This window comes from uncultured Microscilla sp. (genome assembly GCF_947493425.1).
GTDB lineage: Bacteria > Bacteroidota > Bacteroidia > Cytophagales > Microscillaceae > Microscilla.
This window is the reverse complement of record NZ_CANLRP010000025.1, coordinates 1-57,671: the sequence shown is the minus strand read 5'-3', so window position 1 is coordinate 57,671 and position 57,671 is coordinate 1. Positions and strand designations below refer to the sequence as shown.

At 39.8% G+C, this 57,671-nt stretch carries 46 protein-coding genes (1 of these 46 running past the window's edge); 21 read left to right on the top strand and 25 right to left on the bottom strand.

Going from position 1 to position 57,671, the window contains the following annotated elements:
* The 5 genes from Q0954_RS09385 to Q0954_RS09365 form a co-directional block, all read right to left on the bottom strand.
* Window positions 1–2,712: the 5' portion of an AAA family ATPase gene (locus Q0954_RS09385; protein WP_299456153.1), read on the bottom strand. 2,709 nt of this gene lie to the left of the window's left edge; the window shows 2,712 of its 5,421 coding nt (coding positions 1–2,712); it begins with the start codon at window positions 2,710–2,712; the stop codon falls past the left edge of the window.
* 210 nt (window positions 2,713–2,922) lie between these two features.
* Window positions 2,923–3,981, bottom strand: a complete 1,059-nt coding sequence (locus Q0954_RS09380; RefSeq protein ID WP_299456152.1) for an OmpA family protein — start codon at window positions 3,979–3,981, stop codon at window positions 2,923–2,925.
* A 224-nt stretch (window positions 3,982–4,205) separates the two neighbouring features.
* A complete protein-coding gene (locus Q0954_RS09375) occupies window positions 4,206–5,294 on the bottom strand; it encodes a mechanosensitive ion channel family protein (protein WP_299456151.1) in 1,089 nt (362 codons plus the stop codon).
* A gap of 114 nt (window positions 5,295–5,408) precedes the next feature.
* Window positions 5,409–5,828, bottom strand: coding sequence for a hypothetical protein (locus Q0954_RS09370; RefSeq protein WP_299456149.1), 420 nt, complete (start codon window positions 5,826–5,828; stop codon window positions 5,409–5,411).
* 264 nt (window positions 5,829–6,092) lie between these two features.
* Window positions 6,093–7,529 (bottom strand): amidohydrolase family protein, encoded by a 1,437-nt coding sequence (locus Q0954_RS09365; protein WP_299456148.1) that lies wholly within the window; start codon window positions 7,527–7,529, stop codon window positions 6,093–6,095.
* A gap of 254 nt (window positions 7,530–7,783) precedes the next feature.
* Between Q0954_RS09365 and Q0954_RS09360 the strand changes: the two genes are divergently transcribed.
* Window positions 7,784–9,271, top strand: a complete 1,488-nt coding sequence (locus tag Q0954_RS09360) for a tetratricopeptide repeat protein (protein WP_299456147.1) — start codon at window positions 7,784–7,786, stop codon at window positions 9,269–9,271.
* A 2-nt stretch (window positions 9,272–9,273) separates the two neighbouring features.
* On the opposite strand, the gene Q0954_RS09355 is transcribed toward Q0954_RS09360, so the two are convergent.
* From Q0954_RS09355 to Q0954_RS09340, 4 genes are all read right to left on the bottom strand, one after another.
* Complete coding sequence (locus tag Q0954_RS09355; protein WP_299456145.1) at window positions 9,274–10,317, bottom strand: hypothetical protein; 1,044 nt, start codon at window positions 10,315–10,317, stop codon at window positions 9,274–9,276.
* The gene (locus Q0954_RS09350) at window positions 10,314–10,535 is read right to left on the bottom strand and encodes a hypothetical protein (protein ID WP_299456143.1); all 222 of its coding nucleotides are present in this window, start codon (window positions 10,533–10,535) and stop codon (window positions 10,314–10,316) included. The genes Q0954_RS09355 and Q0954_RS09350 overlap by 4 nt, the downstream gene beginning before the upstream one ends.
* 13 nt (window positions 10,536–10,548) lie before the next feature.
* Window positions 10,549–11,394 carry a hypothetical protein gene (locus tag Q0954_RS09345; RefSeq protein ID WP_299456141.1) on the bottom strand — a complete coding sequence of 282 codons (846 nt, stop codon included), beginning with the start codon at window positions 11,392–11,394 and terminating at the stop codon, window positions 10,549–10,551.
* A gap of 209 nt (window positions 11,395–11,603) precedes the next feature.
* The gene (locus Q0954_RS09340) at window positions 11,604–12,632 is read right to left on the bottom strand and encodes a hypothetical protein (protein WP_299456139.1); all 1,029 of its coding nucleotides are present in this window, start codon (window positions 12,630–12,632) and stop codon (window positions 11,604–11,606) included.
* A gap of 77 nt (window positions 12,633–12,709) precedes the next feature.
* Between Q0954_RS09340 and Q0954_RS09335 the strand changes: the two genes are divergently transcribed.
* Both Q0954_RS09335 and Q0954_RS09330 read left to right on the top strand, forming a co-directional pair.
* Window positions 12,710–13,957, top strand: a complete 1,248-nt coding sequence (locus tag Q0954_RS09335; RefSeq protein ID WP_299456137.1) for an S-adenosylmethionine:tRNA ribosyltransferase-isomerase — start codon at window positions 12,710–12,712, stop codon at window positions 13,955–13,957.
* Between the two features lie 31 nt (window positions 13,958–13,988).
* A complete protein-coding gene (locus Q0954_RS09330) occupies window positions 13,989–14,534 on the top strand; it encodes a 2OG-Fe(II) oxygenase (RefSeq protein ID WP_299456135.1) in 546 nt (181 codons plus the stop codon).
* 331 nt (window positions 14,535–14,865) lie between these two features.
* On the opposite strand, the gene Q0954_RS09325 is transcribed toward Q0954_RS09330, so the two are convergent.
* Together Q0954_RS09325 and Q0954_RS09320 are read right to left on the bottom strand one after the other, a co-directional pair.
* The gene (locus Q0954_RS09325) at window positions 14,866–16,518 is read right to left on the bottom strand and encodes a DUF4139 domain-containing protein (RefSeq protein WP_299456134.1); all 1,653 of its coding nucleotides are present in this window, start codon (window positions 16,516–16,518) and stop codon (window positions 14,866–14,868) included.
* Window positions 16,519–16,786: 268 nt separating this feature from the next.
* Window positions 16,787–18,439, bottom strand: a complete 1,653-nt coding sequence (locus Q0954_RS09320) for a DUF4139 domain-containing protein (RefSeq protein ID WP_299456133.1) — start codon at window positions 18,437–18,439, stop codon at window positions 16,787–16,789.
* A 625-nt stretch (window positions 18,440–19,064) separates the two neighbouring features.
* On the opposite strand from Q0954_RS09320, the gene Q0954_RS09315 reads away from it, so the two are divergent.
* Window positions 19,065–20,561: a SpoIIE family protein phosphatase gene (locus Q0954_RS09315; protein ID WP_299456132.1), complete on the top strand. Its 1,497-nt coding sequence runs from the start codon at window positions 19,065–19,067 to the stop codon at window positions 20,559–20,561.
* A gap of 417 nt (window positions 20,562–20,978) precedes the next feature.
* On the top strand, window positions 20,979–22,259 hold the full coding sequence (locus Q0954_RS09310; protein ID WP_299456130.1) for a TrkH family potassium uptake protein: 1,281 nt from the start codon (window positions 20,979–20,981) through the stop codon (window positions 22,257–22,259).
* 613 nt (window positions 22,260–22,872) lie between these two features.
* Here the strand turns inward: Q0954_RS09310 and dusB are convergent.
* On the bottom strand, window positions 22,873–23,865 hold the full coding sequence (gene dusB, locus Q0954_RS09305; protein ID WP_299456129.1) for a tRNA dihydrouridine synthase DusB: 993 nt from the start codon (window positions 23,863–23,865) through the stop codon (window positions 22,873–22,875).
* Between the two features lie 21 nt (window positions 23,866–23,886).
* Window positions 23,887–24,771 (bottom strand): tetratricopeptide repeat protein, encoded by an 885-nt coding sequence (locus tag Q0954_RS09300; RefSeq protein ID WP_299456128.1) that lies wholly within the window; start codon window positions 24,769–24,771, stop codon window positions 23,887–23,889.
* Window positions 24,772–24,932: 161 nt separating this feature from the next.
* On the opposite strand from Q0954_RS09300, the gene Q0954_RS09295 reads away from it, so the two are divergent.
* The 4 genes from Q0954_RS09295 to Q0954_RS09280 all read left to right on the top strand — a co-directional run bounded on the left by Q0954_RS09295 (window position 24,933) and on the right by Q0954_RS09280 (window position 29,034).
* The gene (locus Q0954_RS09295) at window positions 24,933–25,898 is read left to right on the top strand and encodes a CPBP family intramembrane glutamic endopeptidase (protein ID WP_299456127.1); all 966 of its coding nucleotides are present in this window, start codon (window positions 24,933–24,935) and stop codon (window positions 25,896–25,898) included.
* Window positions 25,899–25,902: 4 nt separating this feature from the next.
* Window positions 25,903–26,772 carry a phosphatidate cytidylyltransferase gene (locus Q0954_RS09290; RefSeq protein ID WP_299456125.1) on the top strand — a complete coding sequence of 290 codons (870 nt, stop codon included), beginning with the start codon at window positions 25,903–25,905 and terminating at the stop codon, window positions 26,770–26,772.
* Window positions 26,773–26,976: 204 nt separating this feature from the next.
* Window positions 26,977–28,251 (top strand): Glu/Leu/Phe/Val dehydrogenase, encoded by a 1,275-nt coding sequence (locus tag Q0954_RS09285; protein ID WP_299456123.1) that lies wholly within the window; start codon window positions 26,977–26,979, stop codon window positions 28,249–28,251.
* A 318-nt stretch (window positions 28,252–28,569) separates the two neighbouring features.
* A complete protein-coding gene (locus tag Q0954_RS09280) occupies window positions 28,570–29,034 on the top strand; it encodes a GNAT family N-acetyltransferase (RefSeq protein ID WP_299456121.1) in 465 nt (154 codons plus the stop codon).
* Window positions 29,035–29,119: 85 nt separating this feature from the next.
* Here the strand turns inward: Q0954_RS09280 and tpiA are convergent, their stop codons facing one another.
* The 4 genes from tpiA to bshB1 form a co-directional block, all read right to left on the bottom strand.
* Entirely contained in the window at window positions 29,120–29,881 is a 762-nt protein-coding gene (tpiA, locus tag Q0954_RS09275; RefSeq protein ID WP_299456119.1) for a triose-phosphate isomerase, read from the bottom strand.
* Between the two features lie 159 nt (window positions 29,882–30,040).
* Window positions 30,041–30,646: a DJ-1/PfpI family protein gene (locus Q0954_RS09270; RefSeq protein ID WP_299456117.1), complete on the bottom strand. Its 606-nt coding sequence runs from the start codon at window positions 30,644–30,646 to the stop codon at window positions 30,041–30,043.
* A 93-nt stretch (window positions 30,647–30,739) separates the two neighbouring features.
* On the bottom strand, window positions 30,740–31,705 hold the full coding sequence (locus tag Q0954_RS09265; protein WP_299456115.1) for a GlxA family transcriptional regulator: 966 nt from the start codon (window positions 31,703–31,705) through the stop codon (window positions 30,740–30,742).
* A gap of 69 nt (window positions 31,706–31,774) precedes the next feature.
* The gene (gene bshB1, locus Q0954_RS09260; protein WP_299456113.1) at window positions 31,775–32,500 is read right to left on the bottom strand and encodes a bacillithiol biosynthesis deacetylase BshB1; all 726 of its coding nucleotides are present in this window, start codon (window positions 32,498–32,500) and stop codon (window positions 31,775–31,777) included.
* Window positions 32,501–32,814: 314 nt separating this feature from the next.
* On the opposite strand from bshB1, the gene Q0954_RS09255 reads away from it, so the two are divergent.
* Window positions 32,815–33,993: a serine hydrolase gene (locus tag Q0954_RS09255; protein WP_299456111.1), complete on the top strand. Its 1,179-nt coding sequence runs from the start codon at window positions 32,815–32,817 to the stop codon at window positions 33,991–33,993.
* Between the two features lie 72 nt (window positions 33,994–34,065).
* Window positions 34,066–35,289 carry an MFS transporter gene (locus Q0954_RS09250; protein WP_299456109.1) on the top strand — a complete coding sequence of 408 codons (1,224 nt, stop codon included), beginning with the start codon at window positions 34,066–34,068 and terminating at the stop codon, window positions 35,287–35,289.
* 63 nt (window positions 35,290–35,352) lie between these two features.
* On the opposite strand, the gene Q0954_RS09245 is transcribed toward Q0954_RS09250, so the two are convergent.
* The gene (locus tag Q0954_RS09245) at window positions 35,353–36,273 is read right to left on the bottom strand and encodes a prolyl oligopeptidase family serine peptidase (RefSeq protein ID WP_299456108.1); all 921 of its coding nucleotides are present in this window, start codon (window positions 36,271–36,273) and stop codon (window positions 35,353–35,355) included.
* Window positions 36,273–37,478: a discoidin domain-containing protein gene (locus Q0954_RS09240; protein ID WP_299456106.1), complete on the bottom strand. Its 1,206-nt coding sequence runs from the start codon at window positions 37,476–37,478 to the stop codon at window positions 36,273–36,275. Before Q0954_RS09240 ends, Q0954_RS09245 begins: the two co-directional genes overlap by 1 nt.
* Before the next feature lie 310 nt (window positions 37,479–37,788).
* On the opposite strand from Q0954_RS09240, the gene Q0954_RS09235 reads away from it, so the two are divergent.
* Together Q0954_RS09235 and Q0954_RS09230 are read left to right on the top strand one after the other, a co-directional pair.
* A complete protein-coding gene (locus Q0954_RS09235) occupies window positions 37,789–39,105 on the top strand; it encodes a serine hydrolase (protein WP_299456104.1) in 1,317 nt (438 codons plus the stop codon).
* Between the two features lie 387 nt (window positions 39,106–39,492).
* Window positions 39,493–39,927 carry a hypothetical protein gene (locus Q0954_RS09230; RefSeq protein ID WP_299456102.1) on the top strand — a complete coding sequence of 145 codons (435 nt, stop codon included), beginning with the start codon at window positions 39,493–39,495 and terminating at the stop codon, window positions 39,925–39,927.
* 15 nt (window positions 39,928–39,942) lie between these two features.
* Here Q0954_RS09230 and Q0954_RS09225 read toward each other — a convergent pair whose 3' ends face one another.
* A complete protein-coding gene (locus Q0954_RS09225; protein WP_299456100.1) occupies window positions 39,943–40,653 on the bottom strand; it encodes a LytTR family DNA-binding domain-containing protein in 711 nt (236 codons plus the stop codon).
* A 186-nt stretch (window positions 40,654–40,839) separates the two neighbouring features.
* Between Q0954_RS09225 and Q0954_RS09220 the strand changes: the two genes are divergently transcribed.
* The 4 genes from Q0954_RS09220 to Q0954_RS09205 all read left to right on the top strand — a co-directional run bounded on the left by Q0954_RS09220 (window position 40,840) and on the right by Q0954_RS09205 (window position 47,658).
* Window positions 40,840–41,268, top strand: coding sequence for a hypothetical protein (locus Q0954_RS09220; protein WP_299456098.1), 429 nt, complete (start codon window positions 40,840–40,842; stop codon window positions 41,266–41,268).
* 145 nt (window positions 41,269–41,413) lie between these two features.
* The gene (gene secDF / locus Q0954_RS09215; protein ID WP_299456096.1) at window positions 41,414–44,485 is read left to right on the top strand and encodes a protein translocase subunit SecDF; all 3,072 of its coding nucleotides are present in this window, start codon (window positions 41,414–41,416) and stop codon (window positions 44,483–44,485) included.
* Window positions 44,486–44,748: 263 nt separating this feature from the next.
* Entirely contained in the window at window positions 44,749–46,890 is a 2,142-nt protein-coding gene (locus Q0954_RS09210) for a TonB-dependent receptor (protein WP_299456094.1), read from the top strand.
* A 123-nt stretch (window positions 46,891–47,013) separates the two neighbouring features.
* Window positions 47,014–47,658, top strand: a complete 645-nt coding sequence (locus tag Q0954_RS09205) for a hypothetical protein (RefSeq protein WP_299456092.1) — start codon at window positions 47,014–47,016, stop codon at window positions 47,656–47,658.
* A gap of 581 nt (window positions 47,659–48,239) precedes the next feature.
* On the opposite strand, the gene Q0954_RS09200 is transcribed toward Q0954_RS09205, so the two are convergent.
* From Q0954_RS09200 to rpmB, 3 genes are all read right to left on the bottom strand, one after another.
* On the bottom strand, window positions 48,240–48,749 hold the full coding sequence (locus Q0954_RS09200; RefSeq protein ID WP_299456091.1) for a DUF3124 domain-containing protein: 510 nt from the start codon (window positions 48,747–48,749) through the stop codon (window positions 48,240–48,242).
* Window positions 48,750–49,130: 381 nt separating this feature from the next.
* Window positions 49,131–50,123 (bottom strand): phosphoglycerate mutase family protein, encoded by a 993-nt coding sequence (locus Q0954_RS09195; RefSeq protein ID WP_299456089.1) that lies wholly within the window; start codon window positions 50,121–50,123, stop codon window positions 49,131–49,133.
* A gap of 247 nt (window positions 50,124–50,370) precedes the next feature.
* Window positions 50,371–50,622 carry a 50S ribosomal protein L28 gene (gene rpmB, locus Q0954_RS09190; protein WP_299456088.1) on the bottom strand — a complete coding sequence of 84 codons (252 nt, stop codon included), beginning with the start codon at window positions 50,620–50,622 and terminating at the stop codon, window positions 50,371–50,373.
* A 360-nt stretch (window positions 50,623–50,982) separates the two neighbouring features.
* Between rpmB and rocD the strand changes: the two genes are divergently transcribed.
* The 4 genes from rocD (at window position 50,983) to Q0954_RS09170 (ending at window position 54,257) form a co-directional block, all read left to right on the top strand.
* Entirely contained in the window at window positions 50,983–52,221 is a 1,239-nt protein-coding gene (rocD, locus tag Q0954_RS09185) for an ornithine--oxo-acid transaminase (RefSeq protein ID WP_299456087.1), read from the top strand.
* 241 nt (window positions 52,222–52,462) lie between these two features.
* Complete coding sequence (locus tag Q0954_RS09180; protein ID WP_299456086.1) at window positions 52,463–52,780, top strand: hypothetical protein; 318 nt, start codon at window positions 52,463–52,465, stop codon at window positions 52,778–52,780.
* A 10-nt stretch (window positions 52,781–52,790) separates the two neighbouring features.
* The gene (locus tag Q0954_RS09175; RefSeq protein WP_299456084.1) at window positions 52,791–53,234 is read left to right on the top strand and encodes an energy transducer TonB; all 444 of its coding nucleotides are present in this window, start codon (window positions 52,791–52,793) and stop codon (window positions 53,232–53,234) included.
* 6 nt (window positions 53,235–53,240) lie between these two features.
* Complete coding sequence (locus tag Q0954_RS09170) at window positions 53,241–54,257, top strand: TonB family protein (RefSeq protein WP_299456083.1); 1,017 nt, start codon at window positions 53,241–53,243, stop codon at window positions 54,255–54,257.
* A 14-nt stretch (window positions 54,258–54,271) separates the two neighbouring features.
* On the opposite strand, the gene Q0954_RS09165 is transcribed toward Q0954_RS09170, so the two are convergent.
* On the bottom strand, window positions 54,272–55,783 hold the full coding sequence (locus Q0954_RS09165) for a SpoIIE family protein phosphatase (RefSeq protein ID WP_299456082.1): 1,512 nt from the start codon (window positions 55,781–55,783) through the stop codon (window positions 54,272–54,274).
* A gap of 611 nt (window positions 55,784–56,394) precedes the next feature.
* On the bottom strand, window positions 56,395–57,480 hold the full coding sequence (locus tag Q0954_RS09160; RefSeq protein ID WP_299456081.1) for a SpoIIE family protein phosphatase: 1,086 nt from the start codon (window positions 57,478–57,480) through the stop codon (window positions 56,395–56,397).
* Between the last annotated feature and the right edge of the window lie 191 nt (window positions 57,481–57,671).

The following is a 57,671-nucleotide window of genomic DNA, read 5'->3' as shown; positions in this document are numbered from 1 at the left end:
CAAAGGACGATTTATAATAATGTCTTCTCTCAGGTGTTGGTAGTGATTGTTTACCTCCTGATATTCTTTTTCCAAAAAAACCTCAGACTCATCCGTCGTTTTAGGATAACGTACTCCTAATAAATCCAAGGCTTTCAGTATTTCACTTTGCGCTTTTTCCACTTCCCCTTCAGTAAGTAACAAACGAGACAAAACATAATGCACCCTGGTCTTGTCAAGTTGGGTTAAGGGCTGTGCCAACAATTGACTATACACCTGACGAACCGTGTCAAAATCACCTGTAAGATAAGTACATTCAGCATATTGGGTATATAAACTAAAAGCAAAGCCATAGTTATCCCATACTTTGACATCAAGTAGTTGCATAACTGTAGTATAGTAGCCCAAAGCCGACTCATAAGCGTTGGTTTTATGGGCTTTTTCGGCTGCTTGCTTGTTCAAGTTTGCCACTAACACTTGCTGATTCTCTTGCTTTACCAGACGCAATGCTTTATTGAAGTGGTTGACCAAAGAAAATATATACGCAGGGTTATTTTGATGCTTTGTATACAGTAACTGTGCTATTTGCCAATGGGTGTTTTCCCGTTCCTCAAGGGTTTGTAAATTGTAAGTGGCTTGCTCTATACGATCGTGCGCAAATTTGAATTGAGTATGCTTTTCGTTGTTGCTTTTTTCTGTCGATTCGCCCTGAAACTGTTGATAGTTTTCGTCTAGTGGGTAAATATACCCTGCAGTAACTGCCAACCATAGCGCCTTAAACACGTGCACCGAAGAAGACTGTTGTACCAGGCTAATCATTTGCAAGCTAAAAGTACTGCCCAAGCAAGCGGCTACTTGAAGTACTTGACAGGTACTTACAGGCAAGGTGTTGATCTTTTGGGTCATCAATGTTACCACATTATCGGTAATATTCTGCTCTTTTATTTTTGATATGTCCCACTCCCACACTTGTTTTTTAAAACTAAATGTAAGCAACAGCTCTTCATACAATGATTTTAAAAACTGGTTGACAAAAAAAGCATTGCCTTGGGTTTTTATAAAAATGAGTTCCGCCAGTTGATATAATTGCTGGACATCGTCAAAGTATAAAGAATCTTTTAACAACTCTTCTATGTGTTGTTGTGTAAGATTTTGTAGAGCTAACTCATGAATAACCGCTTCATTGGCTTGTTTTAAGTTGTGCAGTGTAATATTAAACGGATGGGACTCGTGCACTTCATTGCTACGATAGGCACCTATTGCCAAAAAATACTGATTATCATTTTGGTTAAGCATGGTCTGCAAAAGTTGTAGCGAAGAGGCATCAGCCCATTGCAAGTCGTCGAGAAACAACACCAAAGGGTTTTCTTTACGCGAGATATCTTTGATAAAGGTTTGAACTACTCGCTGAAACCTGTTTTGCGCTTCTTGTCCATCAATGCGACTTACTGGTGGTTGTTGCCCAATAATTAGCTCCAAATCGGGCATCACATCTGTAAGTAAACGTCCATTGTTACCTACAGCATTTTGAATAGTTTTTTGCCAGCGTTTGAGCTCAATTGCAGGTAAAGTTACCAAATACTGAAACAAGGCATTAAACGCCTGAGTAATGGCAGAATAGGGCTTTTGCTGCTGAAACTGGTCATACTTTCCTTCAATAAAAAGACCGTTTTTCTGGGCAATGTCAGGATAAAGCTCATGGATAAGATTGGATTTACCTACCCCCGACTCTCCCGATACCAACAACAATTCATTGGCACCTTTTGCTACCCGGTCATAAGCTTGTATCAGTAGGTTTAACTCTTTTTTACGACCATATAGTTTTTCTGGTATTTGTAATATCCCTGAACGATCTTTTTGCGCTATGTTAAAACTTACTGAGGTGTTGGGTTGAGACTTTAAGTAGTAGGCTACTTCGGTAAGGTCGGCACGCAACCCATAGGCTGACTGGTAACGGTATTCTACATTTTTGGACAGTAGTTTTAATATGATTTGAGAAATGATGGGAGGAATAGAAGGTACTACTTCTTCGGGAGGAATAGGGGGTATTGCAAGGTGAGCATGTACCAGCTCTATTTTATCATTACTATTGAACGGTAAAGTACCTGTGAGCATTTCGTAAAACACGATGCCTAGAGAATATAAATCGGAGCGATGGTCTATCCGGCGGTTCATGCGTCCGGTTTGTTCTGGGGAAATGTAGGCTATAGTACCTTCCAGAGTTTGATTACCAATAAAAAAGGTTTGTCCAGACAATTCAGTTGCAAGCCCAAAATCTATAATAACAGGCTTTTGTGTTTTACCCAATATAATATTATTAGGGGTAATGTCACGGTGAATGACATGAAAGTGATGAATGCGCCCCACGATATGGGTAAGTTCAATCGCCGTATTGAGAAAGTCTATAATGTTGAACTGCTTTTTTTCTCTGATTATTTCGGCAAGTGTTGTACCTATAATGTGTTCTAAAAACAAAGCAGGCTTTTGGTCAATGCTGCCTTTTTTATATACCTTCCGCACTCCCTCTATATCATTTAACATAACCTCATGCTCATTGAGTGTTTGAGCAACCCTGTACTCATTATAAAACTGGGACAATTCTTCGGGGGTAGGATGTGGGTTCTTCAATACCTTGACTAATGTAGGAGAGGGAAATTCGCCTTGGGGAAGCTCATAAACTAAAACTTTTCGTCCTTCGAACAACAAGTTTAGTTGAGATGTGATTAGGTTCATAGGGGGTAGATAATTATATTTTTCAAAAAGTAGGATGGTTAATACGCTACTTATTTGATACGGTAAAATACTATTTTAGTTGGTAGAATACCTTGATGATTGTATCGTTTAAACACCTCTCATACTGAGGTTACCCTCCTATTTCAATAAAAAAACCTAACGAACGAATTCATTAGGTTTCTCATCTATATATTAGAATAGTTTAGTAATCTAATTCTTCTTAATAATTTTGGTAGTACGTTTGCCAAAAAACATCACCATATCTACCCTCCGGTTATTTTGCCGTCCTTTGGCAGTAGTATTGGTATCTATAGGGCGTTGTTCGCCATGACCTATACTAGTAATACGACTGGCATTAATGCCTTTATTTATAAAGTATTGCCTTACTGAGGCAGCACGGTTTTTTGACAATATCAGGTTGCTTTGGTCTTTGCCCACATTATCGGTGTGCCCTTCTAAGTGAATATTAGATTTAGGATACTTTTTAAGCAATCGGACTACCTCGTCTAGTATAGGGAACGATACAGTTTTAATCTCTGCTTTTGAAAAAGCAAATAAAACCTTACTGGCTTTTTTTAGAATTTCTTCTTCTTCTTTTTTCAGAATTTCGGGACAACCTTTGTTCTTTTTAGGCCCAGGCTTATCAGGGCACAGATCATCTTCATCAATAATACCATCTCCATCACGGTCTTTCTTTTTGGCTGGGGGGCAACCTTTTAATTTTTTTATCCCAGGCTTATCAGGGCACTTATCCACAATATTTGGTATACCATCGCCATCTGCATCAGGTAAGCAACCAAACTCATCTACATCAATAGGAATGGTAAAGTTTTCTATTTTTCCATTAATGGTAACTTTTGCCTCATATATAGATGGGCGCTTAATTAAGCTATCCAAGTCTCTGATTTTGCTGAGGATCGTACTTTTTGTTGGATTGGTTGTTTCATCGGCTTTACGCATTCGTTTGAGCCAACGACTTTTTTTGATAAGCAACTTACGTCGGCGTATCTCAAAGTTTTTTCTTACATTTCTAAACACCACCACTACTTTTTTGCCTTTGACAGTTACTGCTTGCGCCAACTCATAATTTTCAATAAGTTCGGGAGTGGTTGGGCACTTGTCACGCACATTGGGCACACCATCATAGTCGCTGTCTACAGTATATACTGGCGATACATACTGGGCAGATGATGGCAACGCAAAAAAGACTAAAATAAGCAAGCTTATGGTTTTGGTAAATCGGGGGAGTATTTGTGTGTTAAACTTCATTATTTTTTAATAGATAAATAACATTTAAAGTAGTAGTCGATATTTTGGGTATTATTGGATAAAGGTACAACTTAATAATAAAACGTTTAAATATAGAAACTGGTCTAAAGTCTACAAATATTTAAAGTCATTGCCTCAAGTGCCGACAATAATCACCATTTGACATTATCAAGAAAAAACTTGGTAACAATCAGGTACAACTGCTCAACGTATCCATTATTCGATTAGTTGCTTCGTTTCCACTCTACAGTCTGAGTAGGAAACGCAATCTCGATGCCTTCCTTATCAAAAGCCTGTTTTATTTTCATGTTAATAGAGTCTTGCACCTTTCTCCGCAAGGGGGGAATGTTGCACGCTACATCGCAAGCAATATAAAGATCCAATGAAAAGTCATTGAAATTAATAAACTCTATTTCATAGGTGTTTTTGACTACCCTTTTGGTTTGATTAAGTGATTCTTCTACTAGTTTTTTTGCTGTAATAATCTGCCGATCGGTCATACTATACGTCAAGCCAATGATAAAAATAAGGCGAGTAACCTTATAACGATTGTAGTTTTTGATAGATGTTTCGGTAATCAAGTGATTAGGCATCGTAACGTAGTAACCTTCATAAGTTTTAAGCCGGATAGACCTCAGTCCTATTTCTTCTATAGTACCTTCAAAGTCGTTAATTGATACATAGTCGCCTAGCTTAAAAGGGCGGTCGGTAATGATGCTCACTCCGCCAAATATATTTTTTAAGACCTCTTGTGCTGCCAATGCCACTGCCAACCCACCAATGCCCAAGCTTGCTACCAATGAGGTTACATTATAACCAAAGTTGTTGACAATGATAATGGCTGTAACTAAAATTAAAGTAAAACGAATAATTTTCCGCGAAAGCGGCAACACATGGTCATACAGCTCATTTTTGTCTTCTAAAGAAGATGATCGCTTGTAACTAGCCAAGACCTTGTCTACCAACCGGATAACAAACCAAGCAACTGCTATAGTAAAAAAACTGTTGGTAGTATGGGTAAAAAAATTATATACTTTAGAAGGAAGGTGTAATTGATGATACCCAAAATAAAACCCTATAACCACCACCACTGCTACCAAGGGTTCCTCAATAAGGTCTACAATCATATCGTCTATGGTAGACTTGGTTTTGGCAGTCACTCTACGGGCATATTTTTTAAGAAAAAAGTATAACAACCTGCCCAATAAAATACCTCCAATAAGGTAAGCCAAGAATATAGCATATTGTAACACTGAGCTACCTAAAAAACGGCTATTGATAATTTTATCAAATGTTGAGTTTAAGATCATCATGTCTGAATCTTAGGAATCATAAGCGTTCAAAAGATTGATTAGTTGTAGGTAATAATAAAGAAGAAAAGCACCAAAGTAATGTTCACACAAACTTTACTCCAGTGCCTTTATTTTTTAAGCCGAGGTCTCGGTATTAGTCGCTTGTGTTGCTGATGGAGGAGTATTGGCTACTCGTTCCATTCTAAACCCATAACTATTAGGGAAATAACCAATCTTAAAGGTTTGCTCTTCATTGTTGACCATTATCTTAAACAGGATGTAGTGATCCTGAATAGGCAATAATTTACCTATTTCTTGCTCACGTCCATTGGTAAGCTCAGCCCTGGTTTGTATGCCCATGCGTACCTCTTTAATACGGGCTTCGTGGGCTTTTTTTCCTTCAGCATAAGCCACTGCTTCTTCCCAGGTTACAGTGTCGTTGGTAAGTTTAGGTGGATTTTGTTCAAGCTCAACAAGCTCCTGTTTCATTTTATCTATTTGGTCTTTAAAAGTTATAAACTCTCTGACCTTGGTAGCTACAGTTTGATAATCCATGTGTAAAGTAAGTTTTAGGTGTATTGTTATAAGTAACTAAGTAGCAGCAAGTCTTAGATAATCGGTGTAATTAGCTATAAGTCCTTAGATACCGATGCATATCGGTGCTACAAGTAAGTATAACTTTCTCATAGGATGACAGTTATACTTACCCATTAGTCATATTTAATTTTGACTTGTTACTTAAAAACCATTAAATATAAGTTATTCAGTCACAACTCATTTTGGTAGTTCGTTACCAATACTTATTGCCTACATAGCAATTTATTTACCATAGTAAATAGGCTTCCCTGCCGACTTCAGCAATTTTTTGTTTTGGTAAGCAACCTCGCCATTGACAATCACAGTATCTATGCCTTCTGAAAACTGGTTAGGATTTGCTACACTGGCTTTTCCCCGAATCGTTTTAGGGTCAAATACGGTTACATCGGCTATGTTGCCATCTTTCAACACTGCCCTATCATTCATAGAAGGGCGCATCAAACGTCCAGGTAAGGTAGTCACTTTGTCGAGCACCTTTTCGAGACTCATGCCTATGTCCATGCCATGACGAACAGCCGTAGCAAAACAACCTGCTCCTCTGGGATGATTATTGGCTCTGGGTGCACTTTGTATGCCTCCATCAGAACCTATCATGCAAAAATCGGTTTGCAACGCCAGGTTAATCGTTTTCTCAAAAGGCATGGTACCTTCGGGCACCGCCACCAATACTCCATGACGTTTGCGGTACAGCGGAAAAGTTTGTGCAGTAATCTTTTTACCCGTCCCTACTACCGTCAAATCAGTGTAAGTCATGCCAAAACGCTTACGCCAACCTGGGGCAAAACGCTTAGATACAATATAGGTTGCCCAATAACTGTAAGGGTATACACAACAGGTGATTTCCAGCCCCATGTTGTTCGCATTTTGGATAAGCTCTAAAGCTTTAGCCATGTTAAATGTGCCTCCGGTAGAGTGCAGGTGGTCTATGTGTACACGTGCACCGCCAGATTCTTTAGCCAGCCGAATGGCTTCTTTCACCCCTTCCAACTCACGTTTTTCGTCTGAATAACGCAAATGTAAAAAGAGTGGGCGGTCATATTTTTTGGCAAGTTTGGCATACTGCAATACTTCGGCATAAGTAGTGTCTGGTTGGTACTCCATACTGTGTGCTACTGCCAAAGCTCCTTGTTCTAGTCCTTGCTCTACATAACGGTAACGCTGTGCCAATGAATACTTTAGGCGCAAACGCATCACGAAAATACTCACCCCAAAATTGGTATAGTGAGGCAAACGGTCAAACGTATTATGAAAACTTTTGGGAAACATAGCCCCCCCATGCATTTGCAATACCGTGGTTACCCCATCGCTTACTTTGTATTTTTCGAACAAGCGGTAAGTCTGACGTGGGTTGCTGGCGTTATCTCCCAAAATATCGATAAATCCAGGGCTTACAATTTTTCCTGAGGCGTTGATTACCTTGCGGGCTTCTAATGGAGTAGGGCTTAGCTTAATTTTGCCCGCTTGGGTAATGCCTACTTCCAGCGATTTAAGGGTTCCTTCGGTAAATACCCTACCACCTTTGATGACCATTTTGTATTGGTCACTTAAATCTTTTCCTACCAAAATTGAAGGGCTAAAGATAGCCGCAGTACCAGCAATGGCAATTTTTTTGAGTGCCGACCTTCGATTGTCTGCTTTGTGTTCTTTATTCTCTTCCACTTTATTACTTTTTTAAGCTCCAAGCATCAAGCTTCAGGCGGCAAGTTTAGGTAATTATACTTTATACATATATAAATACTTGAATCTTGTCGCTCATCACTTGTTGCTTTTGATTATACCACTCAAATTAACCAAATTATTTGTAATTTTTTAAAAAAAGTCTAAACTTACCATAAGTGAAAAAAATCTGCCTTTGCATATTGGCAGACGATAGTGACACTTGAATAATAGAATTAATAGCAGATAAACATATAATGACACGAACCTCTCTCCAAGCATACAAAGGAGCCTGGGCTTTTGTGATTTGGCTGGTAATGGGCAATGTTGGGCTCTTATATGCTCAACAAGACTCTGTTGCTATCTGGCAAGAACAATTGGCAAAAGCTACCTCTGAAGAAGATAAGATAGAAGTTTTACAAAACCTGGTGTTTTACTTATCGCTGGACGACCCCGAAGCAGCCGCAAAGTACGCCAATGAAGAGTATACTATTGCCAAAAAACTCAAGGATGAAGAGTATATTGCACATAGTCTCAATGATTTGGGCGATTTACAAAAAAATCAAAGTAATTATAAAAAAGCCCTTGAGTATTACCTGCAAGCCCTTAAATATTACCAAAGTGCTAAATCGAGCAAAGGGGTGGCTTATACCATGAATGCCATTGGCTTGATTTATTATTATCAGGGAGAATATGGCAAAGCACTAAAAAACTTTCAGGAAGCACACGTCATTTACAAAGAAATGAATAGTGGACCAGGTATAGACGAAACCTTGCGCTACCTGGGAGCAGTATACTACGCCCAAGCAGACTACGACCTTGCCCTTGAACACTACCTTAAAGCCCTGAAACACAACGAACAACGCAACGATAAGGGGAGTCTACAACTTGCGCTCAATAATGTGGGTATTGTATATAAAAAACTTAAGAAAAATGACAAAGCCCTGATTTACTTCAAACAATCATTAAAAGTAAGCCAAGAAAGTAAAAATGAAGACGGGATAGCTCAGGCGCTCAATAATATAGGTGCCATTTATGATGATGCCAAAGCATTTGAAAAAGCGTTGGATTATTATGGACGAGCTCTCAAAATTTTTCAGGAAAGCGACGACAAAAACAGTGAAGCTATTGCATTAAACAACATTGGTATTGTGCACAAAAATCTTAAAAATTATGATAAATCACTGGATTATCACGCACAATCGCTGAAGATAAAGGCAGAGATTGGAGATAAAAAAGGAGAAGCCGCTTCACTCAATAGCATTGGGCAAACCTACCTAAGTAGAGGGAATGTAAAGCAAGCCTTGGTCTATTTACGCAGAGGATTACGCATTGCCACCGAAATAGGGGTGAAAGAATTTGAAAAGGAAGCTTATGAGTACACTGCTAAAGCTTATGCCCAAAGTGAAAACTACCAAAGAGCTTATGAATATCACCAAAGGTACGCCAGCATCAAAGACTCGTTGTTTAGCTCCGAAAGTTTTGCCCAAATATCGTCTCTACAGAACAAATTTAAAACTGAGCAAAACGAGAAAAAACTACAGCTTGCCAGCAAAGACAAGCTCATCGAGCAAATGACTAAAAAACGAAACCTGTGGCGTAATATAGGTATCGCTGTTTCAGTAGCATTCATTGGGTTATTGGGTTGGATATTGTTCAGGTGGAGGCAGGCAAAAAAACAAGCAGCAACAGTGATAGACCTTGGTACATCAAGCTCGACAAAAAAAGAAGAAGAGACTGTTTGATATTACCTTATTTCCAATATTTCCTTGTCTATTTTTAGCTGAAGTTCGATCTTTTCTTTATAAAAATTGAACTTGCCTTGAGTAAGTTTGCTTGCCAACCCAGCAAGTGAGTCGTCTTTGTGTGGGGTACTCCAGCTAAAAACACTGGCATATACATTCAACAAACTATCAGTAAACACAGGAGAAAACTTTAAAAGCGAGTAAGGCCGCCTCATTCGACAAGATAACATAGCCCTTAAAACCCTTAATTGATGAATGGTTTGTTGATCATCTTGCCCACTGTCTATGTCTGCTTGTATTTGTCTGCACAAATCTTGTATGGTTATTTGCAGGTATTGCAACCCCGTATAAGCAAAGGTATTAGTACCTGTGCCACCTCCTTGTACTTCCCAATACTCGTCCCAAAACAATTTCTTGAAAAGTTCTTCACCTCTGCCAGACGATAAAGCAAGCCCCAATACAATACCTCCGTTACAATCGGTAGAAGTAACTGTACTACCCGATTCATAAAGCCGTTCTACCAGTTCGTCGCGCTTGGCAACATCGGTTACTTTGCACACCAAGGCAGGTACAAATTCGTCAAATAAGTTTTTGCCAATGCAAGCTTCAATTGCTTTCAGAATTACCCCTTGGTGGGCACTTAAGTCAAAATGTAGTAAACCTATGCAAGCCGCCTGATGTATAGAATAGTCAGTTTTTTTATGATGAAAATGACGCCAAAGAATTGCTTCGGCTTGAGGGTGCTCTAGCCAAGTAATGCAATCCAATACCTCTTCAGTAATGCCTTTTTTCAATAACAATTGATCATCAAAACAATGCTTTACTAATGCATTAGCCATTGCCTTATTGCCTCGTCTTTTAATTGCGTAAAGCAAATCAGTGTACTTATAATTGTCAGGTTGTTTCAAAAACAAATCAAGCAGTACTTGTAAGTCTTCTTGTGAACCTAGTTGATCAATGGCTTTTACATAAGACGAAATAATACTATTTTGGGGGTGTCCAGAGATTTTTAGGTAAGTAATCAGACGTCGGGTTTGTGTGATCATAATTTACCCACAATTTTTTGCACTTGTACCAAGCTGATGTTAGCAAGTTGGGCTATTTCGCTCAAGGTAAACTTGCCAGATTTGATCAAACCAAGCACTATTTCTGTTGTCTTCTCTTTTCTTCCTTTCTCAACACCTTGTGCCAATCCTTCTTCTTTACCTTTTTTTACTCCTTTTAGATAAAAAGCATCTTTTTCAATATCATAAGTCAATGCCATATCACCATAAGGTTTATTTATTTTGATTAGCAATTTTTTGCACTTGTACCAAGCTGATGTTAACAAGTTGGGCTATTTCGCTCAAGGTAAGCTTGCCAGATTTGATCAAACCAAGCACTATTTCTGTTGTTTTCTCTTTTCTTCCTTTCTCAACGCCTTGTGCCAATCCTTCTTTCTTGCCTTCTTCTCTACCTTCTTTTACTCCTTTTTGGTAAAAAGCGTCTCTTTCAATATCATAAGTCAATGCCATAGAATTTAGTGTTTTTTGGGTTTCAATTGTTAAATTTCTTAATCGGGCAAGGGTGGTCAGTTGCCTGATATATTTTTGTAACGTACCAGGATCATTAATTAGTTTAGTAAGTTTTGAAATTATTTGTTTCAAAACTACCAAAGCATCTACCTGCTGAAAGTCGCCTAGTACTGCAAGCAGCATTTCTTCGGGTATGCTTGAATCAAGCCATTGCTCATAGCTTACTTGCTGCAAGTCAATCAGCTTAAAACCAGTAAAAACTTCTTGTGGTTGCAAACTAGTACGCATTTTGGGCGGCTTGCTCCCTACATAAATCACAAACTGACGTACAGGCAACTGGTACTTTTGTCGCAACATAGCAAAATATAGCTGCATTCGTTCTATCATCCCTTGTTCGTCGGTAGTTTGAAACTCCAGTTGAATGATCATTTTTTCGCCCTTTGACGTGGTTATTTTTCTCAAAAAATCAGCCTCTCGCTCCAATGTAGTCTGCAATTTATCTTTGAGTTCTTCGCTACTTACCACCTCTATACCCAAGTGCTTCTTGCTCAAAGACAAAAAATATTCGCCAATATTCTCTTTAAATATTTTGTCGTATTTGTTACTCATACAATCGCTTTTGATTGTTCAAAGCTAATTAAATTGTATTCGTTACGAGCATAAATTTAAACAAAATGTTTATTTTATTTTTTTCAAGTAAATCAGTTTTTTAGGTATGCATACTTTTTTGCTGTATTTGTTGGGTACCTTCTAAGGTAAAAGTATAACCTAAATACCCCAATTCAACAATTGGGGTCAATCTATCAAGGTAAATACACCTATGACTGGTTTAGCACAAACTGCTTGACATAGTCAGGGTGCAGCCGCAAGCGTCCACTCATCAACGGACTACTGGGCGAATCTTGCTCCATTTGTACAATGCCTTGATTGAGCAATACACTATCTTGCATCATAAAGTCAATGACCTCAAGGCGACGCTCGATATGATTGCCCGCCAGTAAAAATATAAACATCAAACCGTTGGGTATAATGCCTGGGTAATCGGAGTTGTAAGTATTACCAATGTCCAGTGGCGAAAATTTGTCTTTCAACATTTCCTCTAATTTGCCTGGTTGCAAATGGGGCAGCAACAACAAAATCAATAGCAATCGATCAGGTAGTGTGAGTTTATTGTTCTCAATAAAAGTTCCATAGACTGAGTTTTTAGCTACAGACTCAGGAACAGTCACTGCCAGTACATTTTGATTATTATAAAAGTCTTGCCACTGCAAATAAGACTTTCTCAATGGTATATTTGCCGTAATAAGTGCTTGTAGCTCAGGTGCCCAATCCTTTTTAGCCTTATTAAATTCTTCTTCGGTAAGGTCAGGGTGATACCCCGATGGAATGTTTGTATCTGATAGTTTTACCCAGCCTTGTAAACCTTGTTGGTTAGTGCCCTGCACTATTAAATTTTGATCAATCAAGTAAGCAGTGTCTTGGTTGGGCACCCAAACTTGCGCCCAATCGTTATCAGCATCAAGCGCAATAAGGTGTACCGTGGCGGCTACTTTAAGCACCGCAAAGTACTCTTTTTTATCCTGAGGTACTTTTATAAGATCTTCCTTATTTTCTTGATAAACAGGAATGACTACTTCTTTAACAGGCGCTTGTAAATGAACCACTGGGTGCTCTACCTTAAATAAACGGTCGCCTTCAGGGGTTTTTACCTGAAAACGTACAGGAACATAACTCACTTGCTGAGTTTTGCCTCCCTGTAAAAAATCATAACGTGCCTGAATAATCTGGGCTAACCATTGAATATCCTGCTCAAGGTTTTGAAGATGGGATGGATGAGGTGTTTTCATAAATTTATTGGCGTGGGTTATACACAAAAATATCATTTTTTACCCTAATTTTGAAGCCTAAAAACTGTTTTTTGATTATGAGCCATCAGAACATTGATAACTTACCCCCGATTTATTTAACCGATTATAATTATGCATTACCAGAAGAGCGCATTGCCAAAACTCCTTTAGCCCAACGCGATCAATCTAAGCTTTTGGTATACCAATCGGGCAATATTCAGCATCAGCATTTTTATGATTTGCCACAGCACTTGCCCGCCGATACTATGTTGGTGTTTAACAATACCAAAGTAATTCCGGCAAGGTTGTATTTTCAAAAACCTACGGGTGCCTTGATTGAGGTATTCTTGCTAAAACCTGAAGCTCCTCACGAAATAGCTGCTGCTATGCATACAGGCAATGGATGCACTTGGCACTGTATGATTGGTAACAAAAGAAAATGGAACATAGGTTTGGTATTGGAGCAAACATTGCCCAATGGATTGGTGCTAAAGGCAGAGCTAATCGACTCCGAAAAACAGTGGGTAAGGTTTGAATGGAACAACCACCAGGTGAGTTTTGCCGAGGTATTGGCTACAATAGGCGAGTTACCCTTACCTCCTTACCTTAACCGCAAAGCTACCCAAAAAGATGCAGATCAGTATCAAACAGTGTATTCCAAGTTTGAAGGAGCAGTGGCGGCTCCTACTGCTGGCTTGCACTTTACCCCAGAGGTAATTAACGAGCTGCAAGGCAAGGGGGTGCAAACCGAGTTTTTGACTTTACACGTCAGTGCAGGCACTTTTCAGCCAGTAAAGGTTGAAAACGCAATAGAGCACGACATGCACTCTGAACAGTTGGTGATACATAAACAAAATATAGAAAACTTGCTCAACCACTCAGGCAATATAGTAGCGGTAGGTACAACCTCTATGCGGGTGCTTGAAAGTGTGTATTGGCTAGGGGTACGCTTACTTAAAGAAGGTTATGAATTATTGCCTGGGACTCCTTTTCAAATAGACAAGCTTCTGCCTTATCAATGGGAAAAGGTCTCTTTGCCTACCCGTCAAGAGGCTCTGCAGGCAATTTTAGATTATATGAACCGCCAGGAATTGGGCAAACTTTGGGGGGCTACCGAAATATTTATTTTTCCCCGATACGAGTTTAAAATGTGTAAAGGCCTGATTACCAATTATCACTTGCCCAAAACTACTTTAATTTTACTAGTGGCGGCTTTTGTGGGCAACGATTGGGAAAAAATATACAATGAAGCTTTAGCCAAAGATTATCGTTTCTTGAGCTATGGCGACTCGTCTTTGCTTTGGTATAACCAAGCAAACGAGTAAGTTATTTTTCACAACATTTAAACAATAAACAATGCAAGTAGATCAACTTCACGAAAAAGTATTTACCATCAGCGATGTGTTTACCCCAGAAGAATGTGAACACTACATTGACTTTACCGAAAAGGTGGGGTATGCACCAGCACCAGTAACCACGCCTTGGGGCCCCGAAATGATGCCCAATGTACGTAACAATGAGCGGGTAATGTTTGACGACAATAACCTGGCAGCAAGCCTTTGGCAGAAATTACAACCTTTGCTGCCCACTCGTTTGCAAGGTAAAAAAGCAGTAGGTTTAAACGAACGTTTTCGGTTTTATAAATACCGCCCAGGGCAAGAGTTTAAGGAGCACAAAGATGGGCACTTTAGACGTAATGCTCAGGAGGTCAGTTTATTGACTTTATTAATTTATTTGAATGAGGACTTTACAGGAGGAGACACGTTTTTTCGGAAAATGGATATAAACTTTGTCCCCAAACAAGGGACTGCCTTGATTTTTGAGCATAGAGTAATACACGCTGGCTTGCCTGTAATTGAGGGGGTAAAATATGTACTCAGGTCTGATGTAATGTATCAATAGTTTATAGCCCTGAAAAGGTTCTAGGTACACCTTGCTCCATAGGCAACTAACAAGTTCATAGTATACTCACTTTCAGTGGATTACGAATTTGTTAGTAAAAGTGTTCAGTCGCTGGTCGCTAGCTGTTGCGTAAACACAAGCATCTAACAATATCTTGAAAACCAATGGGTTGAAATTATTCTCCTATAGTTTTTTGCTTATTTTCCTATAAGTCTCAGATACCACTTTTATTGAGTGAAGTTATCTACTGCTTAACTAATTTAGACTAAAGGACATAAAAAACGGCAAGCTACTCTTGTAGCTTGCCGCTAAAACTTGCTACTTCCTTATTTTACCCTCCAAAACTAATTTGTTTACCCTTCGGGTATTTAATGCTATACTTGAGCAATACCTTGGCAGATTGCTTGGGTTGCAAGGTCAGTTTCCAGGTCACCTTACCTGTAGTTGGGTTTACTTTGGCGCCTTTGGCTTCTAGTAGTTCTACCGTTACCTTGTTGTTTTTAGATACCGGAATCTGCTCTTCTATCACCAACTCCACTTGTTCGTTTTTGGTGTTTCTCACCATAATCTCATAGCCATAGATTTGTTTTATTTTAGATCCAAAAAACTTTTTGCTGCTAAACTCCTTTACTTGCTTACGGTCAATAATAATTCGCTTATCACGCCCCAGCGAAATAGCCAGCGTATCTTTGGTATTATTGGCATTCAGGTAGGTTTCGCCTACAAAAGTTCCTTCAAAATAGATGTTGGCTTTGCCCGAAAGCAGGTTAAACTTCTCCCAATCGACCAAGCGTGCCATCAAAAATGCGTCTTTGTCCAGTTTAGGCACTGCGCTACGGTTGTAGATGGTTTTCAAAGTATGGCTTTTTACATCCACGAGTTGCGGCTTGCCATTAGACGGAATGCTATAAGGTATAGAAATGTCAAACTTGGTGGCAAAGGTAGACTCTACTACTTTGGTAAAATCTGCCACTGTAGTACTTACAGGTTTTCTTGAAAAACTCTTTTTGGCTGATAAAGCACTTTTTTTAGCGTATAATGCCTTTTTTTCAGCTTTTACAGCAGCTCTTCTACGCCTATATGCATCTCTCTTGTTATAATATACTTGCGCTTGATATATATTTACATACCAAGGGTTCAAATCTGGCTTATAACCACTTTGGCTGGGGTTGCCCGTTGAGAGGGTAATGTCTACATTTTTCCAGTCGATGCCCGTGTTCTGAAACACCTCTGCTTTGTAACTCAATTGAATAGGGCTTTTACTGTCTTTGGCGCGCAAGTCATAAATGGGTCTCCAGCCTGCATTCATTACAATATAGTTTAGCTCAAAATCACCATTGACTGCACTTTTTGCCGACACAGTCACCATTACCTCACTGGTGGGTTTGTTGGCATTTTTGTTTTCTACACGGAGTTGGTATTTAATTTTATTTTTTTGTTGGCGGTACTTGCGTAAAACCTTGTTGTGACGCAATACAGTAAAACGAATTTCAGACAAGCGTTTGCGATAAAAAGTAGCCATCTCGGCAAGTTCGGTTGCTGAAACACCTTTTTGCCCTCCAATTTTCTTATTGGCAAGAATCATCTTTTCTTCACTCATCAACACCTCTTTTTCAATGCCTACCCTGGCAATGCGGTCTTGGTAATACTCCAGCGAGTCTTCCAGCTGTTTGATGCGGCGAGCCTTACTAAAACTTTTTAGGTAATTGATGCGGTGCTTGACCGACATAATGGTGAGGTTGCCTTTGGCTGATACTTGTAAGCTTTGCTTGGCAAGTTTGGTAGACAAGCCTTCAAATACCAATAGGGTTTTGCCTGCTGACAAATATACACGAGCGGTATTGGTGACCTGAGCACGATTCAAAAACACCGTTACCTCCTTTATTTTAGATTTTACCGCCTTTTCTTTGTCATTTGCCCAACTGCTTACCGCTAGGCTAAAAATAAAAGCAAGGGTTAGTATTATTTTTTTTGAAATAGTCATTTTTTTGGTATTAAATTTTGTTGAATTTAAATTCATTTGTAGGACAGGGGCAATACCAAAAGGGAGTAGGTGATGCTAACAAGCTTTGAATCATTCGCTTTCAGACTTTGACTATTGTTGGTTTTACAAAGAACAAAAAGCCTTTAAACAATTGATAAACAATGACTTGAATATTCTAAAAATAATTTAAAAAAATATGTAAATAAAAAAGCGTGCCCTTACCAAACACGCTTTTTCCCTCCAATTATTCTTGTAGCTTGCTACTTCATTATCCCCAAAAACTAATTTGTTTACCCTTGGGGTATTTGATGCTATACTTGAGCAATACCTTGGTGGCTTGCTTGGGTTGTAAAGTTAACTTCCAGGTCACCTTACCTGTAGTTGGGTTTACTTTGGCGCCTTTGGCTTCTAGTAGTTCTACCGTTACCTTGTTGTTTTTAGATACCGGAATCTGCTCTTCTATCACCAACTCCACTTGTTCGTTTTTGGTATTTCTCACCATAATCTCATAGCCATAGGTTTGTTTTATTTTAGACCCAAAAAACTTTTTGCTGCTAAACTCCTTTACTTGCTTACGGTCAATAATAATTCGCTTATCACGCCCCAGCGAAATAGCCAGCGTATCTTTGGTATTATTGGCATTCAGGTAGGTTTCGCCCACAAAAGTTCCTTCAAAATAGATGTTGGCTTTGCCCGAAAGCAGGTTAAACTTCTCCCAATCGACCAAGCGTGCCATCAAAAACGCGTCTTTGTCCAGTTTAGGCACTGCGCTACGGTTGTAGATAGTTTTCAGGGTGTGGCTTTTTACATCCACGAGTTGCGGCTTACCATTAGACGGAATACTATAAGGTATAGAAATGTCAAACTTGGTGGCAAAGGTAGACTCTATCACTTTAGTAAAATCTGCCACAGTTTTGCTCTTTGGTTTCATTGCTCTTGGAGGCGGTGGAGGGAGTTCGTTTGCATTGATGCTCTTTTTTTGTTCTCTGGTTACACTTATTCCAGCAGCTCTACCTTTCAGGTAGTCGTTTACTTTTACCGGACGAGGGTAATATAAGTTTACGTACCAGGGGTTTAGGCTGGGCTTGTAACCACTTTGGGTAGGGTTGCCCGTAGAGAGCGTAATGTCTACATTTTTCCAGTCGATGCCCGTGTTTTGGAAAACTTCTGCCTTGTAGCTCAACTGAATTGGGCTTTTGCTGTCTTTGGCACGCAAGTCATAAATAGGTCTCCAGCCGGCATTCATTACTATGTAATTCAGCTCAAAGTTAGCGTTTATTGCACTTTTGGCCGATACAGTAACCATTACCTCACTAGTGGGTTTGTTGGCGTTTTTGTTTTCTATGCGGAGCTGGTATTTAATTTTATTTTTTTGTTGGCGATACTTGCGTAAAACTTTGTTGTGACGCAATACAGCAAAACGAATTTCAGACAAACGTTTGCGATAAAAAGTCGCCATCTCGGCAAGTTCGGTTGCCGAAACCCCCTTTTGCCCTCCCATTTTCTTATTGGCAAGAATCATTTTTTCTTCACTGTTCAGCACCTCTTTTTCAATGTCTACCCTGGCAATGCGGTCTTGGTAATACTCCAGTGAGTCTTCCAGCTGTTTGATGCGGCGCGCCTTGCTAAAACTTTTTAAGTAATTGATGCGGTGCTTGACCGACATAATGGTGAGGTTGCCCTTGGCTGATACTTGCAGGCTTTGCTTGGCAAGCTTGGTTGACAGACCTTCAAATACCAACAGGGTTTTACCCGCAGGCAAATACACCTGTGCAGTGTTGGTTACTTGGGCGCGGTTCAAAAACACGGTAACTTCTTTGATTTTCGATTTGATTGCCTTTTCCTTGTCGGTTGCCCAACTACTGACCATCAAGCTAAACAGAATGGCTAAGGTGAGTATAGTTTTTTTGTTCGTATTCATATTTTTTAAAGAATTATTGTCGTGAGTAAAATAGTTTTTCAAATTCACTTCTAAGACACCGAAAGAAATAAAAAGGAGTAGAAGCTGGAAAATATTTTTTATTAAAGGTTATTTTCACTCAGTTTAATCAAGCCATAAAAAACTGTTAGCAAAAGCAAAAACACTATACTCATATTAAAACTGATGATTTGTTTAGATATGTAATAAAATGAGTTATTTGTACTTCATTACTAAAAATTGAGGCAACTTCTTAAATAAAAGAGAAAAAGAACAACTTTATTCTTGAAAAAAAGTATTATATGAATACTACATTTCCTTCCATTCATCATATCTTTTACTATCAATACTACCACTCAACAACTACCATAAGTAAATCATAAAAAACTGATAGTCAGCGTGTTTTATTTTCTCAAAAAATATTGACAGCACAGATCGTAAGGCACACTTGACTAAACTGACCTTATCATACATTTTATGGTTGACAAGGTTGTGTTTTTAATCAGATATTTAAGGTCATTCACCTTGAAAATTTACACCTCCATACCTAACCAAGCACCCAAGAGTTCAAGCACATATGTGGTATGTTTAGTTATACCATTACTTTTATTTCTAAAAAAGAGATGTTATGCCCAAAAATTCAAACTGGTTCAATCAAGTGTTTAATATAGGGGTTTCGCCAGAAAATCAAGATATTGTAAACCGTAAAATCCAGCTAAGCAATGCTTTTGCTTTTTTTCATCATTTGGCGGGCTATATACTTGGCTATTTTTTTTATAAGCTTTCAGGGCAACTGGATGTGTTGATTTTTATAAATATTGCGAATTGTACAATACTGGTTGTTTTATTATTGAATTACTTCAAAAAGTATTTGGCAGCTAAATTATACTTAATTGTTATACTCTCTTTCATATTTGTCTTTTTTAGCAATTTACTTGGTCCCTCCACCGATATTCACTTCTTTTTAATCTTATTAATTGGTTTGGCCATAATGTTGTTTACCCGCCAAGAAAAAAAATATACTCAAATAGCTTTTTTTATACCTTTTATCGCATTTGCTATCCTGGAATCCTCTATATGTTCTTTATTAATGAAACCCTTAGTGTTGCCAGCAGAAGCACTACAGTACATCCGTTGGGTGGTAGTAGTGGTGGTATTTGGCTTATTTACTGCTATGGTATGGATATTTTCTGAGAACTTGCAAAAAGCCCAAGAACAAGCCCAGGTGTTGCTATACGAAACAGTAGAACAAAATGAAGCTTTAGAAACCCAAGGGGAAGAGCTAAGACAAAACCTGGAGGAACTATTGACTACCCAAGAAATTTTGGGTGAAAAAAATCAGCTCTTAAAAAGAAAAAATGACTTGATTACATCCAGTATTACTTACGCCCAAACGATACAAAAAGCAGTGTTACCCACTGTTGAGGATATTAACCAGGTATTCAATGAATGGTTTATCATCCACCGTCCTAAAGATATTGTATCCGGAGATTTTTACTGGATGAGTTATATCGAGAACAAGGTATTTATAGCTGTGGTAGATTGTACTGGTCATGGGGTACCAGGCGCCTTTATGTCTATGGTGGGTAGTACACTTTTAAATGAAATAGTTAACGAAGAACGTATCTTTGATGTAAATAAGGTGCTTGAAGTACTGCATTTTAAAGTAAAAAAGGCATTGAGACAACAGTCTGGTCACAACCAGGATGGAATGGATGTTTGCCTGTGTAGGTTAGACTACCAGCCTGACGGTAATGACCAACAGGTAGCACTACAATACGCAGGTGCTAAAAGACCTTTGTTTTATTTAACAAATGGTGAATTTCATAAATTTAAGGGGGATAAACAATCTATTGCGGGGTGGTCAAAAGATAATAGGTGTTTTATAAAACAAGAAGCTATTTTACAAAAGAATGATTGTATTTACTTATCCACTGACGGTTTTGTTGATACACCCAGTCCTCAACGAAAAAGTTTGGGTAACCGAAGGTTTGAGCAAATGTTAAAGCAACAGAGTCAGTATTCTATGACTAAACAAAAAGATTTTTTTGCACAAATGCTGGTAAACCATCAACAAGATGCTGATCAACGGGATGATGTAACTTTATTTGGAATAAAAGTTTAAATACACCCTACCAAGAATGTGCTCACTAAAATACTACAACGAACCGCCAGTATAGGTTTTATTAAGAGCTTGTTTAAAGTTTATCTACTAAATAAACACTTTACGTAATTTTTGCCTTCATATATTGTTAAAGCAGCGTTTTTCGAACTTAATTCAGAGAATTTATAAACTCGATTTCGCTCAACTTAATGAACCTGAGAACAAAAACCCATCAGAAATCACACTAAATGCGAAACTTAAACAAGCTCTAATCTAGCACTAGAGAAAGCTTGAAACAAGTTCAAGAGAATATAGTTGTTTTAATAGTTATACCTAATTGTTATACGCTATCTGAAAACAATAATGACAAAGCATAAGAACATCTTCTACAAAATACTTTCCTGGTACAAAAAATTTCAAGTAAGTAAATCACCTCAGATGAATTTAGTTTGGGGTTTCTTTCTATATACTGTCATAGGATTTTTACTTCTATCAATTCCGATATTTCACAAAACAAGTGTCAGTTTCCTCGACACTTTGTTCATTTCTACCTCTGCCATTTCTACCACAGGGTTGGTTACTGTCAGTGTGTATGATTCTTACAATTTTTTTGGACAGTTGATCGTAATGGTGCTCTTTCAAATTGGCGGCATTGGATATATGACCCTCACCACCTACTATTTGCTGTTTACCACACAAAAAATTGGTCATTGGCATAAAAAAATAGTAGGGGCGGAGTTTACCTTGCCAAAAACTATTAAAATCCAAGATTTTATCAAAAGTGTGATTGTGTTTACACTTATCATGGAGGTTATAGGAGCAATTGGTTTCTTCATTGCTTTCAAACAAACAGGAATGGAGACCTTGAAAGCCGTTTGGTTTTCAATATTCCACAGTGTATCTGCCTTTTGTACCGCCGGCTTTGGCTTATTTAACAATAGTTTTGAGAGCTATAGCAGCAATGCCCTCATTAATACAATTATCTCAGTATTAGCTATAGCTGGTTCGCTTGGTTTTATAGTAATTACAGACCTGTGGTACAGAATTACAGGAAAATCGAAAAGTGTTTCATTTACTACTAAAATAATTACTTATGGTTTTGTGATACTGCTGTTTTTGGGTACTACTTTGGTTTACTTTACCGAACCTTCCGTTCGCACCTCCGACTCTCGCTTGGTTGAATCATTCTTTCAGGCAATGACTGCTATGACAACCGTTGGTTTTAATACTATTTCGACGGGTAATTTAAGCCTGCCCATACTGTTGTTTGTTACTTTTTTAATGTACATAGGTGCCTCACCTTCGGGAACAGCGGGTGGCATGAAAATAACTACTTTAACGGCGATGATTTCTATACTCAAAAGTAGATTGTTTGGACAGAAACGTATTTCCTTTTTGAACAGAACCATTCCTTTCGAACGGCTATATGTGGCTACATCCACTTTCATGATGTACACCATTATTATTTTCTTGTTTACGTTTTTGCTCACATTCACCGAGAGTTTCGAATTTCAAAGAATCCTCTTTGAAGTAGCTTCTGCTTTGGGAACAGTAGGGTTAAGTACAGGAATTACAGGGGACTTGTCTAATATGGGAAAAGTATTGACTATAATGTTGATGTTTATAGGAAGAGTAGGAGTGTTGACATTTGGGTTTGCGCTGCTTGAAAGAAAAAGCGAAAACAAAGAAGAGTCAATAGAAGACGATTTAGCAGTATAAAAAACTTAAGCAAGTTTTCAACTGAAAGCCCCCTGAACTAGCTTAGGAATGGTGTAAAAATAAATTTCTATAGTTTAATAAAATATTTTGTTGCTAGACGCGGCACGGCAATATCCAGTAGGAGCGACAACTGGTATTTAATAATTATAAAGTGATTTTTCTATTAAAAAGTTGTCAATCATTAAACACACTTGTGTAATGATTGATTAGAATATCGGTGAACCGTTACTTTTTTCTACAGGTAAAAAAGTAACCAAAAAACCCGCAGCTGTAGTTTGTTTTGCCTAAATCTGCTCCACTACGCCGAAACTGCTCAAACTCGCTTCGCTCAAACAGTGATCAGTTTTTACGGCTTCGTTTCACAGATTCTTAACGGCAACAAACTAAGGCTGAGTCCAGCTGACGCAACCGCTATTACTCGATTATTAAAAAACAAATGCCTGTCCTAGTGGATATTGAGCGAGCTTGAGGGATGGTCGGCTAATAGCATCGCTATTCGGCTATTTTTTAACAAAGTATAGCCTCAAAAGATGAGGTTAAGAATGTAAATTTATTTTGGTACCATTCCTTGGCTCAGGGGGCTTTTACTTATTATTTACTTTTTGAGGAGTTATTACACCAATACTTTATTGGCATAATGTACACCTACTTCGCCCAAAATATCAATGACCTCTTGTGGAGAACCAGCTTCTACCAGGCGAGTACGGAAAGGCTTGAACCCATGAAAGCCTCTGAAATAGTTGGTATAATGGCGGCGCATTTCAAAAACCCCTTGTTTTTCGCCTTTCCACTCTACCGAATGTACCAGATGTTGGTGACAAACTGCTACCCGCTGCTCCAGAGTAGGAGGAGCTAGTTTTTTGCCTGTTGCCATATAGTGTTTTATTTCGTTAAAAATCCAGGGGTAGCCAATGGCGGCACGTCCAATCATAATGCCGTCTACCCCATAACGATTTTTGTATTCTAATGCCTTTTCGGGGGTGTCAATGTCACCATTTCCAAAAATAGGAATATGAATATCCGGGTTATTCTTTACCTCAGCGATAGGTTCCCAGTTGGCTTCGCCTTTATACATTTGTTTGCGGGTACGCCCATGAATGCTCAAAGCTTTGATGCCTACATCTTGCAGGCGCTTTGCCACCTCCATTATTTTAATTGAGCTATCGTCCCAGCCCAGACGGGTTTTTACCGTTACCGGAAGTTTCACTCGTTTTACAATCTCCTCGGTCATTTTTTGCATCTTGGGCAAGTCCTGCAAAATACCTGCACCAGCCCCTTTACAGGCTACTTTTTTTACCGGACAACCATAGTTTATATCCAATATTTCGGGTTGGGTACGCTCCACTATGTCAGCTGCCAACCGCATAGACTCTATATTAGCCCCAAATATTTGAATACCAATGGGGCGCTCATAGTCATAAATATCCAGCTTTTGTACACTCTTATGCGCATCGCGAATCAAACCTTCAGCGGCTATAAACTCCGTATACATTACATCCGCTCCGTTTTGCTTGCAAGCAGCCCTAAATGGAGGATCGCTTACGTCTTCCATAGGTGCCAACAACAACGGGAACTCACCTACTTCTATATTTCCTATTTTTACCAATTTTCTACACTTAAAAATTAATTAATCTTTTTCTTTTAGTACATCAAATAGTGAATTATCCAACAGCCTTTTTTTGAAGTCTGCCTCAGTATATTCATCGTTTGATGAACCTATAGAGAACACACGCCCATCGAAAGTAAAAGTAGCAAGTTTTGCTTTTTCCTTTTCTTTGCCTATTGTTACCTCTTTTACCCTAAGCGTTTCGATGGCGTCCTTAAGTTGTTTGACAAACTTCTCATAACCATATAACTCCTTTACCAAAGGTTTTAGTTTTGGGTGGAAATACCTGTAAAAATCAAGGTAAGTAATAGAACCTACGTCAGGAGCTCTAAAAAATATATCCGTGTCTAACATCTTCTCCACCATTACAAACAACGCTTCTTTGTCATTTTTCTTTGCCTTCCAAGCCCTCACTCTATGGTAAGCAATACTTACAGCGCGTTTTTCAAACGATGTACCACTAACGGCTTGGTATTTATGTTTGGTTTCGGCTAGTTTGAGAAAACGTAACATTTGGTCAAACTTGTCTTCTTCGAACAACAACATCGCCATTTTCATGCAAGCATTATGTTTGTAGTTGGCATAAGGTTCCATAATATGGGTACCTTCATCACGATCATTCAGCTTTGAATCGATAATTTTCTGAAACCATTCTTTTGCTTTATCATTTTGTTTAAGTTTGAGATAAGCAAAAGGAATATTGTGATAACACCTACCATAACAACTGGTAGTGTCAGGATAATTTTTGACTACCTGTTGCCATACAATTACTGCGCTATCTGCCTGATTGTTTTGATAATAAGTGATGCCTTTATTTAATAGTTCACAGGCCGATTGTTGCGCCCTTGTTGGTATTGTTAGGTAAACCAAACAAAAGAAAATAAAGCTTAATTGTTTTTTTATCATAGTATGTTTAATAATCACCAGAAGTTTTTTGGCAATATTTAATTACACATAAACTGTTATTAATCACCATTTTTGCTGTAAATTTACCGCTTTTAAACGAGAAATCGTACTTAAAACTTAGGTATACCTTACAGGCAACCGAAGACAAAACATAAATTAATATGCTTGACCAATCTGAAGTAACCTCCAGATCTGCTGTTGTATCACAACTATTGATACTCACTGGGTGCTTATTCATCGGTTTATTTTTAATAGGTCCATTGCTGGCATTTTTGGCTATTTTGCCTTTTTATGACAATCTCACCTTTGCCGGAATGACCAACTTTATCAGCAACCCTCCCAACAATACTGAAGGTAGAATGCTGATTCTGGCTTTGCAGGGAATTACAGCATTGATAGGATTTATTCTGGTGCCTTGGGCGTACTTGCGGTGGTTTGAGCACAAAAGCATCGCCAGCCTCAACGAACGCAAAACTTCGCTGATTCCCCTTATACTTGCCTTGGTCATTGTGTTAGTAGTTATGCCCTTTATGTCATCAGTGATTCATTGGAACGCCAACCTGGAACTCCCCGCTTTTTTGTCAGAGTTTGAACAAGCTGCCAAAGCCAAAGAAGAACAACTTGCCAAACTCACCGCTTTCCTGACCAACATAGGTAGCCTGCCTGAGCTTTTGATTGCCACGTTTATTATTGCTTTGTTGCCTGGCATTGGTGAAGAACTTATCTTTCGGGGGTTAATCCAGAAAAAATTTTCTTACCTTATGAGCCCCCATCTGGCAATATGGTTGAGCGCTTTTTTGTTTAGTGCCCTCCACCTACAGTTTTATGGCTTGGTACCACGTATGTTGCTGGGGGTATTGTTTGGGTACATTTATTACTGGTCGGGCAATTTGTGGCTACCTGTGCTGGCACACTTCCTCAATAATGCCTTTACCTTATTGATGATTTATCTTTACAAGCAAAAAGTCGTTTCTTTTGATATTCAAACTATCAACTACTCTACTCTTTGGGTGGTGCTTTCGCTGATTGGCTCAGCGGCTTTGTTGTGGTTATTGTATACACAAACATTGAAAGTACCTTCCACCCAAAACCAAGAGGACATACATTACGCAGGAGAAAACAACTAACCCAATGAATGAAGAAAATTCAGTGAAAACTGATCAAAACACCAAAAAGGGAAGTGCAGAGTTAAAACAAAGAGTAATAGCCGGGCTTGCCGGATTAGGGATTATTTTAGGTGCTTTGTTTTGGCACCCGTGGAGTTATTTTAGTATATTTTTGCTTATTTCCCTGATTACCCAACGCGAGTTTTATCAATTAACTGGTCTGCGTAAAAAACAAGACTTACAAATTTACGGCATTGTACTGGGGGCTGCCACCAACGTGCTTATTTTCCTCTACTTTTACAACCCGCTGCCAGTGGCGGCAGTCAAGTTTTACATTCTGGTTTTCCCGGCATTATTTGCTGCTTTTTTACTAGAGCTTTACCGCAAAAACAATCCCACCCCTTTTCAAGATTTGGGCTGGTGGTTTTTGGGCATTATGTACATTGCGGTTCCTTTTGCTTTGCTGCATTTTGTGGCTTTTTATGTCCCTGGCAAATATAGTCCTACCAATGTATTAGGAGTGTTGTTTTTGATTTGGGCAAACGATATTGGAGCGTATTTTACTGGTAAGGCTTTTGGCAAACACTCCTTGTTTCCACGCATTTCACCCAAAAAAACCTGGGAAGGAAGCATAGGCGGAATGGTTACAGCCTTACTTGTGGCTATATTGTTATCATTTATTTTCAACGGTTTACAAGCCTGGCAATGGCTCGGTATAGTGGTCATTGTTATTCTGGCGGGTACCTCTGGCGATCTAATAGAATCTATGTTTAAACGAAGCATTCATATCAAAGATTCGGGCAGCACCATACCTGGTCACGGAGGCTTTTTAGACCGATTTGATGCCCTATTAATGGCTATTCCTTTTATTGTTGCTTTTCTGCAAATATTTTAATAAAAAATTATATTTACAAAGCGAATCCTGTAACTTTGCCGCTCATTGAGAAACACCGGTATTACTTGTAATGAAGTGTCTCATTCTCAAACAAAATTATTTCTAAATAAAGGTTTGAAAAGTAATACATCAGGCATTGAGATTACAGGTGAATACCGACTCAAATAATAATTCATATATATATACAACAAAAATACATAGCTTATGGCTTACATTGAGCCCGCTCCTATAACAGACACCGAGAATCCATTAGAATCGATGATGCAACGATTCAATACAGCATTTGAATTGTTGGGTTTCGATGAAGAAATGTACGACATTCTGAAAGTACCTGCCAAACAAGTAGTGGTTGGTCTGCCAGTAACAATGGATAACGGCAAAATCAAAATATTTGAAGGCTATCGCGTAATTCACTCCAATATTTTAGGTCCAGCCAAAGGAGGGCTTCGTTTTGACCCTGGTGTAAACCTCAACGAGGTAAAAGCACTGGCTGCCTGGATGACCTGGAAATGTGCTGTGGTAGATATTCCTTATGGAGGTGCCAAAGGAGGCGTAACCTGCAATCCCCGCGAAATGTCAGCGGGTGAGTTAGAGCGCTTAATGCGTACCTATACTCAAACTATGCTGGGCGTTTTTGGTCCCGACCGAGACATTCCTGCTCCTGACATGGGTACTGGTCCTCGCGAAATGGCGTGGTTGATGGACGAATACTCAAAAGCAAATGGTATGACTGTACACTCGGTAGTGACAGGTAAACCATTGGTATTGGGTGGTTCAGAAGGTAGAGTAGAAGCTACCGGACGCGGAGTAATGGTGTGTGCTTTGGTAGGCATGGAAAAACTACGGATAAACCCATACCACGCCACTTGTGCTGTACAAGGTTTTGGTAATGTAGGTTCACATGCTGCCCGTTTACTACACGAGCGCGGGGTAAAAGTGGTGGCAATCAGTGATGTAACAGGCGCTTATTACAACGAGAAAGGCATAGACATCAAGGCAGCCATGAAGCATACCGAAGAGAACAACCGTTCTTTGGCGGGTTTTAAAGGGGGAGAAAAAATTGATCCCGCAGATTTGCTTACATTAGAAGTAGACGTATTGGTACCTGCGGCTATGGAGGATGTAATTGTAGAAACCAATGCACCCAAAATCAAAGCCAAAATGATTGTAGAAGGTGCCAATGGACCTACTTCGGCAAAAGCAGATAAAATCATCAACGAAAAAGGTATTCTTGCCGTACCCGATATTTTGGCAAATGCAGGTGGGGTATCTGTATCTTACTTTGAGTGGGTACAAAACCGACTAGGCTATAAATGGACAGCTGAGCGTATCAAACGCCGTAGCGACCGCATTATGAAAGAAGCTTTTGAACGCGTATATGCTACTTCGCTAGAGTACAAGGTGCCTATGCGTATTGCCGCTTATATAGTAGCTTTGAAAAAAGTAGCAGATACTTACCAGTTCCGTGGTGGCTATTAGTATATAGTATTATAGTTAGAGGCAAGCAACAAGCCGCAAGTCCTTAGATACCGATGTATATCGGTGCTACGCCCTGTTCCAAAGGGAGTTAACAAACTCATTTTCAATATATTACAGACTTGTTAGTTAGAAGTCTGCACAACTATAAAACATAAGGAAGGGTCTTACGAGGCTCTTCCTTTTTTTGTGGTGTAGTATATTTTGTTTCTTTTATAAAGCCTGTAAAGGTTGAGTTTTACTTCAAGTTGATTCATTTGTAGTTAAACTACGCTTCATTGAAAAAACGGTGGAGCATTGATACCCCATTTTCTAAAACTTATGCAATATTTGATTACGAAAGCACTAAACGATACACAAAAAGAACAAGTTCGCACAATATGGAACAGGGTATACCCAGCCCAAATAGGACATAGCAATATTTTAAGTTTTGAAAAATACCTTGCTCCACTCCACAATGCCACACATTGGCTGGTGCAAACCAAGCAAGCAATCATTAAAGGTTGGTTCATCACTTTCGACCGCCACAATGACCGCTGGTTTGCTATGTTGCTCAATGATGACATACAAGGACAAGGCATTGGTTCTGGACTGTTACAACACGCTCAGGCGCAAAACAAGGTGCTCAACGGCTGGGTAATTGACCACCACCATTATGTACGCAAAGACGGGCAAACATACATTTCGCCTATTGAGTTTTATATCAAAAATGGTTTTCAAGTACTGACTGATCAACGGCTTGAAACTGAGCAGTTGTCATTGGTAAAGGTAAGGTGGGAGGTGTAGTAAGCAAAAATATTTGAGTGATAAGCGACAAGTAATTGAAATACCGATATGCATTGGTACCCAAAGACTTGCCGCCTGGAATTATTTAAAAACTTTTGGCAATATCAACAAAATCACGCGACTTGAGCGAAGCCCCTCCTACCAAACCTCCATCTACATCGGGGCAGGCAAAGAGTTCTTTGGCGTTGCCAGGCTTCACGCTTCCACCATATAAGATAGAAGTACCTTCGGCAACCTCTTTTCCATATTTATCAGCAATAAAGTTTCTGATGGCAAGGTGCATGTCCTGCGCCTGTTCGTTAGAGGCAGTTACTCCAGTACCAATCGCCCAAATAGGCTCATAGGCAATTACTAGCTTGGCAAAATCTTCGGCGCTTAGGTGAAACAAACTGTCCTTGAGCTGATTGCACACATACACTACATGCTCGCCTTTTTCGCGGATGTCTAACGATTCGCCACAACAAAAAATTGGGGCGAGGTTGTGCGCCAACAAAGTATCGGTTTTTTTAGCAAGGGTTTGGTGGCTTTCGCCAAAATATTGTCGACGCTCGCTGTGCCCTATAATCACATACTCTACAGGTACCGACTTTAGCATAGTTGCCGATATTTCTCCAGTGTAAGCTCCTTTGGTTTCTTCGTGGCAGTTTTGCGCACTTAAGGCTACTTTGGTACCATTGGTAAGCTTTTGCACACTAGTCAAATGAACAAAAGGGCAACCCAAAATTACTTGTACATTGTTGTTTGTAAGTTCGTCTTGCACCATGTTTACCACCTCAGAGGTAAGCTTGAGTCCTTCATCAAGGGTGTTGTTCATTTTCCAGTTTCCAGCAACTATATTTTGTCTCATGTAGTTTTTTTTATTTAGGCTGTACACGAATCTATACAGCAATTTGACAGGAAATATTTTCGGAATCAAATTTCCAATAAAAGCCAAAAACATCCAAATTAGGCAGTAAGCTTTTTTAGTAGCAAGTCAACAAGCTTGATTGGTCTAACTCTTCACTAACTACACAGTGGCCGCTCGCCAATCGCCATACTCCATTTCTTTTTGGGTTTTTATTACTGCCTCTTTGCCAAAAAGTTTTTCTACTACATACAACGACAAATCGATGCCTGCGGCAATGCCTCCCGCAGTCATCACATGCCCATTGTCTACAAAACGTTGGTTTTCTATCACCTCAGTAGTGGGCGATACTTTCCTCAAAAAATCAAAAGTAGTATGGTGAGTAGTGGCTGGTTGATTGTTGAGCAAACCCAGTTTTGCCAACAGTAGCGCTCCAGTACACACCGACATAGTAATATGAGTGGTAGTATCTACTTTAGCTATCCAATCAAGCGCATTTTTGTGGTTAAGCACTGCACGGGTACCCATTCCCCCTGGAACAATCAAGACATCAATATTGGGGTGATTATCAAAACCGTAGTCGGGCTGTACTTTTAGTCCGTTCCGAGCCTTTACTTGTTGTCCGCTTTCGCTTATAGTGAAAACTTCAAAATATTGATAGTCTGATAGTTCTGCCGTAACAGCAAATACTTCAAAAGGTCCGGCAAAATCCAGTACCTCTACATCGTCAAACAGGTAAATCCCTACGTTGTATTTTTTGTTGTCCATCGAAAAAGTGTTTAAATATTGATAATGACACAAATATAGGTCGATAAAACACTTGACAAAAGGACATTTAACGGACAAAATAAGCCATACCAATTATACCAGCTCTCCTCTTCTCCATTCGAGCGGGCTTTGGGCAAACTGCTCACGCCATAAACGACGCAACTGACGGGCATCTTTGAAACCACACCGGGCAGCTACTGCCTCAATGGTGAGGTCAGGGTTTTTAAGCAGTTTTTTTGCCAACTCAAGCCTTATTTTAGTAGCAAACTCATGAACACTGACTCCAGTAGCTTTACGAAACAGACGGGTAAGGTTACGACTACTCATGTGCGCCATTTCGGCCAATTCTTCGAGGTTGTTTTTTTTTTCTGGATTTTGCACCAACCAATCTTGCACCCGGTGTACTCCTTCATACAAATGGGTTCGATAATCCAGGTAAATACTTTGCTGTTGCTCCAAACCATTGCGTCGCATGTACACTACAATTTCGCGGGCTACTTTTGCCGCCAACAAAGCCCCTGCTTCTTCTTCCAGAATAGACAAGGCAAGGTCGATACCCGAAGCTACTCCAGCACTGGTATACACCTGTTGGTCTTTAATATACAAGCAGTCAGACTGCACTTTAGCCGCTGGGAATTTATCATGGAGTTCTTGAGAGGCTTTCCAATGGGTAGTGCATTTTTTACCGTCTAACAAACCAGCTTGCGCCAATACAAATGCTCCGGTACACACCGAACATATTTTTACGCCTTGAGCATGTTGAGCATTGAGCCAGTCAAAAAACGCAGAGGAGGCTTGCCGGTATATTTCTGAACGAAAACCGCTAGTATGTATACCCGCAATTATTATATAATCTCCTTTCTGCAAATTGAGCGTGGTATAGGGTACCAAGTGACTCAGGGTAAGTCCTTGAGCCATAGACACTTCTGGAGCAAGGGCTACTTGTTGTAAATCAAACGGTTGCTGATAGTCGTTTTTGGCTTCATAAAACACTTGCAAAGGTCCGGCAAGATCTAGTATATGTACTTGGGGTAAAATGACAAAAGCAATGGTTTTCATAGAGAGCAATTGTTAAGCGATGATGAGCTTTCGCTGATGGTTCAACTAACTATTATGCACATTTTGCATCTATTTCAATTCAAACAAATTGGTGGCTCCTATCGGGGTACGGCTCACAAAACCCTCGCCATACTTTACCCCAATCAAGCGTCCAAACTCGCGGGCGCGGGCTTCCAGAAAAAGCATAAAGTCGGGGGTAGATATAGGAGTGGTGGGTTCATTGTCTTCATTGCCTGAAATAAAAAACTGGGTTTTAAAGGCTTTGACTGCGTCCATGCGTTGCTCCCAAAATGGGGTTACATCAACAATCAAATCAGGCTTCATATAACGATCTTGTACATAATGGTAAATTTGTTGAGGTCGCCAGGGTGCCTGAATGTTCCCTTGTGCGTCACGGGTTTCTACTTTTACCAATCCAGCATAAAAACAAGCATCTATGGTAAGTTTGGCGGCTCTGCCGTGGTCAGAGTGACGATCATCTAACGCATTGGCAAGTACTATTTCGGGCTGAAACTTTCTCAGTGCAGTAATCAGTTTTAGTTGGTGGGCTTTGTCATTTTGAAAAAAACCATCTGCCATTTCCAGGTTTTCGCGCACCTCTACTCCCAAAATCTTAGAAGCAGCTTCAGACTCTGCTTTGCGGGTTTCGGCAGTGCCTCGCGTGCCCAATTCACCCCTGGTAAAATCTACAATACCCACTTTTTTACCCCTATTTATATGAGAAATAACGGTACCACTGCACGCCAGCTCTACGTCGTCAGGGTGCACCCCCAATGCCAATATGTCCAATTTCATATATGTGTCTGATTTAATGTACTTTAAAAAACCAATAGTCCGTACAGCCTTTCAAAAAAAATGAAATACCGAATACTTCAAATATTTAACACATTGATTTTCAGTATTTTATCCGAAAATTACTAAAAATTTAATTCTCTGATAATCAGATAGTTATTAAAACTGTACAAACCATTGAAAAACAAAAGTAGCGATTATTTGGGGCACTGCTTCATACCTGATTTATAAACTTTTGTTAAAAGTACTGGTTATTAGCAATTGCACTTATGATCGAATAGATTTGATTGATAAAACTATTCAAACCTAAAAGGACAATGACTAAAATTCAAGAAAAAAACTTATTGATTGCTGTTTTTACCTGTATACTTGGGCTGTTTGGGAGTAATTTGACAGCCCAAAACAGCGATTACTTCCCGCCAAGGGGGGCTACCTGGCAAAGCAAATTGCCTGCACAACTGAAGGTAAACCAGCAACGCCTACAAGAGGCAGTAAACTTTGCCAAAGCCAATGAATACTCAGGATCGCGTGATTTACGCACAGCTATCTTGAAGGGCTTTCGCCGTGAACCTTTTCACAAAATATTAGGACCAGTCAAAAAACGAGGAGCTCCTACAGGCATGATCTTAAAGAATGGCTATGTGATTGCTCAATGGGGCGATACCAAACGGGTAGATATGACTTTTAGTGTAACCAAAAGTTATTTGTCTACAGTAGCAGCACTGGCTATAGACGAAAAACTGATAGTATCACTTGATGATCGGGTAGCGCAATATGTATGGGATGGAAAGTTTAGTGGACAACATAACGCCAAAATAACCTGGGCACACCTGCTTACCCAATCATCTGACTGGTATGGGCAACTTTGGGGAGGGTACGACTGGGCAGACCGTCCACCCAATACTGGGAACATAGATGAATGGCAAAGACGTAAATTGCACGAACCTGGCACTCACTTTAAATACAACGATGTAAGGGTAAACCTGCTGGCTTATTCGTTGCTTCAGGTTTGGCGCAAGCCCCTGCCCCAGGTACTGAAAGAAAAGGTCATGGATAAGATAGGCGCTTCTACTACCTGGCGTTGGTTTGGCTATGACAACTCGTGGGTAAACGTAGATGGTGCCAAGGTGCAATCAGTAAGCGGTGGTGGCCACTCAGGTGGAGGTTTATTTATCAATACTGAGGATCACGCACGCTTTGGCTTATTGTTTTTGAATAATGGCAACTGGAACGGAAAACAAATATTTTCACCCCAATGGATCAAAGCTGCTACTACTCCCTCTAAAGCCAATGTAAACTATGGCTACATGTGGTGGCTTAACAAAAAAGGAGCAAGGCATTGGGCTGGAATACCAGAGACGGTCTATTATGCAGCTGGTTTTGGAGGAAATTTTATTGTGATAGCTCCACAACACAACCTGGTAATTGTAACACGTTGGCTTGAGCCTTCCAAAGTAGGAGAAATGGTACAAAAGGTGATTAAATCTTTAGAATAAAATCATTTTTTTCATCATGGCGCCATTTATGTCCATAAAAAAGGTATTATGCAAATCTAACTTCCTTCTGATATGAGTCAACCAAAAGTAAATCCGCTGACTAAAATGACCCTACTTGTAGGGGGCACTTTGGTGTCAATGGGCGACGCCGTAGTAATGCCATTGCAACCTGCCATCGCCAAAAACTTTGCAGAGGTGCCCAATGTCAAACTACTGGTAAATTATGTACTGGTATTCAATGCATTGTTTATTGCAATAGGAGCCACCATAGTGGGCTTGCTGATCGAAAGGTTTAGCAAAAAAAAGTTACTCATCGCTGCCTTTGCTTTGTATGGAGTAGCGGGCACATCGGGGCTATACCTCAACAATATTTATTTGCTCATACTATCACGCGCCTTCATAGGTTTATCCATTGCAGGCATCATGACCATTTTGTTTACTTTTGTTGCCGATTATTTTGAGGGTGAAGCCCGCAGCAGGTTTATGGGGTTTATCAATGGCTTTAGTTTGTGGGCAAGTGTGGCTTTTTTATATGTAGTAGCTCCATTAGCTGCCAAAAGCTGGCACCACCCTTTTGCGATGTATGGGGTAGCTTTTTTGCTTATTCCGTTGGCAATCATATCGCTTCAGGACAAAAAACCAATAAGTAACCCAGCCCCTAACGAGCCAACAGTTGCCTCTACAACAAAACCTAATGATGCTCCCTTGCCAACCTCTTACCCTAAAGCACTGGTGATACTGGTCTATGCCATCTCTTTTGTGGCGGTTACTTTGGTAAGTTTGACTTTTATAAAATTACCCGACATCATTGTGGCAAGGTTTAGCACAGATATTTACTACATCGTTACTGGCTTTGCGGTGTTTTTGGCGTCTGGTGCAGCCAGCTCTATGTTTTTGTATACACCCATCAAGCAAAGGTTGCATTACCAATTGATTTATGCATTGGTATTTATTGTGATAGGTAGCGGATTCATCATTATCAATCAAGCCAACACCTACCCTGTGTTTCTGATAGGGGTAGGTTTGGCAGGCTTGGGGTATGGGCTCAATGGTACCAATACCAGCTTGTGGATTATGAGTTTAGTGCCTCTTCCCTTAGTTGGGCGTTTCATGGGTATATTTACTAGCTTATTGTTCTTTGCTATTTTTGTTTCACCCAATATCACCAGTGTTGCGCTTAAATTCATGGACGTTTCTACTGCATTTTTGGTATACGGTATCATCATGCTTGTTTTGGCAATTGGTTTATTGCTGCATGGCGTAGTACTTAGCAAAAAAGCTAAAGCAGCTGCATAAAAAGTATAAGTACTCACAAAAAAAGGCTGCTCAAAAACAAGCAGCTTTTTTTGCTGGAGAAATTCACCTATAAGCCTCAAAAAACTTCAGAAAATTATCTACTTCATAATCCCAGTACTTATAGTTATGAGCCGCCCACGTTGGCATACTTAACACTACCTGGAGCTGAGGGTGGGCCTTCTTAAATGCATTATAAAATAACTTGGTTTGGGCAGGAGGGCATACCTTATCTAACTTGCCATGCCCCAGATAAAACGGCGTTTTAAATTTTTGGATATTGACCAACATATTATCTTTCCCTGCCCAACGCTTCGGAAAAGTAGCAATGCTGCCATAAAACCCTGTCATAATACGGTCATAGGGTATTCTTCTTTGATCAAAGTCTCCCGAAAGAGCAGCAGCGGCTTTAAACAAACCAGGCAGGTTGAGTACTACCAGCCCTGCCCCCCTTGCCCCAGTAGAAAGTCCCACCACAAAGTTTGCCTGATGAGGCATCATGATACAATATTGCTGTTGCAAATAAGGAATCAATGAATCGGTTACCCACTTAAGCGTAGGGTACTTGCGCCATTGTTTGAGAGTTTCCGGGTATAGTTTGGACGAATAAGTGCTTTTGCCCATTTCGGGCATAATCAATCGATAGCCTTGCGACAGGGCTTTTTTACACAAGGAAGATTTCTTACACCAATCGTCTTTAGGGAAGTTCCAGCCTTGCAATACCAATAAGTTGGCTTTTATGTCTGTAGACTGCTGGGGTACGGCAATGTCCACCAAATGCCCTTTTACATTGATGGTTTGCATCACCAGTAAGGAGTCACAAGGGGGTAATTTTGCACTACCTATGGTAGGCTCGGCTAACGTAGACACAGCAACAGAATCTTGCCTTTCTTTGTTATTTTTTGCCTGTGGGCGATTGCACCCAACAACCAACACCACCCATAGGCAACACCACCCCCACCATATTATTCTACCTGAGATACTCATTATTTAAACGCTTTGAAATGTGACACGCAGATGTCTTTCCACTTTTCGGAAGGATACCAGGTTTTGACCTTAAGTATAATATAACGGGTATTACGCGGACGAAACTGAAACTCTTGCACTGCATCTATATCTTTGAGGCGAATGGTTTCCTTACTTCCGTCAGAAAACTCAAGTGTGGCAGTTTTTACCCGATGATTCATTCTAAAAATATCCCCATATTTGGGATAATCAGGATAATGAGAACCTCCGTGTACTTCAATCGCCCTGATAGGCTCCACAGAGTCAAAAATGACTTGTAACCAATTCGTGGCAAAATCATCGCGCCTGGGCGACCACCAGGTTTTCAGGTTGTTATCATTTACATTGGCAGGTTTATACACAAAACCATCGGCAGATAAATAACTCGAAGCATTTATTTCGTTGCTCAACACCTCAGTCAATGGGGCACCACTGTTTATCTTGGGGGTAGGTTCGGGTTGCTCGCCTGATGTCTCTTGTTTTTTACGATGTTCATTAGTTGACTCATTTGAGTTGTTTTTTGAGGCACGGTAACTGGTAAAACCACCCTGTAGTATTTTTTTGCTCTCTACCGAAAAACTACTCAGCTCTTTCACTATTTTGCGTGCCCGACTCGATATGCCTTGCATTTGGCTAATGTTATAAGTAATTTTTGACCTCATTATACTGGAAATCAATACTTTATTCAAATCATTACCTTCTTCTAACACCACTTTTATTTTGCGCATATCTTGTTGAGCTTGCTGGTATGCCTTGTCCCAGTTTTGTTTCAACGCTGTATTTTTACTAAACTCTTTTTTACGCAAATCATCGTTGCTAATGCTTTCGTTGATACTGTATAGTTGGTCAAAGTAGGCTTTTGATCTTTGCTCAATGACATTAAACTTTAGCTCCATCTCTTTAATATTTCCTGCGAGTTTTTTCCAATCTCTCTCATAGTTCTCGGCTTTCTTTTTGGTAGACATATTGCTAGACATGTATTTTTTCATACCAGTATCTAAGACCTTAATCACTTCTAAAACTTGGGTACGTTCATTTTCAAACTCGTTTATTACCTTGATCAAATGGTTGGCAGATTCTTGTGCCCGATCGCTGGCAGACTGTTCTTGTTTTCCTCCACAGCTTATTACCAGCCAGGGAAATATAGCCATAAGGCATACAATAAATATTGTTTTTGTTGTTTTCATAAAGTGTAGTTTGGCTTTATAAATGTGCTACCATCATACATAAAAAGCTGCTCAAATCCTTATACCTAACTAATTTAAGTCTTCAGATTTAATACCGGTCAATAGGAGCATTATAACTGGTCGTTGAACGAAAGTTAAAAACTTTCTTTTATCCTTGCTGGCTTCAGTTAAAAAAATAAGCCAGTAAGGTAGCCCCTAAAACCAAATCGAGGCTGTAGTCTGTTGGATTTAGCCACTGCTTACAAAAAGAATGGACTTGTATTCATATTTTTTTGTAGCATTGTAATCTTATTATATTCAAATCGCAATTATGTTAAAAAATTTCTGGATTTATTTTGGGGGAGTTGTTCTTGCAAGCTGGTTAAGTAGCTGTGGAGTAAAGAGTGAAAAAGTACGCGAGGTGAGTTTAGACAAAGAAGTAGTTGCTCAACCTGCCAAACCTACCATTGATTTTCCTTTAAGAAATCACCACTCAAACTATAGCGAAATGGTGAAATTGGATACTTTGATTCACCGATTTATGCGTTATTGGGATGTTCAAGGACTTTCGCTGGGCATAGTAAAAGACGGCAAGTTGTTATACGCCAAAGCGTATGGCGAAGCAGACACCATCAGCCATGAAAAAACTGCCCCCTATCATTTGTTTCGCACGGCAAGTGTATCAAAGCTTGTCACCGCAGTGGCTATTATGAAACTGGTAGAAGCTAAAAAAATCAGTCTTGATCAGGCGGTTTTTGGCAAAAAAGGCATTTTAAATGACACTACTTATTTGCATTACAAAAGCCCTAATCTCCTTAAAATCAAAGTAGAACATTTGCTTACTCATACAGGTGGCTGGCGCAATATTTATCGTACCGACCCTATGTTTGTTCCTTTGGCCGTAGCCAAACGTATGCAGGTAAAGTCGCCCCCAAGTTTTGAAACTACCCTCCAATTTATGCTTACCCAAGAGGTAGCCTTCGAGCCTGGCAAATTTTACGACTACTCTAACTTTGGGTATTGTGTACTAGGCAAAGTGGTAGAAAAAGCCGCAGGAATGCCCTATGAAAAGTATGTACAACAAATATTAAAACCCTTGGGCATTGAACGCATGCGCTTGGGTAAAAACCGTCGACAAGACCAGGCTTTTACCGAAGTAAGTTATTATGAGCACGCCAACGCAGAAAAAAAACTCTCGTGTTACAACACGGGCGATTCGGTAGCACGCACCTACGATGCCACCAATATAGAGGCATTGGGTCCGGCAGGAGGCTGGTTGGCCACTCCTACCGACTTGTTGCGTTTGGTAACAGCAATTGATGGGTTTAGTACAGTACCCGATTTTTTGACCCCAGCGAGCATCAAAGCCATGACTACCCCGCGTGATAGCAGCGAAAAAAAGGTATTAGGTTGGAAAGCCTGCAATGCCCAACGATGGTGGCGCACTGGAAGCCTTGCGGGTACTGGAATTGTAGTAAAGCGCCGACAAGATGGTATAAGCTATGCCATTATCACCAATACCAGTACCTGGCGAGGTCCAGGGTTTAGTTATGAATTGGAAGGTGTGATGAGACGAGGAATAAAAACCATTAAGCAGTGGCCAAAAAAAGATTTATTTTTGGTAACAGATAGCACTGCAGTGCAATAGTTGTATATAAAGCATTTATTTTTCAAACCACCTCAACTTTATTTTAGCTGGGGTGGTTTTTTGTAAAATGCCCAACTATTTCCCGCTTCTTTCGTAGGTAAATTTACTTGGTATAGTACTGATTGTTTCTTGTTTATTTATTGTTTGTTAACCACAAATAATGATTAACTGTTAAACAAGAAAAAATACAATCTTTACTATGTTCAAAATTCGCACGGGTTGTTGTTTGTCTTTTTTTAACCTACCTGGCAGTCGGTTATAAACATTCATCTTATTAACAAATGTTAAACATCTTCTTTACCACTACACCTATGCCTGTTTTAATTGTCCTATTCTCACATCCACCAGCCTAAAATAATTTTTTACAATCATAACTTTATTCAACTAATGGATACTACTCAAAATAATCAGGAAGTTTTTATCGACTCCCCTTACCTGAAATCAACTTGGGATCAAGAGAATTCAATTGTAAACTTGCAGTGGCTTACTGAAACCAAGTATATTCAAGAAAACGAACTTAAAAAATTACTCACCCAAGCAGCTGTTTTTGTTAAAGAAAAAAGAGCAAAAAGATGGCTTGCTGATACTAAAGAGTTTGACTTTGTAATGGAGCCTGACCTGCAAGACTGGATTTCAGGAGAGTTTAATCAGATATTGGCAGAGGCCGGTTTAGAAAAAATGGCGGTAATTATTCCTCCATCTTATTTTGCCGAGGTAGCCCTTCAGCAAACTACCAACGACATGGTAAAAAAACAAAGTGGTACAATGCAAGTACTGTACTTTGACCGTAACGAAAAAGCCCTGGAATGGCTTAAGGAATAAAACAGTAAGCGAACCTTAACGCTCGATGCGCTTATAAAACTGGTCGCGGTAGGTGGTACCAATAGGAATCCACTTATCCTGAATTTTGATTTTGTTGCGCTCAATGGTTTCTATATATGCCATGGCAACAATATAAGACTTATGCACACGCATAAACTGCACATCGGGCAAGGTCTCCAGCATATTTTTCATACTTTGGAGCGTAAGCAGTTGCCCTCCTGAGGTAACTATTTTAATGTAATCCTTTAGCCCTTCTACATACCATATATCCTTCAAGTTTACCTTCACAATTTTATACTCAGTTTTCACAAAAAGGTATTCTGTAGGAGCTTCATCAAACCCAACCACCTCCTTGCCCAACTGCTTACTGACTAAGAAACTTTCAGCTTTGTTGGCTGCCTTTAAAAAACGATCAAACGAAATAGGTTTAAGCAAATAGTCTACAGCATCGAGGTTAAATCCCTCAATGGCATAGTCGGCATAAGCCGTAGTAAAAATCACGGCAGGCTTTTGAGGCAAGGCATTTAAAAACTCAATGCCTGACAAGTCGGGCATATTAATGTCTAAAAATATCAAATCAATCGTATTTTTCTTCACACAATCCAAAGCTTCAAAGGCATTGGCACATATTTGCACCAACTCCAAAAAAGCAATTTTACTTACATAAGCTTCTAAAATATCGGTAGCCAGGGGTTCGTCGTCTACTATAATACAGCGTATAGTCATATTATCTAGTTTTATTAAACTGTAGCCAAAGTTATCAATTTAGACACTACAAGCAGAAGGAAAGTTATTAAATTTTTTGACGGTGATATATCACTCTTTTAAGCATTAATTTGGGCAAAAGACAAGCTAAACCCAAGTAAGGTTTGGCATACAAAAAAGTATTTTGTACATTTGCGCCCACTTTAAATGATGAACAGACAAAAAACATATCGCTTTTTTACATTGCTATTAGCATACCTTGCCATTACTTCTACGTTGCTGGCAAACGGGCGAGTGTTTGACGCATTCCAAAGTAAAGCGCTTGTAAAAAAACAAGTAGCCAAACCCGGCGATACACGTCAAAAACAAAACATTGCTCATCAGAACACAAATACTCATCAAGAAAAAGAGCAAAAGCAAACACAAGACCACCAGGAAGAGGTAATAGTACAGGAACTTACCCTGGAGCACACAGTGCCTCCATTAAATGTAAACATTGATCCTGCCCTTCACCTGTTGTTCAACATAGAGTGTCCATCTATTGAGTACCATACTTACTACGCTGAACCCTCTATTGCGCTCCTCCCCTATTTTGAGAATGTGTTCAACCACTTTATAGTAATTAATGCCCCCTAGCGCCTCTCCATTTCACCCTTTTTAATTTCCCTTTAAAAAGACATAAAAGCATTGATTGTCAGACTGTATGAACTCATACAGCGGCAATATTCATTGCTATACTTTATAAAAAATCTCAAAACTTTATTATTAAATTCTAACAAAAATGCGGAATAAAACCGGAGTTATTATTTTGACGGTATCCATTACACTATTGTGTATTTATTACCTGTCTTTTACATTTCAGGCGCGCAGTGTGCAGCAAAAAGCTGAAGAATATGCGCGTGACCCTAAAACTGGTGTGGTAAGCAACAGTCAAAAACAAAAGTACTTTGACTCTGTCGACAATCAAGTAGTATATAAATTGCCTTGGGCATCGTATGACTACAAAGAAGTAAAGCAAAAAGAGCTTTCTTTGGGTCTTGATTTGCAAGGTGGTATGCACGTGGTAGTAGAAGTTTCTCCCATCGAAATCATCAAAGCATTATCGGGTAGCAGCGCTAGTGTAAAACTAAATAGGTCACTGCAAGAAGCACAAAAAGCACAGGCAAACAGCCAGGAAAAATTTGCATTTCTTTTCCAAAATGCTTTTGAGAAGTTGTATCCCAACGACAAACTGGCTGATATTTTTGCCAGTAGTGCCAACCGTGAAAAGATCAGAACCAACTCTACCAACGATGAAGTAATTACTTTTATTGGTAAAGAAGTAGACGAGGGTATTGATCGCGCATTCGAAATCTTGCGTCGTCGTATTGATAAATTTGGAGTAGCCAACCCTAACATTCAAAAACTACCTGGTTCTGGTCGTATTATGATCGAATTGCCAGGAGTTGACAATCCTGAAAGGGTAAGAAAACTGATTTCTGGTGTAGCTAAGCTTGAATTCTGGGAACTATATGAGTTAAACGAGATTGCCTTGAGCTTCTCTCAGTTAAACCAGTACATGACCAAGCTTGAAAAAGCAGAGCAAAAAACTACAGGAAACTCTACAAAAACGGAGACTAAAGTAGATACTGCTAAAAAAACAGATGATAATTTATTGGTAGCAGGCGATACTACCGCCCAAGAAACTGACTCTACTGAAAACTCTTTGGTGGCTGGAGGTACCAAAACTGACTCTAGCAAAACCGACAGTGCCAACACCAAGAAGGACACAGCTAAAAAAGCGGATACTGCCAAGAAAAAAGAGGTAAAGAAAGACACTACCCAACAAATAGGTTCAAAATTCGCTCGTTTGTTCAAAAACAACGGAAGAAACTATGCTGCTTTGGTAAAAGATACCGCTGAAATTAACTCTTACCTAAGACGTGCTGAGGTTCGTCGTATGTTTAAAGGAAATGCTTTATTTTTCTGGGATGTAAAACCTGATGCCAATGGGTTGTTGAGCTTACACATTGCTAAAAACACTCGTGGTGGCAAGGCTCCTCTGGAAGGTGACGTAGTAGTAGATGCACGCCAGGAGTTTGATCAAAACTCTCAGCCAGAAGTATCTATGCGTATGAACCAACTGGGTACTAATGAGTGGAAAAAACTTACCCGTGCCAACGTTGGTCGTCGTGTAGCCATTGTATTGGATGGTAATGTATACTCTGCGCCTACTGTACAAAACGAAATTCCTAGTGGTAACTCTTCTATCAGTGGTAGTTTTAGCATCGAAGAAGCAAAAGATTTAGCAAATATTCTTAAAGCAGGTAAACTTCCTGCTCCGGTACGTATCGTAGAAGAAGCCATTGTAGGACCTTCTTTGGGTCAAAAATCTATTAACCAAGGACTTCAGTCTATGTTGGTAGGTTTGGGCTTGGTAGTAATATTTATGATTCTGTACTACAAGCTTGGGGGTGCCATTGCCAACATTGCTTTACTTGCCAACATCTTCTTTATCGTAGGTATTTTGGCGCAATTTGGGGCAGTACTCACGTTGCCTGGTATTGCAGGTATTGTACTCACCATTGGTATGTCGGTAGATGCCAACGTACTTATTTATGAACGTATTCGGGAAGAACTTCGCCGTGAGCAAGCAGTAAAACTACCTATGGCTATCAAACTAGGGTATGAAAAAGCTTACAGCTCTATTATAGATGCCAACGTAACTACTTTCCTTATTGGCGCCATTCTTTATAGTTTTGGTTCTGGTGGAGTAAAAGGTTTTGCGGTTACATTGATGATTGGTATTGCTTGTTCATTGTTTAGTGCCATCTTTATTACCCGTTTAATCATTGAGGCTATTTCTCGCGGTGGCAAACGTAACATCGGATTTTCTTCTTTTATCCCAACTATGGGCAAAGCCAATATCCAGTTTATCAAACTAAGAAAGAAAGCTTACATGGGTTCTGCAGCATTTATCGCTTGTGGTATCATTGCTATGGTAATCAATGGTGGACTAAACCTGGGGGTAGATTTCAAAGGAGGACGCTCTTATGTAGTGAAGTTTGAAAAATCGGTGGCTGCTACTGATGCTCGTCAGGCATTGACCGAGTCGTTTAAGGGTGGACTGGAAGTAAAAACTTTTGGTGCCAGCAACCAGATTAAAGTAACTACCAGTTACTTGATTGACGATGAGTCGCAAGAAGCCGATAAAAAAGTAAAAGCTATGGTATTGAATGGCTTGAAAAAGTTCAACCAAGGCAAAGCACCTTCGGTAGAAAGTTCTTCTAAGGTAGGATCAACCATTGCCGATGACATTCGTAACACTGCCCAAACTGCAGTATTATTCTCGCTGGTAGTTATCTTTATTTACATTGTGGTACGTTTCCGTCGCTGGCAGTACGGTGCAGGAGCTATTGCCGCTTTGTTCCACGATGTATTGTTTGTGCTTTCGGCATTCTCTATTGCCCACTTGCTTGGTTTTACCCTAGAGATAGACCAAGTATTTATTGCTGCCATTCTTACCGTAATTGGGTACTCAATTAACGATACGGTGGTAGTATTTGACCGTATTCGTGAAGAAGACGAAGACAATACTAAAGGACACCGTGGGCAGTCATTTAGCGAAGTATTGAACAATGCCATCAACAATACCTTGAGTCGTACCGTAATGACCTCTACCACTACGTTGGTAGTAGTATTGACCTTGTTCCTTGCAGGTGGCGAAGTATTGAGAGGCTTCTCTTTTGCTTTGTTAGTGGGAGTTTTAGTAGGTACTTATTCTTCTGTATTTATTGCTTCTCCGGTGGTGTTAGATTTTTATAACATGCAGAAAAAGAAAGAGAAGAAAGCAACAACAGAAGCCGCAAAATAGCATATAGTAGTTTTTAGATTTATATACATACAATCCCTTACTGATACTTTTCGGTAAGGGATTTTTTTATGAAGAGACCAAAAAGTAGCAGGCTCTTTCTTGAACAGCAAAACCTATTAGACAAATACCTTCATTACTTGCTACTCCCCTCTCCTACCATTTCACGCCTGCTATTCACCAACTCACTCCCTAAAGCAAGCCTTGGTTGAGTTTAAACCCTTTATTTGTAACAACTTAATACAAATCATATAACCATTGAATAAATGACATACCTGAAGTGTATCATTATATTATTGCTTTGGACAGCCACCATACCACTACAGGCACAAACACTGATAAGTGGTATGGTAACTGATGAAAAAGGCGAGGCTTTGGCAGGAGCCAATGTATCGGTCAAAAACACGTATGATGGTACTTCTACCAATATAGATGGGCAGTTTCAGTTTAGCACTACCCAACAAGGTGAGGCAGTATTGGTGGTCGCTTATATCAGTTTTAAAACCTTTGAGCAAAAAATCACCCTTTTGGGCAAACCTGTACAGATAAACGTGCGCCTAAAAGAAGAAGCCAACGAACTAAACACGGTGGTCATTACTGCAGGGGCGTTTGAGGCAAGTGACGAAAAACGGGTGGTGGTGCTCAACTCTATTGACATAGCTACTACAGCAGGTGGTGGCGCAGGAGATTTGGTGGGCGCTTTACAAACTTTGCCAGGAGCTCAAACAGTAGGTGAAACAGAAGGCTTGTTTGTACGAGGAGGCGCTGCCAACGAAACCAAAACATTGATTGATGGTTTAGTAGTGCAAAACCCATTTTATAGCTCAGTGCCTGATGTGCCTCAACGAGGACGTTTTTCTCCTTTTTTGTTCAAGGGAACTGTTTTTAGCACTGGGGGCTATTCTGCCCAATACGGTCAGGCTCTTTCGTCGGTGTTGGTGCTCAACTCGCAAGACCTTGCCGAAAAAACACAGACCAATATTGATCTTATGACTGTGGGTGTAGGTGCGGGGCATACCCAACGTTGGAAAAACACCTCACTGAGCCTCAACACAAGGTATACCAACCTGGAACCGGTTTTTCAACTTATTCCGCAAAATGCCGACTGGAAACGTGCCCCTGAAAGTGTGGAAGGCTCGCTTATTTTTAGACAAAAAACTTCTAAAACGGGCATATTCAAACTGTATAGCACTTATAACCAGTCAAACCTGGCAATGAACTATCAAGATATAAGCTTAGAAAATACCACCAATGCGTTAGACTTGACCAATGACAATACTTATATCAATACTTCGTGGAAAGAAGCTCTCAATGATCGCTGGTTTGTACAAGTGGGAGGCTCTTATAGCCATGATCATGACTTGATTTTGCTCAATGGTAACCGCATTTTTCAGCAAGAACGCTTGCAACAAGGGCGCATTACAGTACAACATCTTTTGGGCGAAAACTCAGGACTTACTTTTGGGGGAGAAGTGCAACGATTCAATTTTGACGATGGGCTTAACCAATTGAGCCGGGGGCTCGAAGAAAACTACTTGGCGGGTTTTGTAGAGGCTGATGTGTTTTTTACCCGTAAACTTGCCGGGCGTTTTGGGGTAAGGATGGAAAAATCGGAAGTAATTGGACAACAAAATTTTGCCCCCAGGCTATCGCTTGCCTACAAAACCGGCAAATACAGTCAGGTATCGGCTGCTTATGGGCAGTTTTTTCAAACTCCTCAAACCAATGACTTAATACAACTCAAAACAGCAAGGCTGCCCACTGACCTCCAGTTTGAACAATCGGTACATTACCTGCTCAACTACCAGTGGATGGTACCCGGCAAGCGCACTTTTAGAATAGAAGGATACTATAAGCAGTACGACGATCTGATCAAAAATAACCAGGATTTTGCCCAACTTGAGGTCAACAACAATGGCTATGGGTTTGCCAGAGGGATAGAGTTGTTTTGGCGCGACAAACAAACTTTTAAAAACGTAGATTACTGGGTTTCTTACTCGTTTTTAGATACTGAACGTGAGTTTCAAAACTTTCCAACTTTGGCAAGGCCTGGTTTTGCAGCTCATCACACGCTCTCGATGGTATACAAGCAGTACTTCTCTGGTATTCATAGTTATGTAGGATTTACTTATACTTTCAGTTCAGGTCGGGCTTATTTCAACCCAAATAACCCTGAGTTTCACGGCGATACTACCCCGGCTTACCATAACCTAAGCCTGACTTACACCTACATTACATCACTGTTTGACAATTTCACTATTTTGTTTGCTTCGATCAACAATGTATTGGGTGTACAAAATGTGTTTGGCTACCGTTATGCGCCCGATGGTACCCAAAGACAAGCCGTGGGTCAGGCTGCTGACCGGGGCGTTTTTATCGGAATGTTTGTCTCTATTGGCAAGCGATAGCTGCAGTCAATGAATGCCTCAAAACAAAAAGCCAAGGTAGCCTTACAAGCAACAAAGGCAGTTAGTAGTAACTATTAATGATCATTTATTTACAAAAAAACAACCCCATAAACTCAAAAAAATATGAAAAAGTTAACCCTATTACTCATTTGTATATGTACCGTGTTTACCCTGCAAGCCGACAATGGAGATAAATACGAAAAAGCAATGAAAGCGAACCTGAGCAAATTGAAAACTGCTAAAACCAAAGCAGAATTAGTTGCAGTTGCCAATCAATTTGAACGAATTGGCAATGCCGAAAACAACAAATGGTTGCCGAACTATTATGCAGCTTATTGTTACATAAAAATGGCCAGGCTTGAGAAAGAAGCTACTTCCAAAGATCAAGTGCTGGATAAAGCTGCAGCCTTGTTGGAAAAAGCAAACAAAATAGATAGTAAAAATTCGGAATTAGTAACCTTGGGGGCTTACCTTACCCTGACCCGCCTAAGTGTAGACCCAATGGCAAGAGGACGTGAGTATAGTGGGCGTACTTTTGCAAAAATAGGCAAAGCCAAAGCCTTGAACCCAGAAAACCCCCGACCTTATTTTATAGAGGCTATTCTGAAAATGAACATGCCCCCTGCTTTTGGCGGAGGCAAAGAGGCGGCTTGTCCTGTATTTAAAAAGGCTGCCAAAAAATTTGAAACTTTTAAGCCTGGCAATGAATTGATGCCTGATTGGGGCAAAGAAACCAACACTGCTATAATGAAACAAGGAGGTTGTTAGAACAACAAGCGGGTTTAAGTTTCAAGTAGCAAGGGTTCAAAACCTTGCTACTTATCACCTGCATTATTTCTTATCAATATACCTTGCCAGAATAGGTTGTGCTTTTGTTTCTCCCGCTGTTTTAAGCCCTAAACAATGCATCATTAATAATCGCAGAACCACCTTCTATGCTCGTTTTTCGGAATACTGAAAAGTACCCTCAAGTGCTGAAATCGGGGTTGGTTGTTAAAAGTGTTCCGAAGGGCGCTTGAAATTGATATATAAAAAGAAGTCTCCAGGCTTCCTTGAGTAGCAAAACCTCTCAAAATACTACGGCGATGAAATTTACTACACTAGGGCAACCATAAAGGATGGCCCCTACAAAAGGCATTTGAATGGGTTTTGACGCTGCTCTTACGCCGTTGCTTGTGAAGACACAAGCAACCAAAACAACCGCCAAAACTAATAATCGCAGAATAACCTTCTATGCTCGTTTTTCGGAATACTGAAAAGTACCCTCAGGTGCTGGAATCGGGGTCGGTTGTTAAAAGCGTTCCGAAGGGCGCTTTTTAGGAGAATATACCCATGAAAAACTTATTGGTTTACCTAACTTTTACCCCTTTAGTAGAAAAAGATAACCCTTGTTGCCCTGAAGTAGAAATCATGACTGCTTCAAATAAAGGTTCGTTCGTGACCGTTTCTTTAGACCATTCAAACAAAAAGTTGGCACCTGTTCCTCCCTTTACATCCATAAAATCAATCACAATTTCAACGGTTTCCATTGGGGCGATAAATATCGGTTTGTCAAAATAATTGCGTATGAGTTTACCCTTTGTGTCAAAATATTCTGCTTTATTCACAAACACAGAATCTTTATTGTCTGTGTTTCGCATACTTACGGTTGCGGTTAGGTTTTGAATTCTTCCTTCATTAAGACTATAAATTTGAGAATACACGGATAAATAAGTTTTTCCTTTTTCCAGTGAATCACCCAAAGCCCTTTTAACCATTCTTTTTTGCCAGTTTACAGGGTTTGTAGAACTCATCTCTTTTGGCTGGTCACAACCAACTAAAATTGCAAATAAACCAATTATTAAAAATTTAAATTTCATTAGAAGTTGTTTATATTTTTGATGAAAAATGGTAGTATTTTTAATGTATGATAGTTATGAAGTTGACAACCAATCAAGAAGGGCTTTTACGAAAAAAAGAAAGGTAAACATAAAATAACCTGCCCCGCTGTCACCACTCAAAAATAGTGAAAAATGGAACAAAAAGAAGGGTTTGTTAAAACTATACCCCATTGTTTTAGAGCATAAAGCAGTCTCACCTTTTAGGGTGTTTCTAAAAATAGTTGCTTTTGCTCGATAACAAGGCGTTTTTAGCCTTTGGCAGAGGTGTGGAATACCACTTTACAGGTTTAGTGTCTGGAGGTACTAAATGTAAGTTTTCAAGCGATAAGTGCTCAAAACCTTACTACTTTACCACTCACATTATTTCTTATCAATATACTTTGCCGGAATAGGTTGCGCTTTTGTTTCGCTATTCCATAGAATATTGACTAACCACCAGCGACCATTTTCATACGACAACTGAATACTGTTGATGCCACGCATAAAAATAGCTCCGTCTTTGGTATGACGGCTCACATAGGTACTAAACACCTGAGCAATATTGCCAAAACGTTCGGTTTTGCGCCCAATCTCTTCTTCAAAAAAGCCTTTCCCTACCAAGTATGGCCCATTACGTTTGATATAGTCTTCTGGTGTCATAGACATAAACACCTGTTTACCATTGGCACGGGTGGCCACTGCGTTCATACGGGCGTTGGGCTTCATCAATGAGCGAAAACGATCCCAATTGCGTTTTTCGCCTTTAGCTCCAGATATTACTCCATACAAAGCCTTGATCATTCCATCAATTGTTTTTACATCAACGTCTTGTGCCTTGTAGTCAGACTTGGGCTTAGGAAAAGTAAGCCTGCTTGCCCTGCCATACTTCATGTGCTGTATGGTTAGCTTGCCATAAGCGTCTATGTGTGCTTTTACTAAGTTATCATATACCGATTCATTCAAGTCTTTGTAGCGGTCTTCTTGTACTAAGTGGTTTAAGAGAGACGGCAACGTATTAGAGTGTCCTACCACCAATATTGCTTTACCTGCGTGTTTGTCAAACAACTTACTCAATAGTTGCATATCGCGGTAATCATAGTTTTCTACAGTAAGTTTTTGCGCTTCTGCTACTGGCTGGCCTGTTTGCATGGTTCGTTTGGTTTTGGTAGCATACACTGCAGTTATCTTCTCTTTTTTCAACAATTCTTGCAATGCTTTGGCACGTTCCTTACCTGCTACAGTTAAGTCGGGATCGCGCCCTTTGTCCTTTTCGGCATGGCGTACCAAATAAATAGTTGTTTGTGCCCAAACCGATGATGCTGTCATCCCTAAAGCAATCATCCATATCAATGCAGATGTAAAAAGTTTTTTCATGTGTAATCACAACGTTTTATTTACGACAATAAAGGTAAACACAAAGCCTGCAGTTGATGTGTCAAAAGTTGCTTTTTTTGTTTGGTGTTAAGCATTTTTAGTAATGAAGAGCTTCTTTAATGGCTTACGGGAAAGAGATCAGGTTTGCACAACGTGGGCTCGAAAAGAAAATCGCTAATAGAGATCATCATTGACCTGTATTAGCGATCGAAATACTTTAGTTGAAAAGTGGTAAAACTACAATAGATTATAGCAACACTTTTTTCTTTAAAAGACCCTTAGCTTTAGCTTCTTTTAATACCTCTTCGATACCTTTTTTGTTGATGGTACGAATGGCTTGAGTTGACACTTTCAAAGTAATCCACTCACCTTTACTTTCTAAAAAGAAGCGTTTTTTCTGCAAATTTGGATAAAACTTTCTTCTTGTTTTATTATTTGCGTGCGATACGTTATTTCCTGACTGGGTTTTTTTTCCAGTTACTTCACAAATCCTTGCCATTGTTACAAAGCTTTAATATTCAATTATTTAATTGGATGTTAGAAAAGCGAGGGGGCAAATCTACAAAATAATCCTCAAATGATCGAAAGTTACCCTAAAAAAAATTGAATTCTTAGCAGAATCACACACTTGTTCAATCATTATAAACAAGACTTTTTAAAGCTTCCTTATTTTGACTAATTTTGAGGATACAATTTATATTTGATCACTTTTTAGGTACGACGTAGAGCCTGTGGTTGTAAGGGAATACCCCAAAAAATGGTGCACTCGCTGGGAGAGCGAAACCGCTGCGAAGGAAAAGTGCCTTGTTTTTTATTCCCTAAAAAGTTGACACAAACACACAGTAAAATAACTATTAGTATGATACAGACAATAACCTCAAGTCAAGAGGCCATCGATTTGGAGTACAAGTATGGAGCACACAATTATCACCCATTACCAGTGGTGCTGTCTAAAGGCGAGGGCGTGTATGTATGGGATGTAGAAGGTAAAAAATACTTTGATTTTTTATCTGCCTACAGTGCAGTAAACCAAGGACATTGTCATCCTAAAATTTTGAGTGCGTTGGCAGAACAGGCGCAAAAACTAACGCTTACGTCGCGTGCATTCCACAACGATGTATTGGGACGTTACGAAGAATACATTACCCAGTACTTTGGCTACGACAAAGTATTGCCTATGAACACTGGGGTAGAAGGAGGAGAAACCGCCTTGAAACTTTGCCGTAAGTGGGCTTATACTGTCAAGGGTGTGCCTACCAATCAGGCAAAAATCATTTTTGTGAAAAACAATTTCTGGGGGCGTACCCTGGCTGCCGTGTCTTCATCGACCGATCCAGTGGCAAAAGATAACTTTGGACCTTATATGCCTGGGTATGAAATCATTGATTACAACGATTTGTCTGCTTTAGAAAAAGCTCTGGAAGATCCCAACGTAGCAGGCTTTATGGTAGAGCCTATTCAAGGCGAAGCCGGAGTAGTAGTGCCTGATGAGGGTTACTTAAAGAAAGCCTACGAAATGTGTAAGGCTAAAAACGTACTTTTTATTGCCGATGAAGTACAAACAGGCATTGCCCGCACCGGTAAAATGCTAGCTTGTGATTATGAAGGCTTTCAACCAGATATTTTGATTTTAGGCAAAGCTTTGTCAGGAGGTGTCTTCCCGGTATCGGCTGTTTTTGCCCGCGACGAAATCATGTTGAGCATCAAACCTGGTGAGCACGGTTCTACCTATGGAGGCAACCCATTGGCCTGTGCGGTGGCCATGGCAGCACTTGAGGTAGTAAAAGAAGAAAAACTTGCCGAAAAATCTTTCAAGTTAGGCAACATTTTCCGTGAGCGAATGAATGCCTTGATTGCCAAGTGTGACTTAGTAACTTTGGTAAGAGGTAAAGGTTTGTTAAATGCTATTGTAATCAACGACAGTGAGGATAGCAGCACTGCCTGGGACATTTGCATGGCGCTTAAAGAAAATGGTTTACTTGCCAAGCCTACCCATGGCAACATTATCAGATTTGCTCCTCCTTTGGTAATGACCGAAGAAGAGTTGCACGAGTGTGCCGATATTATAGAAAAAACTATTTTAGCGTTTAAGAAATAATATGCTGATTTATTATTCAGTAAAACAACGGTTTAAATAAGTGCCAAGAGGCTGTCTCATCATTATTACAAAAACTTCACTCTGTTTTTAAAAAAGAACAACGGAGTATTTGATGGATGAGACAGCCATTTTATATTAAAAATAACACGTTTTGTTAAGACTTCTCTCCCTTTTATTAGTTATTATATTATCGGGTTGCCAAACCAATCCCTTGTATCAACCATTGGCCAAGTGCAAAGCAATGGATTTGGTTTTTTACAAAACAAGTAAAAATCCTGAAAAATTTAGCATCAAGGTAACTGATAAACACCTGGTAAACGATATGTATGTATATTATATCACCACTCAGGATGTGCTCTTGAAAAAACAACCCTATGATGGTGAGATTGTATTTAAATATCGCAACCAAAGTGTATTAAAGACTCACTTCTCTTTGCATCCTAATTGCCATTATGTACACTTTACCCTACATGGTAAAGCTTATACCCGAAAACTTAGCCCAGCAGGAATAGCCTATTTAGAAACTGTACGCGCTGTGAAGTTAGTTATACAGCATTAGAATTAAATTCATGAAAAGCATATACCTAATTTTTTTTGTTTATGGTACTACTTTACTATCAGGGTGCCTAAAGCCCAATACGCAAAGCGTTGAGGAGATGCGCACTGACAAAAAGGAGGCAACGGACAATGATAATAAAATTTATATAGTACCTGAAAAAAACGCCTCACCAGTAGGTGGTTTGAGGGCGTTGTATAAACATATACAAAAAAACCTGAAATACCCCGAAAAAGCCATCAGGCGTGGTCTCGAAGGGCGGGTGTTTGTAGAGTTTGTGGTAGAAAAAAACGGCACAGTGAATCAACTGCGGGTATTGAAAGGTATAGGACCTGAGTGCGATCGCGAAGCCATGCGTTTGATTCAGAGCTTTGACAAATGGATACCTGGTGAGCATCATGGTCAAGTAGTCAGGGTCAAACAATCGTTTCCGGTGGTGTTTAAAATTGTAAAATAAAAGTGTATGTACCAAAAACAAGGAATCATATGGGTATTGTTATTTTTACTGAGTAGCCCTACAACAACCTGGGCACAGTCTGCCCCTAAATTATTTAGATCAAAAAATGGATTGATGGGCTATAGAGGGCACTTAGGCGAAGTACGCATTCAACCCCAGTTTAGCAAAGCACGCCCCTTTAGCGAAGGGCTGGCAGCTGTGCAAAAAAACGGGCAATGGGGGTTTATCAATACCCAAGGCAAGTATGTAATAAAGCCTTTGTACCAACGTGTGTTGTCGTTTAGGGCAGGGTACGCCAAAGTAGGACGCAGCAATTTATGGGGCTTGGTAAACAACCGGGGCAAATTGGTAGTGCCAGCAGCCTACAGCCAACTTACTTATGTATTAGACCCAGCAAACACTCCCACTCTTATAGTAAGAGCCAAGCAAAGCGGCTTGTTTGCTTTGTTAGATAAAGCTACTGGCACACAACTGACTCCCTTTCAATACCAATATTTATCTCCTCGTTTGATTGGTCAGCGTTTGAAAGCAAAAAACACCCAGGGAAAATATGGCTTTTTGAACAAAACCGGACAACAAGTAATTGCCTGCCAGTATGATGAGGCAACAGATTTTGTCCAAGGTAAAGCCTTGGTAAACAAAGCGAAAAAGCAGTTTTATATCAACTCTTCGGGTGGTTTTCTACGAGCGTACAACCCCAACAAAGATGCTCCTGTATTTACTGTGGTAGAACAGCCGCCCACTCCCAAAGGTGGCAGCGCTCAAATGGCAGCATACCTCGAAAAAAACTTGCAATACCCTCCTGAAGCTAGAGCTAACAACACCAGTGGCATCGTTATCTTGCAATTTATTGTAGAGTCCAACGGTCAATTGAGTCATTTTAAAGTATTGAGGGGCTTGGGCAATGGTTGCAACAAAGAAGCCATTCGTTTACTCAAAGGGTCGTCACCCTGGAACCCTGGCAAACAAAGAGGCAAGACAGTAAGGGTGAAAAAAACTTTTGTGGTGAGGTTTGCTTACTAAAAACTTAGTATTCATCAAACCCTTACCCCAATCAACAGTATATCATCGCGTTGGGTAGTACCCTCCATGTGTTGTTGCAGACTATTTTCAAGCAACAATTTTTGTTCAGCGGTGGGCAAATGAGCCGCATCACTTAATATACGTAGTACCTTTTTGGTACCCAGTTTTTTACGTTTTTTGTCATTTTGGTCTTCTATGCCGTCACTGCCAATATAAAACATACTGCCTGAGGGCAAACATACGCTTTGGTTAGTAAAATGAATATTTTCGGGTTGTATGCCTCCCACCGACTTTCTGGTGCCCTTGAGCGCAATATACCCTGACTGGTGGGGCAATGTATAATAAAACGAATTTTTGGCTCCACAAAATGCCAACTGACACCCTTCAGAAGTATGTTGCCAGGCACATACAGTCAAATCCATTCCATAGTTGTTGCGTCCAGCCTCTTGTTTGAGTAAGTGTACAATTTCGGTGTGCAAAGTATTGATAATGATCGATGGGTCTGTGATTTTTTGCTGGAGTATAACCTTGTCCAGCAAGTTGTGCCCAATCAATGAAATAAAAGCACCGGGCACCCCGTGTCCAGTACAATCCACCGAAGCCAATACCGTTTGTCCCTGCACCTTATTTACCCAATAAAAATCGCCACTGACTACATCTCTAGGTCTGAACACAATGAAATGATCGCCCAGTAACAACTGTAGACTATGGGCATTGGGCAAAATTGCTTGTTGAATCACTTGAGCTGCCCTAATACTATGGCTAATTTGATTGTCGCGGTTTTCGAGTGCACGGTTTTTAACCTCTATAAAATCGCGTTGGGCAATGATTTCCTCTTGGTTTTGAATAAGCTCTTCGTTTTGGGTGGCAATCTCTTCTTGCCGCTCCTGAAGCACTATATTTTGGGCAATCATTTCTTCTTGTGTTTTTTCCAGCTTTTCGTTTTTTTGAGCCAACACCAAACTGTAGAGTTGGTTTTGTTTGACAAAATAGTAAATGATAGAAATTACTATGGCAATGCAAAGACATACACTTACGAAGTTATATATGGGGTCAAACTGTACTTTACCTAGTAATTTGGGGGCAGTAAACGCTATGATTAGGTAAATGACAGTCACCGAGATAGAAGCTGCTGTCCACCAAAAAGCACTTTTGTTATTTAAAAACAAAAAGGCTCCACACGGAAAAGCCACCAGCCAAATCAAGTCCATAGAATATATACCACCAGTATCTATCACAGATACATTAAGCGCCAAAAAACCAAATGTAATCAATGCATTGGCGGCAATTTTCAGGTTGCCGGTTTTTTTAAAGTATACGAGCAATAAAAGCGAAAAAACAAAGAGTATAAATGTAGCTATAAAATTACTGGCGGGCGTAGGAACAACCGTGAGGTAAAGCAAAATCATTATTAGACCCAGTAAGGATACTGCCACCCCCGAAAACACAAAAATACGGGCCTTGGTTTTCTCATTGTCGTCTCCAATGAGGTGGTGTGGAATACATTGTTCAATGAGTTGTTTCATTGTGAAGGCTACTCTGTAGTGTTATCAAATAGTTCGGATTGAGCTAAGGAATGGTACCAAAATAAATTTACATTCTTAACCTCATCTTTTGAGGCTATACTTTGTTAAAAAATAGCCGAATAGCGATGCTATTAGCCGACCTTCCCTCAAGCTCGCTCAACATCCACTGGATATTGCCGTACCGCGTCCAGCAACAAAATATTTTAGCGTTACTATAGAAATTTATTTTTACGCCATTCCTAAGCTCTGGTATACACAAAATAATTGTATACACCTTGCCTTTAAATAATCATATATTGTTCCAAAGCCTGTAGGTAACCAGGGTAGTTAGGAGGATTTTTGTGCCATAAAGCGAAAGTAGAGTAGTGTCAGGTGTTTTGTAGCGCAAAAACTCTCGTGGATAAAACTAAACCCTATAAAATAGTCTTTGGCAAAAGAAACTTGAACAAGTACAATCAAAAGAAAATAAAAGCAAACACACTATATCCTTTCTTTACTGCACTTACCCATATCAAAAAGAACTCGTAAGCTTACATTTTAAATAAATCAGGCACTTTGCCCATTTGTCAGGGTATAAGAAGCGTGTGACAAACAACCAGCATAAAAAAATATTAAAGTCTGATTCCGATAAATAAAATATCGTCGCGTTGGGACACCCCACCCATATGCTCACTAAGAGCTTCTTCAAGCCTTTGCTTTTGATTGGTTAGGGGCAAATGTGCTATCTGAGCCAATAACTCAATTACTCGTTTACTGCCAAACTTCTTACGTTGCTGGTTGTTTTGGTCTTTTAGCCCATCGCTATTGGTATACATGATAGTACCCACAGGCAATGTAATAGATTGGGTCTTAAAATTTATTTGCCTGGGCTGAAAGCCACCAATCGACCTGCGGTCACCTTTGATCTCTTGAATGATCATATCAGTGCCTTGCATAGCGTAATAAAGTGAGTGCTTGGCTCCACAAAAATTTACTTTATAGCTGGTTTCATCTACTTTTTTTAAGGTAAGCAACGACATCTCCATCCCGTAATTGTTGTTGGTACCCTGTTGCCTCAAGGTGTGAAAAACTTCGTTATGCAAACGCGATAACACCTCGGCAGGGTCTAATATTTTATATACTCTGATAATTTTGTCAAGCAATGTATTGCCAATGAGCGACATAAAAGCACCTGGAACCCCATGCCCAGTGCAATCTATGGTGGCAAGAAAAGTAGTTCCCTCTATATCGTTGAGCCAATAAAAATCGCCACTCACCACATCTTTGGGTTTATAGAGAATAAAATGATCGGGAATAAGTTTATCCAGTTTTTCCTGATGAGGCAATATGGCCTGCTGAATGGCCTGGGCAGCTTTAATACTCTGCGAAATGAGGTAATTGCGCTCCGAAAGCTTTTTATTTTGTTGGTCAATGGCATCCCTTTGGGTTTCTATTTCTTCGTGTTGCAACATGAGCGCCTCATTTTGCATTTGAATTTCGTGATTTTTATCTTCCAACTTCAAGGTACGTTCTTTCACCTTTTGCTCCAGCAATGTGTTTTGCTCAGCCACCAGGCGTAGTTGTTCGGCTTGTGCCCAACGTTTGCCTTCTTCGCTTGCCTTCATTTTTTGCGCCAAAGCCATTGTAAACAATATCGCCTGAATAGCATGCCCAATGAGCGCCACCATAGATGAGTTATTGCTGGTATTGTGCATCATTACTTGAATAAAATTGATGCTACTAAATATGCCGATTTGTAAAACACCAGTAATGAACAAAAAGCTACCCTTGAGTTTTTTACGGTAAGCTGCTATACAAAAAATAGTAATCAGCTGAAAACTCTACAGATTAGGAAAGAGTTATAAATGTTTTAAATTTAGGGTCAAAAATGCCTAGTTTACCTGCTTAT

What these genes read in the sequence shown, in the direction of transcription:
- Q0954_RS09380 (WP_299456152.1), bottom strand. Translation starts at nt 3,981, where the DNA reads ATGAAGTTTAACACACAAATACTCCCCCGATTTACCAAAACCATAAGC.
- Q0954_RS09375 (WP_299456151.1), bottom strand. Translation starts at nt 5,294, where the DNA reads ATGATGATCTTAAACTCAACATTTGATAAAATTATCAATAGCCGTTTT.
- Q0954_RS09370 (WP_299456149.1), bottom strand. Translation starts at nt 5,828, where the DNA reads ATGGATTATCAAACTGTAGCTACCAAGGTCAGAGAGTTTATAACTTTT.
- Q0954_RS09360 (WP_299456147.1), top strand. Translation starts at nt 7,784, where the DNA reads ATGACACGAACCTCTCTCCAAGCATACAAAGGAGCCTGGGCTTTTGTG.
- Q0954_RS09355 (WP_299456145.1), bottom strand. Translation starts at nt 10,317, where the DNA reads ATGATCACACAAACCCGACGTCTGATTACTTACCTAAAAATCTCTGGA.
- Q0954_RS09350 (WP_299456143.1), bottom strand. Translation starts at nt 10,535, where the DNA reads ATGGCATTGACTTATGATATTGAAAAAGATGCTTTTTATCTAAAAGGA.
- Q0954_RS09345 (WP_299456141.1), bottom strand. Translation starts at nt 11,394, where the DNA reads ATGAGTAACAAATACGACAAAATATTTAAAGAGAATATTGGCGAATAT.
- Q0954_RS09340 (WP_299456139.1), bottom strand. Translation starts at nt 12,632, where the DNA reads ATGAAAACACCTCATCCATCCCATCTTCAAAACCTTGAGCAGGATATT.
- Q0954_RS09335 (WP_299456137.1), top strand. Translation starts at nt 12,710, where the DNA reads ATGAGCCATCAGAACATTGATAACTTACCCCCGATTTATTTAACCGAT.
- Q0954_RS09330 (WP_299456135.1), top strand. Translation starts at nt 13,989, where the DNA reads ATGCAAGTAGATCAACTTCACGAAAAAGTATTTACCATCAGCGATGTG.
- Q0954_RS09325 (WP_299456134.1), bottom strand. Translation starts at nt 16,518, where the DNA reads ATGACTATTTCAAAAAAAATAATACTAACCCTTGCTTTTATTTTTAGC.
- Q0954_RS09320 (WP_299456133.1), bottom strand. Translation starts at nt 18,439, where the DNA reads ATGAATACGAACAAAAAAACTATACTCACCTTAGCCATTCTGTTTAGC.
- Q0954_RS09315 (WP_299456132.1), top strand. Translation starts at nt 19,065, where the DNA reads ATGCCCAAAAATTCAAACTGGTTCAATCAAGTGTTTAATATAGGGGTT.
- Q0954_RS09310 (WP_299456130.1), top strand. Translation starts at nt 20,979, where the DNA reads ATGAATTTAGTTTGGGGTTTCTTTCTATATACTGTCATAGGATTTTTA.
- Q0954_RS09300 (WP_299456128.1), bottom strand. Translation starts at nt 24,771, where the DNA reads ATGATAAAAAAACAATTAAGCTTTATTTTCTTTTGTTTGGTTTACCTA.
- Q0954_RS09295 (WP_299456127.1), top strand. Translation starts at nt 24,933, where the DNA reads ATGCTTGACCAATCTGAAGTAACCTCCAGATCTGCTGTTGTATCACAA.
- Q0954_RS09290 (WP_299456125.1), top strand. Translation starts at nt 25,903, where the DNA reads ATGAATGAAGAAAATTCAGTGAAAACTGATCAAAACACCAAAAAGGGA.
- Q0954_RS09285 (WP_299456123.1), top strand. Translation starts at nt 26,977, where the DNA reads ATGGCTTACATTGAGCCCGCTCCTATAACAGACACCGAGAATCCATTA.
- Q0954_RS09280 (WP_299456121.1), top strand. Translation starts at nt 28,570, where the DNA reads ATGCAATATTTGATTACGAAAGCACTAAACGATACACAAAAAGAACAA.
- tpiA (WP_299456119.1), bottom strand. Translation starts at nt 29,881, where the DNA reads ATGAGACAAAATATAGTTGCTGGAAACTGGAAAATGAACAACACCCTT.
- Q0954_RS09270 (WP_299456117.1), bottom strand. Translation starts at nt 30,646, where the DNA reads ATGGACAACAAAAAATACAACGTAGGGATTTACCTGTTTGACGATGTA.
- Q0954_RS09265 (WP_299456115.1), bottom strand. Translation starts at nt 31,705, where the DNA reads ATGAAAACCATTGCTTTTGTCATTTTACCCCAAGTACATATACTAGAT.
- bshB1 (WP_299456113.1), bottom strand. Translation starts at nt 32,500, where the DNA reads ATGAAATTGGACATATTGGCATTGGGGGTGCACCCTGACGACGTAGAG.
- Q0954_RS09255 (WP_299456111.1), top strand. Translation starts at nt 32,815, where the DNA reads ATGACTAAAATTCAAGAAAAAAACTTATTGATTGCTGTTTTTACCTGT.
- Q0954_RS09250 (WP_299456109.1), top strand. Translation starts at nt 34,066, where the DNA reads ATGAGTCAACCAAAAGTAAATCCGCTGACTAAAATGACCCTACTTGTA.
- Q0954_RS09245 (WP_299456108.1), bottom strand. Translation starts at nt 36,273, where the DNA reads ATGAGTATCTCAGGTAGAATAATATGGTGGGGGTGGTGTTGCCTATGG.
- Q0954_RS09240 (WP_299456106.1), bottom strand. Translation starts at nt 37,478, where the DNA reads ATGAAAACAACAAAAACAATATTTATTGTATGCCTTATGGCTATATTT.
- Q0954_RS09235 (WP_299456104.1), top strand. Translation starts at nt 37,789, where the DNA reads ATGTTAAAAAATTTCTGGATTTATTTTGGGGGAGTTGTTCTTGCAAGC.
- Q0954_RS09230 (WP_299456102.1), top strand. Translation starts at nt 39,493, where the DNA reads ATGGATACTACTCAAAATAATCAGGAAGTTTTTATCGACTCCCCTTAC.
- Q0954_RS09225 (WP_299456100.1), bottom strand. Translation starts at nt 40,653, where the DNA reads ATGACTATACGCTGTATTATAGTAGACGACGAACCCCTGGCTACCGAT.
- Q0954_RS09220 (WP_299456098.1), top strand. Translation starts at nt 40,840, where the DNA reads ATGATGAACAGACAAAAAACATATCGCTTTTTTACATTGCTATTAGCA.
- secDF (WP_299456096.1), top strand. Translation starts at nt 41,414, where the DNA reads ATGCGGAATAAAACCGGAGTTATTATTTTGACGGTATCCATTACACTA.
- Q0954_RS09210 (WP_299456094.1), top strand. Translation starts at nt 44,749, where the DNA reads ATGACATACCTGAAGTGTATCATTATATTATTGCTTTGGACAGCCACC.
- Q0954_RS09205 (WP_299456092.1), top strand. Translation starts at nt 47,014, where the DNA reads ATGAAAAAGTTAACCCTATTACTCATTTGTATATGTACCGTGTTTACC.
- Q0954_RS09200 (WP_299456091.1), bottom strand. Translation starts at nt 48,749, where the DNA reads ATGAAATTTAAATTTTTAATAATTGGTTTATTTGCAATTTTAGTTGGT.
- Q0954_RS09195 (WP_299456089.1), bottom strand. Translation starts at nt 50,123, where the DNA reads ATGAAAAAACTTTTTACATCTGCATTGATATGGATGATTGCTTTAGGG.
- rpmB (WP_299456088.1), bottom strand. Translation starts at nt 50,622, where the DNA reads ATGGCAAGGATTTGTGAAGTAACTGGAAAAAAAACCCAGTCAGGAAAT.
- rocD (WP_299456087.1), top strand. Translation starts at nt 50,983, where the DNA reads ATGATACAGACAATAACCTCAAGTCAAGAGGCCATCGATTTGGAGTAC.
- Q0954_RS09180 (WP_299456086.1), top strand. Translation starts at nt 52,463, where the DNA reads ATGGATTTGGTTTTTTACAAAACAAGTAAAAATCCTGAAAAATTTAGC.
- Q0954_RS09175 (WP_299456084.1), top strand. Translation starts at nt 52,791, where the DNA reads ATGAAAAGCATATACCTAATTTTTTTTGTTTATGGTACTACTTTACTA.
- Q0954_RS09170 (WP_299456083.1), top strand. Translation starts at nt 53,241, where the DNA reads ATGTACCAAAAACAAGGAATCATATGGGTATTGTTATTTTTACTGAGT.
- Q0954_RS09165 (WP_299456082.1), bottom strand. Translation starts at nt 55,783, where the DNA reads ATGAAACAACTCATTGAACAATGTATTCCACACCACCTCATTGGAGAC.
- Q0954_RS09160 (WP_299456081.1), bottom strand. Translation starts at nt 57,480, where the DNA reads ATGATGCACAATACCAGCAATAACTCATCTATGGTGGCGCTCATTGGG.